Below are 55,583 nucleotides of genomic sequence, written 5' to 3'. Positions count from 1 at the left end.
TGGGCCAGCGGCCACAGGATGAAACCCGCGTACAACAGCCCGGCCGGGACCAGGAAGAGGTAGCCGAGAGTCCGGCCGGACGGCGACGGGGTGACGCGGGCCCCGCGACGCGTGACGGTAAGAGTGAGCGTCATGAGGTCACGCCCGCCTCCCACGCCTTCTGCAGCTCCTCCGCCTGCTTGGCCGGGGTCTTGTCCCCGGCGACCACGGCCTGGAAGCCGCTGGTCATCGCGTTGAGGAAGCCGGGCGCGGCCAGGCCGTGGTTGACGGCGTAACCGATGTTGGTCTTGGCGTCGCCGCCGCCGGTCTGGGCCGCCTGCATGGCGAGCTTCTGCAGCGGGCTGAGGTTCCAGCCCGCGGAGTCGAACGGCACCGGGGGGAAGATCTTGGCGCCCTCGACCCAGAGCCGTACCGCCTCCGGCTTGTAGAGCGAGTCGAGGAACTGGGCGGCCACGTCCGCGTTCTTGCTCTTGGCCGAGATGTAGTAGGCCGAGCCGATGCCGCCGGGATAGACGCGGGGTCCGCCGTTGACCGAGGGCATGGCCATGATGCCGATCTCCTGGCCCTGCATCTCCTTCTCGATCGTGCCGACCGCCCAGGTGCCGTTGAGGTTCATCAGCGCCTTGCCGGCCAGGAAGAGCGACTGGGCGTCGGGGCCGCCGAGCGAGTTGAGATCCTTGATGAACCCGCCGGCCTTGACCAGGTCGACGAAGAAGAGCTTGATCGCCTCGACCAGCTGCGGGGTGTTCCAGCTGCCCTTGTTGTCGAAGATCAGGTCGCCCATCGGCTGGGCGCCCGCGAGGTTGTTGGCCATCATCGAGAAGGCCCACCAGCTCGGGTAGACGTCCGACTGGCCGTACGCGATGGGCGTGTAGCCCTTCTTGGCGGCGGCCGAGGCGAAGGTCAGTAATTCGTCGAAGGTCTCGGGGACGGTCAGGCCCGCCTTGTCGATGAGGGTCTTGTTGTAGAACAGGACGGTGTTCTCCGACTCGTCGGGCAGGCCGTAGAGCTTGCCGTCGAGCGACGCCTCCCTGATCGCGAACGGCGTCAGCCGGTCCAGCCAGCCGTACTTCGCGGCCACGTCGTCGAGCGGCTTGATCAGGCCGGCCTCGGCCAGCACTCCGGCGTTGCCCGCGCCGACCTGGTAGTAGATGACGTCCGGGCCGGTGCCCGAGGCCAGCGCGGTCTTGCCGACCGTGGTGAGCTGGTCGCCGGTCTGCGAGGTACGGGTGATCGTCGCACCCTTGAACAGGTCGTAGACCTTCTTGACGGTCTCGTTCTGCGGGGAGGTGGTGAACTGGTCCCACACCTTCAGGCTCGCGCCGGCCGTACCTCCGCTCGCCGGTGCGGGATCCGTCCGGCCCCAGCCGCAGGAGCTGAGCGTCACCGCCGCGGCGGCCAGGCCACCGGTGCGGAGGAAATCGCGGCGCGTGGGGGTGTTCAAGGCGTTGTCCTCTCATGTGCGGCCCAGGGGGCCGTGAAACGGTGGTGTCCGGAGGCCACCGAGCACACGACCGTCCCGTCACGCCGTTCGAGGACGGTGACGTGGGCGGTGGACTCGATCGCCTCGGGATCGCCGGTGGGGAGGTGCACCGTGGCGTCCGTCCCCGGGGGGATCAGCACGTCCACCGTGAGCACGCCGTCCGTCACCGACCATGCGGACTCGACTCGCCCCCGAGCGGTCTCCTGCACGGCGCGGGCCCGGGTGAGCTTGCCACCCGGCCGCGGGCGGATCACCAGACCGGCGTACGCGGATGAGTCCGCCGTCTGGCCGATCCCGGCGACTCCTCCGTAGAGCCAGTCGCCGATGGCGCCCAGGCTGTAGTGGTTGAAGGAGTTCATGGTGGCCGCCTGGAAGCCCCGGTCGGGGGTCCAGCCGTCCCATCGTTCCCAGATGGTCGTGGCGCCGTGCCTGACGGAGAACAGCCAGCTGGGAAAGGTCTCCTGGTGGAGAAGTTCGTAGGCCAGGTCGGCGCGGCCGATCCTGGTGAGCACCGGGCACAGCAGCGCGACCCCGAGGAAGCCCGTGGTGAGATGGCCGTCGTGCGCGGCGATGTCACGCACCAGGTGCTCGGCGGCCACTTCGGCGGGCATGAGGCCGAACTCGATGGCGAGTAGGTAGCAGGTCTGGGTGTCGCCGTGGATGCGGCCGTCCGGCGCGACGAACTCCTGGTTGAAGGCTCTTCTGATCGCCGCGGCCAGCTGCTCGTACCGTTCGGCTTCCGGCCTGCCGAGGATCCGCGCCGCCTCGGCGACGAGCGTGGCCGACTGCGCGAAGTAGGCCGTGGCCAGCACGTCGCGCGGGGTGTCCACGCCGATCTGGAGCCAGTCGCCGTAGTTCCTTCCGGTACGGCGGCGCCAGATCAGGTCGGGGTTGTGCCGTTCGATCTGGTCCACCCAGGCGGCCATCGCGGGCAGGCAGCGCTCCAGCACGCGGCGGTCGCCGTACAGGCGGTAGAGCGACCAGGGGACGATCACGCCCGCGTCGCCCCAGCCCGGCGCGCCTTCCCTGGTCAGGCAGACCAGCGGCGCCACGTCGGGGAAGGAGCCCTCCGCGTCCTGCCCGGTCAGCACGTCCTCCATCCAGTCGGCGAAGAAGGCCGAGACGTCGGCGCCGCGGGCCGCCGTGGGGAGGAAGACCTGGGCGTCCGCCAGCCAGCCGAGCCGCTCGTCGCGCTGGGGGCAGTCGGTGGGCACCGAGACGAAGTTGCCGCGCTGGCCCCAGCGGATGTTCTCGTGCAGCCGGTTGACCAACGGGTCGTCACAGGAGAACTCCCCGGTCCACGGCAGCTCGCTCTGCAGCACTCGCCCGGTGACCTCGATCCGCCCGTCGAATCCGGTGATCTCGACGTAGCGGAAGCCATGGACGGTGAAGGCGGGCTCGTACACCTCCACCGGGTCGCCGCCGCAGACATAGACGTCGGTGGCCTCGGCGCGGCGCAGGTTCGCCAGGTGCAGGGAACCGTCCTCCTCCAGGATCTCGGCGTGGCGGAGCTGGATCCGCCGCCCGCGCTCGGCGCCGTGAACGGTGAGCCGGACCCGGCCGACCATGTTCTGGCCCAGGTCGGCGATGGTCTCGCCACCGGGTCCGCGCAGGACGCGCACGGTCGGGAGGTCTTCGACCACGCGTACGGGGGCGCTGCGTGACCAGACCAGCTCCGAGGTGTCCGTGCCGGTGACGGCCACGGGCGTCCAGGCGGCGTCGTCGTAGCCGGGGCCGTCCCAGCCGTCCAGCCTGGCGCGGGCGTCGTAGTACTCGCCCATCAGCAGGTCGGAGTGGCGCAGCGGGCCCGGCGACTCGCGCCAGTTCTCATCCGTGGCGATCACATGGCGGGATCCGTCGGCGAACTCCAGCACGAGCTGGGCGATGAGCGCGGGCGCGTCGCCGTACAGCTTGCCCGCCTTGCGGGGGTCCATACCGACGAAGCCGCTCCACCAGCCGTCGGCGAGCAACGCTCCCAGGACGTTCGGCCCTTTGTGCAGCCGCGCCGTGACGTCGTAGGACTGGTACCTGATCCGGTGGCGGTAGTCGGTCCAGCCCGGCTCGAGCTCGGCGTCGGAGACGCGCACGCCGTTCAGCGAGAACCGGTGCAGACCGCGGGCGCTGGCGTGCAGCCGCGCCCGCACGGGGAGTTCGGCCAGGTCGAAGGCCCGGCGGAGGTGGGCGCAGGCGGTCAGCTTGCGGGTGGTGAAGGAGCGGTCGTCCTCGACCGGCGGCTCGAAGACCGGCTGCGCGCCATCGTCCCTGGCGATCCAGGCCGCGCGCCAGCCGCCCATGAGCCCCGTCTCGAACCACGAGTCCGTACGGCCCGCCGCGGCTCCCCACGCGTCACGCACCTCCACCGACCAGTCGTAACGGGTCGAGGGCCGGAGGGGCGCTCCCTCGTAGACGACCTGGTGCTCGCCGGCGCCTCCGGTGTCCCAGACGACCTGGTCTCCGGCACGCACGATCAGCCGGTAGGCGGTCTGTCGATCGCCGTGGTCGTCGGAGCGGAGCTTCCAGGACAGACGGGGCGCGGTCTCGTCCATGCCGAGTGGCTGTTCGAGGAACTCGCAGGTGAGGCCGTACGGAGACAGGCTGGGCATGGGCTTGACCACTTCCCTTCGCAGGCCCACAACCGATCTGAATCGTTTTAAGAGGGCCGGTGTGGCGCACGTTACATCGATGTTGCGCGATTGGTCAACCGGTTGACCAATGCCGCTTTTGGGACGTACCGTCCCATGTCATGGACTACGCGCTGCTCGGCCCGACGGGCATCAGGGTGTCGCGGCTCTGCGTCGGCACGGCGACGTTCGGGGTGGCCCCCAGCGCCGCCGACGCCGCCGGGCTCGTGCGTGGCGCGCTGGACCATGGGATCAACTTCTTCGACACCGCCAACGCCTACGGCAACCGCCCGCAGTTCGACCGCCCCGGCCTACCGCCCTGGACCGAGCGCGAGTCGGCCGAGGAGATACTCGGCCGGGCGCTGGCCGGCCGGCGGGACGAGGTCGTCCTGGCGACCAAGGCCCGCGAGAGCGTCGGACCCGGCGTCAACGACCGGGGCCTGTCACGGCGACACCTGATCCAGCAGCTCGAACGGAGCCTGCGCCGCCTCCGCACCGACCACGTGGACCTCTACTACGCCCACCACCCCGACCCCGACACGCCGCTCGAACAGACCCTCACCACGCTCGACGACCTGGTCAGGCAGGGCAAGGCGCGCCATGCGGCGCTGTCCACCTATCCCGCGTGGGAGACCGTCCAGGCCCTGTGGATCTGCTCGGCGCGCAACCTGCACGGCCCGGTCTGCGCCCAGGTGCGCTACAACCTGTTCGACCGCACACCGGAGGCGGAGCTGGTCCCTGCCTGCCTGCGCCTCGGGCTGTCCTTGGTCGCGTTCAGCCCACTGAACGGCGGCCTGCTGGCCGGGACCGGCGGGCGGGAGTACAGCGGGGAGCGGCGCTGGGGTGGCGGCGGCTTCTCACCCGAACACCTGGCGACGGCCGGGCGCCTGGATTCACTGGGTGCCGAGTGGGGCCACCCGCCCGCCCACCTGGCCCTCGCCTGGCTGCTGTCCCGCCCGGCGGTGGCCAGCGCGGTCATCGGCCCGGAGGACCTCACTGAGCTCAGGACCAGCGTGGCCGCCGCCGACCTACGCCTGGAACCGGCCCAACTGGACGCGCTGACCGCCGTCCCGTCGTACCCACGCACCGCCCAGAGCCTGCTCAGGCTGCGGAAGAGCGAGCGATGACCGTCTCCTTCCTGCTCGCCGGTCCGCATCTGGACCGAGTACGACTCGGCGGGCTGCTCCTGCTGCGCCGGGTGGGCGTGCTGGTCAGGGACGGCCGGTGGATGACCGTGCCGGGGCGGCTGCTGCGGACCGACCCCGGCACGACCGCGAACTCGTCATCGCTCTCCCTCTCGCTGGATGTGCGGCACGGCGCGGACTTCAGCTGGCGTGGGACGGCGACCGTCACGGCGGACTCACTCACGTTCGCGTTCGACGGTCGGGCGGAGCGCGACTTCGAGCGAACCAGAATCGGACTCTGCCTCATCCACCCGCCGCATCTGGCGGGCACCCCGGTCGAGGTCAACGGGCAGGCCGCCGGGGAGTTCCCGCAGCGGATCAGCCCGCATCAGATCTTCACCGGCATCAGGACCATGCGCTACCGGGACGGTGGGGCGCTGGTCACGATCGAGCTGGACGGCGAGACCTTCGAGACCGAGGACCACCGGAACTGGAGCGACGCCGGCTACAAGACCTATGGGACGCCGCTCGGGCTGGGCCGGCCGGTGACGGTACGCCGCGGCGACCACGTCCACCAGCGCCTCCACCTCACGGTCACCGACTACCCGCCATCCCAGTCACGCCCACCCCGGCGCCGGATCCGCGGTGGCCCGACGACACGGGTACGCCTCCGAGTCCCGCAACCCCCTTCCGAAGACCCACTTGCGTTCGCGGAACCGCACACCCAGCGAGAAAAGCCAGCCGGAGAGACGCTTCCGTCGGTGGGGCTGTACCTGAGGCGGCCCCCGGTGGACGGGCGGAAGCTTGCCGGACCCTCGTTCCTGCACGGGACCGTGGATCTGGACGAGCCAGGGTGGCGCGAGGTGGCCGACCGGTTCTCCACCGCCGCCGAGGCAGCCGGGGCGACGCTCACGCTGAGCGCCGTCTGCTCGTCGTCCGACCAGGTGGCCGCACTGCGTGACGTCCCGGGCCTGGACACGCTCCTGGTGTTCGACCGTACACACGGCACTCCCCGAGAACTCGCCGAGGCCGCCCGGCGGTCCTTCCGGCGTATGCCACCGCCATTCCACGGTGCGCAGGTGCCCTTCGCCGGGCCGCCGGTGCGGATCGGCGGCGGCAGTCGGGCCCACTTCGCCGAGCTGAACCGGGCCGTGTCTCTACCGTCCGACCTGCTCGACCTGGTCTGCTTTCCCATCGCGGCCCAGACCCACCACGACGACGAGGCCAGCGCGCGGGAAACGCTGGCGGTCCACCCGCTGCTCGTCGGGCAAGCCGCCGAACACTGCCTGCCCGTGCTCGTGGGGCCGGTCGGCCTGCTGCCCACCTTCGGCTTCGCCGCCCCGCGCGGCGCACACGATCCCGCGCCGTCCGCCCTCTTCCGCACGACCTGGCTAACTGCCGCCCTGATCACTCTCGCCAACGCCGGAGCAGCCGCGATCTCCGTCGACGCCTGCGATGCCGCCGAGAGCTACACGGACGACCAGGACACCGGCGCCGACGCCGTACCGTCCGGGCTGCGGCATGTTCTCGCCGCCCTGCGCCCCTTCGTAGGAGGGCAGCTCGTCGACCCCGGGCTACCGGCGGGTCTGGTCGGCCTGGCCGTACACCACGGCGGACGACGGCTCGTCCTGGCAGCGGCGCTGGACGCCGACGGCCGTGGCGACGGCCACCACGACTGCGACGGCGGCCACTGTGGCGGCGGCGAGCCGGTCTTCGTCGGCACTCGGGGCTACACCGTCACCACGGTCACCGGTGGCGACGCGGGCGGCGTGGTCGTACAGGAGCATCCGCCCGGTACCGAGACGGCGGCCCTCACCGCACCGGCCGTCGCGATCCTCATCGCACCCCGCAAGCCTCATACCCGCAGGACCCCGCCCTCAGAAGGAGACCATTGATGCCCTTCAGGATCGGCCTGACCCGAGACTTCCTGACCGACGACGGGCGGATCGGCTGGGGTGACATCGGCCTGTCCGCGCTCGACGCGGCCGACGGGGTCGAGTGGGACTTCATCGAGGCCGTGGACGGTGACATCCCGCCCGAGGCGGTGCGCGGCTATGACGCCCTGATCGTCCTGACCCCCAGGGTCACCGCTGACACGCTCAAGGGCGCCGACCGGCTGGTTCTGATCGCCCGGTTCGGTGTCGGCTACGACAACGTGGACGTCGAGGCATGTACCCGGCACGGCGTGCTGGTCACCATCACGCCCGACGGCGTGCGCGGGCCGGTGGCGGTATCGGCGTTGACGATGCTGCTCGCCGCCGCGCACCGGCTCGGCGAGAAGGACCGGCTGGTACGCACCGGACGGTGGCACGACAAGCTGGACTACATGGGGACCGGCGTCACCGGTAGGACGCTCGGCCTGGTCGGCTGGGGCAACATCGGCCGCGAGCTGTCGCGGCTGTGCGCGCCGCTGGGCATGCGGCAACTCGCCGCCGACCCGTACGCCGATCCCGAGCGGGCGGCGGCGGCCGGTGTCACGCTCGTCGAGCTGGACACGCTGCTCGCCGAGGCCGACTTCGTGGTGATCACGTGTGCGCTCACCCCGGAGACCCACCACCTCATCGACGCCGGGCGGCTGGCCGGGATGAAGCCGACCGCGTACCTGGTCAACGTCGCCAGGGGTCCGATCGTCGACCAGGCCGCGCTCACCGAGGCGCTCACCCAGGGACGCATCGCGGGGGCGGCGCTGGACGTGTTCGAGGTCGAGCCGCCCGATCCGGCCGACCCGCTGCTGGCGCTGGACAACGTGCTGCTCAGCCCGCACGCCGTCGCCTGGACCGACGAGCTCGCCCTGGGCAACGGGCGCGGCGCCATCCAGGCCGCTCTCGATGTCGCCGCCGGTCGCGCACCGGCGTACCCGGTCAACCCGGCGGCACTCGACCACCCGCGTCTCTCCTCAAAGGCCCTCCAGTGACCGACCCCACACCCCGCTTCTCCAGGCTCTCCAGAAAGGTCCTCCGTTGACCGGTCCCATCAAGCAGGCGCTCCACAGCGGCGAGCTCGTGCTCGGCACCTTCGTCTTCGAGTTCGCGACCACGGGCATCGGCCGGCTCGTGGCGGGCGCCGGAGCGCAGTTCGTCATCTATGACGCGGAGCACACCGGCTGGGGGTGGGAGACCCTCGGCAAGGTCGTGGCCACCACCCGGCCGACCGGCGTCGAGCCGTACATCCGCGTCCCCACCGCCGAGCGCACCCAGATCTCCCGCGCGCTGGACGCCGGCGCGCGCGGGGTCATGATCCCGATGGTGGACTCTGCCGACCAGGCGCGGGACGTGGTGCGCTGGGCGAAGTACCCGCCCGACGGAGTACGGGGGGCGGCCTTCGGGGTCGCGCACGATGACTACGTCGTCACCGACAACGTGGCCTACATGCGCGACACCAACGCCCGGACCATGGTGATCACCCAGATCGAGACCGTCGCCGGTCTGGAGTCCGTGGAGGAGATCGCCGCGGTGGACGGGGTGGACGTGCTCTGGATCGGGCATTTCGACCTGACGAACAGCATGGGCATTCCCGGACAGTTCGACCATCCCGACTACCTGGCGGCGCTCGACCGGGTGGCCAAGGCGGCGCGGGCCGCCGGCAAGTTCGCCGGGTTCATGGCGGGGAGCAAGGAGGAGGCCGCCATGCTCGTCGAGCGCGGGTTCAGGATCCTCGCGTACGGCGGCGATCTGTGGATCTATCAGGCGGCACTGCGGACCGGGTTGCGCGAGGTCAGGAAACTTGGCTGACTTCGACCACGTCGACCACGTCGGGATCGCCGTCCACGACGCCGACCAGGCCCTGCCCTTCTATGTGGAGCGGCTGGGCATGACGGTGATCGGCGACGAACGGGCGGAGGATCCCGGGGTGCGGCTCACGTACCTCGACGCGGGCAACGTCATGCTCCAGCTCGTGCAGCCGTTCAGGGACGGGCCCGTCGCCCGCTTCCTGCGCGAGCGTGGTGAGGGGCTGCACCACGTGTGCTTCAGCGTCGCCGACATCGAGACGACGCTCGCGGGCCTGCCGGGGCAGGAGAGCGCCCAGATCTTCATGGGCGGCCGGGGCCGGCGAGCCTGCTTCCTGCTGGGGGAGCCGAACGGCGTCCGCGTGGAGCTGACCGAGCGGGATCCGGTGCGATGAGCCGGGTCATCGTCCTGGACGACGATCCCACCGGCACCCAGGCCGCGGCCGACGTGCCGGTGCTGCTCGACCCGGACGCCGAACTCCCCGCCGACCCGTCGTACTACGTCCTCACCAACACCCGCGCCATGGAGGAGGGCCGGGCCGTGAGCCTGGTACGCCGGCTGCGCGACAGGTGCGGCGACGACGCCGAGTACGTCCTGCGCGGCGACTCCACCCTGCGCGGGCACGTGTTCGCCGAGGCCGACGCGCTCGGGGCGGCCGACGGGGTGCTGGTGTTCGTCCCGGCCTATCCCGCCATCGGGCGGGTGACGGTCGGCGGAGTTCACCGCGTCATGGTGAACGGCCGCTGGATGGTGGCCGCCGACACCGAGTTCGCCGCCGACCCGGTCTTCGGCTATTCGGCCAGGACGATGACGGAGTGGGTCAGGGAGACCGGCGGGCGCGCGGCGACGACGGCCCCTCTGGAGACGGTACGGCGCGGCGGTCTGGATCCGGTGCTGCGCCGGGCCGTACCGGGTGCGGTCATCGTCCCCGACGTGGAGACGGACGCCGACCTGGCGGCCATCTCCGCCTCGATCGACGCCGCCCGATCCGCGAACGTCCCCGTCGTGCTGCGCTGCGCCGCGCCCCTGGCCGCCATGCGCGCGGGACGCCTGGCGTACGGGCTGCTCGACCGGCCGCTACACCGCCGTCCCGGCGGCACGCTGGTCGTCTGCGGGTCCCATACCGAGGCCGCCGGCGCGCAACTCGCCGCACTCGCCACCGAACTTCGCGTTCCCGTACGTACGGCGTCCACCGAGGCCGCCCTGTCGGAGCCGGAGGCAGAGGGCCGCCGGGTCGCCGGACTCGCCCGCTTCGACCTCGCCGAACGGGGTGTCGCCCTGGTCGCCAGTGAGCGGGTCAGGCATTCCCGGCACAGTACGCTCGGGCACGGCGCCAAGGTCATGGCCGCACTGTGCGCTACGGTGACCTCGCTCCGTCCGCGCCTCACCGCGGTGATCGCCAAGGGTGGCATCACCTCGGCGCAGGTCGCGCGCGACGGGCTGGGGGCGGATCGCGCGCGCGTGCTGGGACCGCTGCGGCCCGGCGTGGCCGTTTGGGAGATAGGCGTACCCGGCGGGGCTACGCTCTCCTACGCCGTCGTGCCCGGGAACGTGGGCGACGAGCGAACCCTGGTGGACGTGGCTGACGCCTTCGGGCTGATGAGGCCTTCGGGCTGATGAGGAAGGGAAGACCGTGGCGGAGTCCGAAGGCAAGGCCAGGCGCGCGGGGAGAGCGGAGACGGCGTCCATCTCCCTCGCCGCGCCCCAGCGCGAGAGCACAGTGGTCGACATCGCCAGGCAGTTGCTGTCCCAGTTGCTCTCGGGCCACCTCGCGCCGGGCACCCGGCTGCCGTCCGAGCGCCAGCTGTCCGAAACGCTCGGCGTCGGACGCTCCACGGTCAGGGAGGCGCTGAAGGCCCTGGACGTGCTCGGCATCATCGAGGTACGTCAGGGAGACGGGACCTACCTCAGGCAGAGCACGTCCAGCCTGCTGCCCAGCGCCATCGAATGGGGTCTCATGCTGGGCCAGCCCCAGGTCCTCGACCTGATCGAGGCCCGCAAGCACATCGAGGTGGTGATCGCCGAGCTGGCCGCCGAACGCGCCGACGCCGCAGCCGTCGAGGAACTGCGCGCCCACCTGGCCGACATGCGCGCTGCCCGGGACAGCACGGCCTTCGTGGAAGCGGACGTCGCCTTCCACCTCACGCTGGCGCACGCGGCGGGCAACTCGGTCCTTGACGACATTCTCGGCAGCATCCGCTCGCTCCTGCGGGTCTGGATCCGGCGGGCGATCCACGAGGCGGGAGAGACCCAGACCACCATCGCCGAACACGCGGCCGTGCTGGCCGCGATCGAACAGCGCTCGCCGTCGGCGGCCGTCACAGCCATGCGCGGCCACATGGACGCCGCCAGCGGCCGCCTGCACCGCTCCCTCCAGGACGACGAGTCTCCCCACAAGGACGACGAAGCCTGACGCCTCCGACAGCCTGACGCCTCCGACAGGACGACGAAGAGCGGATGGTCTCGGTCGCGCGAGCTGACATAGCGGACAGCCATGCGGTACCTTGATCAATGTCGGTTGAAGCGACGGCCGAGGCGCCGGTTGAGCAGGAAGGGAGCGAGGAGCGTATGACCGCCCGTTGGGTGGCCGCTGTGCGCGGCATCTCCTCCTCTGTCCTTCCGGGCTGCCCGGGAGCCGGTCACTGCCGCTGAGCTCGGCCGTTCTCCGCGGGAGCCCTCTCTTCCGATGAAGGGTTCCGTTGAACACCACACCGCTCGACATCACGCCGTTCAACATCGCAACGCGGGCGGAAACGCCCGAAGACGCCGCCGCCATCCGCGCGGTGAACCTGTCGGCCTTCCCCACTCCGCTGGAAGCCGACCTCGTCGAGGCACTGCGCCTCGACCCGGCCTGGATTCCGGGCCTGTCCTGGGTGGGGGTCGCCCCTGACGGGGAGATCGTCGCCTATGCCCTCCTCACCCGCTGCCACGTCGGGCAGGCGCCCGCGCTGGCCCTCGGGCCGGTGGCCGTGTCGCCGGCCGTACAGAAGCAGGGGGCGGGCGCGGCAGTGACCCGGGCGGCGCTCCAGGCGGCCCGCGAACTGGGCGAGAGTGCCGTGGTCGTGCTCGGGCATCCCGAGTACTACCCCCGCTTCGGGTTCACGATCGCCTCCGGTCACGGCATCGGCGTGTCCTTCGACGTGCCCGACGAGGCGTTGATGGCCATGTCGCTGGACGGGAGCCCGCTGCCGGCGGGCACGATCCGGTACGCGCCGCCGTTCGGCGTGTGATCCCGCGCTGAGCCGGCGCTAAAAAGCCCGCGCCGCCGTACCAGCTCAGTTGGTACGGCGGCGCGGGCGCCCGCGTTGGCGGGACCGGCCACGGGGAGGGCCGGACCCACAGCGCGGGCTGGTTCCGCGACGAGGGCCTCCCGATATTCGCCCTCGTGGCGGTGGCCGGCTACTTGCCCTCGTGACGGTGGTCGTCGCGGTGGTCGCCGCCGCGGACGACGGTGAACTGGGCGGTGGCGGTCCGGTTGCCGACCTTGACGGTGACCGTCTTGGCGCCGAGCTTGGCCTTGGCCGGTACGGTCAGCGTCTTGGTGACCGTCCGCTGGTCGAGCGACACGCGGTAGCTCTTGCCCTCGGGGCTCGTGATCGTGGCCGCCTTACCCGCCGACGCGCCCTTGACCACGATGGTCACCCCGTAGGAGGCGCCCTGCTTGACGCGGGTCGGGTTGACCGAGACCTCGAGAGAGGCCGGGCTCCGGTGCTCCTTCAAGTAGAGGGTGGAGGCCGTGGTCTCCCGCTCGTGGGCGGTGGAGGTCGGACGCTTGGGCCGCGCGTTGTCGTCCGTCGCGGTGGGGCGGCCGGTCTTGACCGGTGCGGTGGGCTTGGTGGTCGGGGTGGTCTTCACGCCCGGGGTGACCGTCGGAGCGGGCTGCGGCTGGCCGCTGTCGGCGAAGGCGCCGCCCGCGAACGGCAGGGCGACGAGGGCGGCACTGGCCAGGGTCACGGTGAGGGGCTTCAGGAAACGCACTGAGATCAACGTCCAATCCTGGATGACCCGGCCGCATCCCGATGAATTCGGCCCCCGAAGGTCATCCGCACGCCCTGAACTCTGCCGACGCCACATGAGAGATGTCTGATATGCCGCTTTGTTTTATCTATGTCGGGTTGACATAAATTTTGCGGTCCCGCCGGCGGCGAGAGTGCGTCGACCGTGTCGGGTCATGGTCGATGGTCACGACCGCCCAGATTGCGCGTGCTCTCGGGCCCGTCTGACAGGGGCAGGCGGCGCTCCTCGACCGGTCAGGAGCCGGTGTCCAGGCGGCGATTTTCCGTTCCAGCAGGCAGGCCGCAAGATCTCCCATTTTTCGGGAGGGAGTATGAGAGGCCACGTGCTAGCGTGGCAGCTGTTGCAGTTTTGGTACCCACGAACTTTGCGCGCCCGACGGGTTCCGCCCCGAAGGCGTGTTGTTTTCACCGGTCATTTCCGGATGGGTCATTGCGGCGACATGGGATTCGTGACCTGCGAGTCCCGGCTCTGCGCCTATCAAAGGAGATCGACATGGCGACTGGCACCGTGAAGTGGTTCAACTCTGAAAAGGGCTTCGGCTTCATCCAGCAGGACGGCGGCGGCGCCGACGTCTTCGCCCACTACTCGAACATCGCCGCCCAGGGCTTCCGCGAGCTGCAGGAAGGCCAGAAGGTGAGCTTCGACATCACGCAGGGCCAGAAGGGCCCGCAGGCCGAGAACATCGTTCCGGTCTGATCTACGACGTAACACCACGACGAGCCGGGGTCCGCACACGCGGGCCCCGGCTCGCGTGTGTTCAGAAGCGCGGGGGTCAGAAGCGGCGGTAGGTGATCGGGCCGTGTTGGACCGCCACCTCTCCCACCCGGACGTTCGCCCCCGGGTGCGGCGCGTGGATCATCTTGCCGTCGCCTATGTAGATTCCCACGTGGTCGGGCGGGGCGCCGAAGAAGACGATGTCACCGGCCTGCGGTGGCCCTGAGATCGGGTGCCCGCTCGCCTGGTAGCCGGCCGCCGTGGTGTCGCCGATCTTGATGCCCGCCTGGTTCAGCGAGTAGTAGACGAGCCCACTGCAGTCGAAGGCGCTCGGGCCGTTGGCGCCCCAGACGTACGGCTTGCCGAGGTGCTGCCGCGCCGCGTTGACGATGTCGGCGCCGGTGCCGCCACCCGGCACGTACGGCACGGCCTGGGCGACCGCACCCCCGGAGCCCCCGGAGCCCCCGGAGCCCGAAGACCCGCCGGACCCGGAAGACGCGGCCACCGGGGCGGACGCGGAGGCGGGGCTGTAGGCGTTGCCGTTGCCGTTCGCGCTCGCCAGTGTCGTCTTCTGCCAGTCGGGAAGCGGCGTCGGGTCCCAGTGGACGGTGTGGCCCGGCGCCGGCACGAACGTCTGGTCGCCGGGGGCCTTGATGGCGGCGAACGTCGCCTCCCGCCCGTTCCAGTGCTCGCCGATCGTCTTGACGGCCTGGTTCACGACCTTGTTGACCGAGGTGAGGTGCGTTTTCGCGTCCTCGACCGCGTCGGCGACGGGAGAGGCGAGCGCCTTGTCGAACTCTGCCTGCGTGGCGTCCGGATTGTTGGTCTTGTAGGCGCGGGCCTTGTCGAGGACGTCGCCGCAGATCCCGCGTACCTTCGAGGCGGCCGTCTCCAGCGCCTGGGCGACGTCGTCGAGAACCGTCGCGCTGTCCGTCAGGGCGTCGTGGAGCGCGCCGCCGGCCGTGGAGTAACGGCGCATGTACTTGTCGAAGGCGTCGGCGGAGTCGCCCTGCCAGGCCGTGTTGACGCCCTTGACCGACGTGCCGAGGCGGCCGACGTACTCGCCGGTCTTGCCGCCGGCGCCGCGCCAGCGCTTGGCCACGCCGCGGACCGAGCCGGGATCGCCACTGACGGACTTGAGGATGTTCGCAAGGCCGTCACCGCCGGGCAGGTCGCCGAGCTCCACGCTTCACTCCTTGATCAAGCGCCCGAGGCCTGGTTGGCCGTGTGGACGTTGTCGCGTACCTTCTCCAGCGCCCGCTCGACGCCCTGGAGCTTGTTCTGGACATGTCCCAGCTCGCTTGAGACCCCGGTCTCGATCTTGTCGAGGAGGGCGGCCAGCGAGGAGGAGCCGGTCAGGTCACCGAAGATCGAGGAGTCGGCGGTCTTGGCCGGATACCCGCCAGCGAGGTCGGCGAACTCCTTGGACAAACGGTTCGCCGCCGACTGGCAGTCTTCGAGCGCCTGGCGGTGAAGGTCGACCTTCGCCATCAGCGATCCTCCAGGGGTACGGGACCGACGGTGACGCGCCCATCAAACTGCGCATCCCCCACAAGGAGCTGATCGTATCGGTAAGCCCCTAACGGGTCAGCTCCGGACGCCAGGCCAGGAGCACGCCGAGGGTGGCGTACCCGATGATCAGGTGCGGCCCGCCCACCCACCGGGACGCCTGCTCGCCGAACACGATGAACAGCGGGACCGTCACGACGGCCCAGCTCTCGGCGATCAGCGGCCACCAGCGCAGCGGCCCGCGCCACCGTCCGGCCACCGCGAGCTTCACCGCGATCACCATCATGCCGAGCATCGACAGCGGCCAGAAGAGGTCGAGGACCGCCAGCAGCGGACCGTCCTGCTGGGGCTCGGGCAGGACGCCGTGCAGCAGCGACCAGACGCTGGCCAGCGCGAGCAGCACCGCCTCGACCCGGAGCATGCCCCGGGAGATCCGGGTGAGCCCGGTGGCCTGGCTCCTGGCCTGCACGGTGAGCAGGGCGAACACGCCGCCCTGGAAGAGGAGCCCGGTCAGGTCACCGACGCGCTCCTCGAACCCGGTGTTCTGCGTCCCGTACAGAAAGATGCTCGCCGCCCAGGCGAGCGTGCCGGCGGTCAGCGACAGGCCCAGGCCGCGCACCATGCCGAGCGAGAGCGGGGGCTTACCGGTGATGGGCGGTTCACCGGAGACGGGCATGTCAGTGCGGGCTTTCGCGGGTGTCGTCGTGATGTGCGGGTCCATGGTGATCTGGTCCTTTCCACAGGGTGTGAGCAACGAGGACCAGCTTCCGGGCGGGCAGACCCGGGCAGGCAGGGCCCGGTGTCCCGTTCCTGTCCCGGGACTCCTGTCCCGGGACAGGAACGGACAAATCCGGTGTAATGCTTCACGTGACGAAGACCCGGGCGCTGGTCATGCCCGTTCTGCTGGCCGCGGTCGGGGTGGCGATCACCGTGGCGACGGTGGTGCTGGACGTCCGGGCCGCCGCCGTGCGGATCCCGCTCAACGCCGAGCTGGAGCCGGGCTGGTCCGCGGCGCTGTCGGGGCTGGCCCTGCTCGGGCCCGGCGTGCTGCTGCTGCGCCGGCTGCCCCGCCATCCGGTGGCCTGGGCGCTGACCGGGTTCGGGCTGTTGTGGCTGATGGACGGGCTCGCGGCGAGCTGGGCGGTGTACGGCGTCTATGTCGCGCCGGGCACGCCGGGGACCGCCGCGGCGTACTGGTTCTACGCGTGCTTCGGGGCGTCGCTGCTTCTCGGGCTGCCGCTGCTGATCCTGCTGTTCCCGGACGGGCGGCTGCCCTCAGCCCCGTTGTGGCGCTGGCTGTCGAGGGCCAGCCTCGCGCTGACCGGGTCGCTGACGGTGCTGCTGTCGCTGGCGCCCGCTTCGGTGATGGAGCGTTTCCACCAGACCGCGCTGCCGCCGGAGATCGAGCGGTTGGAGTTCGATCTGTTCGCCGTCCCGCTCCCGTACGCGGTCTGGGAGGTCGCGCTGCGGGTGGCGTACGTGTCGGTGCTGGTGAGTGTCGTGGTGCCGTTCGCGGTGGTGGTGCGCCGCTACCGGGCGTCCGGTGCCGAGCGGCGGGCCCAGATCCGCTGGCTGATGTGGGCGGCGCTGGCCGACATGCTCGTGCTGCTGTTCCCGCTCCGGCTGCCGCCGCAGGTCCCAGCGCTGCTGCTCGGGCTGTCCATCGCGGTCACGTCGGGTGCCGTGGTCGTCGCGGTGACCAAGTACCGGCTGTACGACGTCGACCGGCTGCTGTCGGCCACCGTCACCTACGCCGTGCTCGCGGCGCTGGTCGTGCTGGTGGACGTGGCGGTGTTCACCGTGGCAGGGAGCGTGCTCGGCGAGCGGGACTCGGCGCTGGCCGCCATCGCGATCGTCGCGGTGCTCTACGCGCCGCTGCGTACCTGGCTGTGGCGGGTGGCGCGGCGGCTGGTGCGCGGGTCGCGCGACGATCCGTACGCCACGGTCTCGACGCTCGCCGAGCGGCTGGAACTGGCCACCGACCCGGACGAGCAACTGCTCGCGGTGGCCAGGACGCTGGCCGAGGTGTTCCGGCTGGCCTACGTCAGGGTGGAGATCGAAGGGCCGGGCGGGGAACGCTCCGTGGTGGAGCACGGCTCGCCGCGCGGGCCGTCGGTGTCCCTGCCGGTCGCCTACCGGGGCGAGGTGGTGGGGCTGCTGGTGCTGTGCCGTACGGACCTCACCGAACGCGACCAGCGCCTCCTCGGCGATCTCGTACGGCAGGCCGCTGCGGCGGCGCGGGCCAGCGAGCTCAGCACCGACCTGCAGCGCATCCGCGCCCGCCTGGTCCTCGCCCGGGAGGAGGAACGCCGCCGGCTCCGCCGCGACCTGCACGACGGCCTGGGCCCGAGCCTGGGGGCGGTGGCGTTACGCGTCGAGGCGGCCAGGAACCTGGCGGCCACCGCGCCCGACGAAGCCGACCGCATCCTGGCGCAGACGGCCGAGGAGGTGACCGGCGTGCTGGCCGACGTACGCAGACTGGTGCACGACCTGCGCCCGCCCGCCCTGGACGAGCTGGGGCTGAGGGGCGCCATCGAGCAGCAGGCGGACCGCTTCCGCTCGGCGGAGCTGCGGGTCATGGTCGGCGGCGACGAGCGGCTGGATATGCTGCCCGCGGCCGTGGAGGTGGCGGCCTACCGGATCGTGTCCGAGGCGCTCACCAACGTGGCCAGGCACGCGAGCGCGACACGGTGCGAGATCACGCTGACCGTGCGAGAGGGAAGGCTGGATGTGGAGATCCGCGACGACGGCGTGGGCATCGGGCCCGACGTGGTGGCCGGCGTCGGCATGCTGTCGCTCCGGGAGCGCGCCGCCGAGCTGGGCGGAGACTGCCAGGTGAGCTGCCCGCCCGGCGGCGGGACGCTGGTCGGCGCGCGGCTCCCGCTGGAGCAGGCGATGGAGACGGCCGGTGTCTGAAGAGACGATCCGGGTGCTGCTCGCCGACGACCACCCGGTCTACCGTGACGGACTGGCGGTGCTGCTGGGCTCGATACCCGGCATCGAGGTGGTGGGCACCGCCGCGAACGGCGCCGAAGCGGTCGAGCGGGCCGCCGAATCGCAGCCGGACGTGGTGGTGATGGACGTACGGATGCCAGGGCTGGACGGCATCGAGGCCACCCGGCGGGTCGTCGCCGACAGCCCGCACATCGCGGTCGTGGTGCTGACCATGTCGGAGGAGGACGCCACGCTGTTCGCCGCGATGCGCGCGGGAGCCCGCGGCTATCTGCTCAAGGGGGCGAACCAGGCCGAGATCGTCCGCGCGATCACCGCGGTGGCTCATGGCGAGGCGATCTTCGGTCCGGCCGTCGCCCGTCGCGTCGCCGACTTCTTCACCGGCACCGCGACCGGGCGCTCGGACGACCCGGCCTTTCCGCAGCTCACGCCCCGTGAACGGGAGATACTCTCGCTGGTCGCGGCGGGACGGGCGAACGCGCAGATCGCCTCGGCCCTGTTCCTGTCGCCGAAGACCGTGCGCAACAACGTGTCGAACATCTTCGCCAAGCTGCACGTCGCCGACCGGGCCGAGGCGATCGTCCGGGCGCGGGACGCGGGTCTGGGACGGTGAGCCGTTTCGCCGCTCCCCCACGTCTGATGAGCCGATTCGCTGCTCCGTACGTCGTAGGAGTATGAGAATCTTGCGGATCGCGCTCATCGTGGTCTTGAGCACCGCCCTGAGCGCCACCATGGCACCCGCCGCATCGGCCACGCCCATCGCCAAGAAGGTGCTGGTCGAGCTGCGCGAGCAGGGCGGCTTCGCGGGCTTCGACAACCGGGTGATCGTCTACACCAACGGTTGCGTACGCCTGAGCCGTCGTACGGGCCCGACCGTGGACAAGTGCCTCACCCGCGGCGAACAGCGCAAACTCCACCACGACCTGAAGCTCCTGCGCCTCGGCCACTCCCAGGCCAAGCCCCAGGGAGCCGACTTCCTCAAGTACACCCTCACCTACCGAGGCCACCGCGTCAGCCGCTACACCCTGACCGCCACCTGGACCCCGGTGGTACAGCGGATGGAGCGGTTTCTGGTGAAGTACTGGGCACCGGACTGACAGATCGCCACAGATCACCTGATTCCTCGTAAGATGCGGGCATAGGCGAGGAAGGTGTAGGCGTGACCGAGCACGAGCTGCCCGCGGGGAAAGTCGACCCGACCGTTCCCAGCGTCGCCCGGATGTACGACTACTTCCTGGGCGGGAAGGACAACTTCTCCGCCGATCGCGAGGCGGCCGAACACATCATCCGGATCAGTCTGGAGACCGGCTCCGACATCCGCGAGATCGCCCGGGCGAACCGTGGGTTCCTCATCCGGGCGGTGGAGGAGGCGGCCAAGGCGGGTGTGCGGCAGTTCCTCGACATCGGCACCGGTCTGCCTACCCAGAACAACGTGCACCAGGTCGCGCAGCGCGTCATCCCGGACGCCAAGGTCGTCTACACCGACAACGACCCGATCGTCCTGGTCCATGCCCGTGCCCTGCTCGCCGACAACCCCGACACGGTGATCGTCGAGGGCGACACGCGCGACCCGAAGGCGATCCTGGACGCCGCCGCCGCGCACCTCGACTTCAGCCAGCCGGTCGCCCTCCTCGTCGTCGCCGTGTTCCACTTCCTCGCCGACGACGAGGAAGTGGCCCGCATCGTCCAGACCCTGCGCGAGCCGCTGGCCTCGGGCAGCTACCTGATCATCTCGCACGGGTACATCGAGGAGAACGAGGGAATCCCGGCCAGGCTCGCCGAGGCCCAGGACGTCTACCGGCAGACCAGCTCGGGGGCGATGACCTGGCGAGACCGCGACACCGTACGTGGCTACTTCGACGGCCTCGAACTGCTCGAACCGGGCGTCGTACCCGTGCAGGACTGGCGCAACGACGAGCAGTACATCCCGGCCAGCCTGGCGAAGGGCGGCGTCCTGGGCGGCGTCGCGCGCGTCCCGTAACCGCACGTCAGCCCGCTTCCGGTAGCCGTACGTCAGCGCGCGTCCCGTAACCGCACGTCCGTCAGTACGGCGGGGCGATTCCCGAGCCGGGCTCCTCGACCTCGGCCAGCGCTCGGAACAGCAGCGCCACTCCCACCGCCCCGGGATCGGCGACACCCCTGGCCCGCTCACCCACGTAACTGGCCCGTCCGAGCCGAGCCCGCAGCTCGGCCGTGCTCCGGGCGCCGTCGGCGGCGGCCGCGGCGGCACGGGCGAAGGCTCCGGCACCGTCCGACTCCAGCGCCGCGACCGCGGGCACGAGCGCGTCGACCAGGGTTCGGTCGCCCACATTGGCCTCGCCCACCCGCTGGATCGCGGCCAGCCCGGCAGAGGCGCCTGCGGCCCAGCTCAGCACATCACCGTCGAGCGCCCGGCTGGTCGGCTCGTCGCCGTCGAGCGCCCGGCCGATCTCGGTGAACAGCAGCCCGAACAGCGGCCCGCTCGTGCCCCCGACGTCGTCGAGGAACACCCGCCCCGCCACGTCGAACCCGTGTCCAGCCGTGCCGGACCGGTCGAGCTCGTCGACGACGCGGCGCAGCCCGGAGCGCAGGTTGTCGCCGAAGTCGCCGTCCCCGCTGAGCTGGTCGAGCCGCGTCAGCTCGGCGTGGGCCGCCTCCACGTCGGCGGCGTAGCAGCGGAGTACGGGCGACGCGGTCATCGGTTCTCCTCAAGGCGGACGAAGGCGGGTGTCATGGCCGGGGCCCGCCACCAGCGGTCCCAGGACGGGTCGAGCCGGGTGAGGGTCAGCGAGAAGCCCGCCATGTCGAGCGCGGGCACGTACGTCCCCACCAGCGAGCCGCGCACGTCCAGCCCGCGCGCCGACAGCTCGCCCGCCACCTGGTCGAAGACGCCGTACAGCTCCAGCTGGGTGGTCCCGCCGAGCCCGTTGACCAGCACGACGAGGTCGTCGGGACCCGGTGGCAGACCGGCCAGCAGCTCGTCGAGCATCCGGGTGACCAGCTCGCCGACGGGCGGCCTGGTGATCGTCTTGGCCGCCCGCTCGCCATGGATGCCCACGCCGTACTCCAGCTCGTCGGGCCCCAGCTCGAACGAGGGGGCGCCGGTCTGCGGCGAGGTCTGGGCCCGCGCCGCGACCGCGAGGCTGCGTGAGGCGGCGGCGAACCGCGCGCCGAGTTCGGCCAGCTCGTCGAGGCCGAGCCCCTCGTCGGCGGCGGCGCCGAGGAGCTTCTCCACGATGACGGTCGCGCCGGTGCCCCGCCGTCCCGTCGCCGTCTCCGTGCTCTCGGTCGCCAGGTCGTCGTCGACCAGCACCCGGCGGACCTCGATGCCGTCGTGCCGCAGGCGTTCGGCGGCGATGCCGAAGTTGATCCGGTCGCCGGTGTAGTTCTTCACGATGTGGATGACCCCGCCGGGGCCGGCGGCGGCGCGGCTGGCCGCCAGCACCTGCCGGTTGTGCGGCGAGGCGAACACCTGCCCCGGCGCCACCGCGTCGAGCATCCCCCGGCCGAGGAACCCGCCGTGCAGCGGCTCGTGCCCCGAGCCGCCGCCGGACACCAGCCCGACGGTCCGGCGCGGATCGCGGTCGCGGGCCCGCAGGAAGACCGGGTCCTCGCTCAGCTCGACGAGGTCGGCGTGCACCCGCGCGAACCCGCGCAGGGCGGGCGTCACGGGATCGCCTTCGGCGAGGAACAGGCTCATTGGATCGCCTCCTTGGCGGCGGGCACTCCACCGAGCGCCTCACGGTCGAGCTCGCCCGAGCCCAGCCGACTGGCCGCCAGGCTGGACAGAGCCGCGATCGCGATCATATAGACCACGAGCCAAGTCCAGTGGCCGCCACCGGCCGCGAGCAGCGCGGTGCCGGCCAGCGGGGCGAGCCCGCCGCCGAGCGTGGCCCCTACCTGCTGGGTGACCGACAGGCCCGTGTAGCGCACCTGAACCGGGTAAAGGTTGGCGAACAGCGCCGCCTGCGCGCCGTACATGGAGCCGTGGCCGACGGCCAGGCCGAGCACCATGGCCAGGGTCATCAGCGGCAGGCTGCCGGTCTGCACGAGCAGGAAGAACGGCACGGCGAGCAGCAGCTGGAACACCGCGCCGCCCACGTACACCTTGCGTCGGCCGATCCGGTCGGACAGCGCCCCGAACAGCGGCAGCGTGAAGCACTCGGCCAGGCACGCGATCAATACGGCCATCAGCACCGGCCCGCGCGGCAGACCCAGCTCCGTGGTGACGTAGGCGATGGCGACCACGTAGTAGACGTTGAACAGCCCGCTCTCGGCCACCTTGGCGACGATCGACAGCAGCACCTTGCCCGTGTAATCGGCGAACAGCTCCTTGACCGGCAGCTTCCGTACCTCGCGCTCGGCCCGCATCTTGACGAACTCGGGGCTCTCGCTGACGCGCAGCCGGATGTAGAAGCCGACGGCGACCAGCGCGATGCTGGCCAGGAACGGCAGGCGCCAGGCCCACGACTCGTACGCGCCCGCCGGCAGGAACGTGTCCAGCGCCGTGACCAGGGCGACCGGCAGCAGCACACCGGCCGGGGTGCCGATGTGCACCAGGGAAGTGAAGAAGCCCTGGCGTCGCTTCGGGCTGTACTCAAGGGCCATCAGCACGCCGCCGCCGTACTCGCCGCCCATCCCCAGCCCTTGGATCAGCCGGATGAGCACCAGCAGCAGGGGCGCGACGATGCCGATCGACTCGTACGAGGGGATCAGGCCGATGGCGAAGGTGCCGGTGCCCATCATCAGCATCGTGGTGATGAGGATGTTCTTGCGGCCCAGCCGGTCACCGAAGTGGCCGAAGATCAGGCCGCCGAGCGGGCGCGCCAGATAGCCGACGAAGAACGTGGCGAACGCGGCCAGCGTGCCGACCAGGGGGATCTCGGCCGGGAAGAAGACCTTGTTGAAGACCAGCGCGGCCGTCGTGGCGTAGAGCGTGAAGTCGTAGTACTCCACGGTCGTGCCGAGGGCGCTGGCCCAGACGACACGTTTGACTGGCGTCCCGCTCTGCATTGGACATCCTTTCATGTCCGGGTGATAATCTAATGTATCAGACACTAGATTTAACATGGGCGCAATAGCCGCGCCACGAGGAGGATGTCGATGAGCGACCTGGACCTGCACGGGATGATCTCCACGGTGGTGACCCCGTTCGACGAGAACGACGAGGTCGACCTCGATCTCCTACGCCAGGAGGTCAAGTACCTGCTGGAAGCCGGAGTCACCGCGATCTGCGCGTGCGGCAGCACCGGGGAGGGCCAGACGCTCTCCCTGGAGGAGAGCCGGGACATCTGCCGGGTCGTGGTCGAGGAGGTCGCCGGACGGGTGCCGGTGATCGCCGGAGTGATCCAGAACTCGACGGCCCAGGTGATCCGCTACTCGCTGGCGCTGAAGGAGGTGGGCGTCGACGCGTTGCAGATCACACCGGTGCACTATGTCTTCGCGCCGTCGGCCGAGGAGACCGTGGCGTACTACCGGGAGATCGGGGCCGCGGTGGACCTGCCGATCGTGCTCTACAACGTGGTGCCGTGGGCCCTCGTACCCGTGGACGTGATCGAGCGGCTCGCGGCCGTTCCGCAGCTGGTGGCCATCAAGCAGAGCGGCGGCGACATGCACCTGCTGGTCGACCTGCTGGCCCGGGTACGCGACCGGTTCACCATCCTGGCGGCGCTCGACGACCTGCACTACCCGGCGTTCGTGCTCGGCGCGCACGGCGCGCTCGCGGCCATCCCGACCGTCACGCCGCGGCTCAGCGTCGAGCTGTGGAACGCCATCCAGGACGGCGACCACGCGCTCGCTCTGAGGCTGCACGAGCGTATTCTCACGGTGTGGCGGGCGATCGACGGACCCAACCTGCCGGCCACGCTCAAGGCGGCACTGGAGCTGCAGGGCCGCAACGGAGGACGTCCCCGGAAGCCCTTCGCGCCGGCGAGCTCCGCCGAACGCGAGCGGATCGCGGTGGCCCTCCGCGCGGCTAACCTGATCGACTAGACATCACACATCTGCAGGGGGAGATCGTGCCGGGTCAGTCCGTCAAGCTCTCGAAGGGTTCGTCCCTGGTCGTGGATTCCATCGCGGACCAGCTCTACGGGATCCTGCGCGACCGCATCACCAGCGGGGTGTACGCCCCCGGTTCCCGGTTCGATCCGAACTCGGTGGCCACGGAGTTCGGCGTCTCGCGCACGCCGGTCCGCGAGGCGCTGGCCCGCCTGGAGCACGACCAGCTCATCGAGACGCGGCCTCGGTCGGGGACGTTCGTGGCCCGGCCGGACGTCACCGACGTCCACGAGGTCTGCCAGCTGCGCAAGGGCATCGAGTGGCTGGCGACCGGCATCGCCGCCGCCGTCATGCCGCTCCCCCGGATCGCCGAGCTCCGCGCCGAGGTCGTCGAGGCACTGGCGTACGCGGAGAAGGGCGACTACGAGCCGTTCTTCGTCAGTGACACGCGCCTGCACACCGAGATCGTGGCGGCCACCGGCAACGAACGGCTCATCCGGGTCCGCTCCTCGACGGAGCCGTTCGTGCAGTGGCTGCGCGTGCTGGGCGCCACCGGCCCGCACCGGATCGCCGGCTCCACCCGCCGCCACCTGGAGATCCTCGACGCCATGGCGGGCCGCGACGTCGCGGCGGCGCAGGCGGCGGCCGCGATCCACCTGGACGAGGTCGAGGAGTGGACGGTGGCCGACATGGAGTCGCACGCCATCACCACCTGACGGGTGGCGGATGACGGTCGCACGCCATCACGACCTGGCGTACTTGGTAGGGCCTGCACTACCTCGATACGCCAGTGAGCGGGAGCGATCTGGAGGGGCGGCGACTCGTAACGTTCTTGGCATGACAACGCTCCGGCACCGCATCGCCACCGACACCCGCTACGTCCTGCTCGGTTTCCCCACCGCCGTGATGTCCTTCGTCCTGGTGCTGATCGGTGTCGCGGCCGGAGCGGGCAGCGCCGTCGCCTTCGTCGGCCTGCCGATCTTGGCCGCGGCCGCCGCCATGGCGCGTAACTTCGCCGACGTCGAGCGGGTGCTGCTGCCCGACGTGCTCGGCCGCCGCGTCGCGCGTCCTCGCTACCAGCAGGCTCCCTCGGACGCCGGCTGGTTCCGCCGCACGATGAACCCGCTGACCAGCGGGCAGGCGGCGCTGGACATGCTGCACGCCGTCGTCGCCTTCCCCCTCGCCATCGCCACCTTTGTCGTCACCATCGTCTGGTGGGCGGGCGCGATCGCCGGACTGACCTTCCCGCTCTACGGCTGGATCATCGCCGGCCTGCCCGACTTCCACGGCGGGCTGCCCGAACTGCTCGGCCTCGGCAGTGACACCACCACCTTCGTGGTCTTCAACACGGTGCTCGGCGTCCTGTTCGCGCTGACGCTGGTGCCGGTCGTGCGCGGCGCCGCCCTGATCAAGGCCAACCTCGCCCAGGCGCTGCTGACCCGCCCCGCGTACGACGAGCGCCCCGCGACCGTCCGGGCGCACCGGCTCGCGGCGGCCGAGTTCTGAGCCGCGTCGTACGGTCCCGGCGGGTCGAACACGGTCCGTATGGAGTCCCAGCCTCGGTTGTTTGAACCGGGGCCAGGTGCGGGCCGTACATCATGAGGACAGCTCAGGACGCTCCCACGGGCATGTCGCGGAGGTATCCGTGCCGGTGAATCGCCAGCTGTTCGTCAGCGGCTTGGCCTTGGCCATGGTCACCGCGTGCAGTGCCTCCGGGACGTCACCCCAGGCCGGTGCCTGGTCGGTGAGCGCCGGGCCCCGGGCGAGCGCCGCACCGGCGCAGCCCACACTGACGGAGGACGGGGCCGAGTTCGTCCTCAACGGCTACCGTGAGCGACTGCAGCAGGTCAGGAAGCGGAACGGATCCGGAGTGCAGGAAACGAGCGCCGGCCTGGCGTTGGAGCTCGACCGGGCCGTCTTCCGGCTCGCCAGGCTACGCGGTGACCGGCTCGGCACGCTGCCCCGCCTCACCAGCACGCGTTTCGTGATCCCGAAGAACCCCGGCAGCGCCCGCTGGTTCCTGGCCGAGATCACCGAGCAGGGCAAGGACTACCGGACCCAGCTCATCCTCCAGGAGACCTCCGGCGGCTGGCGCCTGGTCGCCGGATCGACCACCCCGCTCCAGGCACCCGCCCTGCCGATCGCGGTGGACGACGAGGGACTGGCGACCGCGGTGGCCGCCGACGACACCACGAACCTCGCCGTCGCCCCCCGCGCGATGGCCGCCGCGCACGCGCGCTCCCTGGCCACCAACGGCAAGGACACGGAGGCCAAGCGCCTCCTGGCCGCCGGCCCCTACACGACCCAGTCCGCCACCGCCCGGCTCGCCGACATGCGCCTCCTGCGCGGCCAGTGGGACGTACGCGACCGCACCCAGGTGGTCCCGACGATCTACGCGCTGCGCGCCTCCGGAGGAGGAGCCGTCGTCTGGTACGGCGTACGGGAGCAGCAGGTCTTCTCCGCCCGCCCCAAAGCCGCGGCACTCTCCTTCACCCGCCCGGAGCCCGCCGTACTGAGCGGCAAGAAGGAGTTCCGCAGCCGGGTCATCCTCGTCCAGGCCACCTGGTTCGCCGCCGTCGTCCCCGCCACGCCGTCGAAGAGAACACGCGTCGTCGCCGACTGGACCGCCCAGATCAGCGTCACGGGCGACTGACCGATTTTGGCCTTTTGCCGTATCGGTTTATCTATGATCTTTGATGCCCGGCCAGTAGCTTTTGCTCATGACGCCCACGCAGCTTCGCGCGTTCGCGGCCGTGGTGCGGCTCGGGTCGGTCAAGCAGGCGGCAGCGGAGCTCGACGTGTCGGAGGCGGCCGTCTCCCTGCACGTCGGCCAGCTGCGCAAGGAGCTCGGTGACCGGCTGTTCACCAGGACCGCCGCCGGGCTCGCGTTCACGCCCGGCGGCTTGCGGCTGGCCAGCAGGGCGGCGGAGCTGCTGAGCCTCCAGGAACGCACGATCATCGAGGTGAGCCAGGCGGGACGCGGGCGCCGGCTGTTACGCGTCGCCGCGTCGAGCCTGTTCGCCGAGCACGCGGCGCCCGGTCTGATCGGGTTGTTCGCCGGGCGGGCCGCCGATCTCGACGTGGAGCTGAGCGTGCACGACCCGCGGCGGTTCGGGTCGTTGCTGCGCGCGCGGACCGTCGACGTGGCGATCGGCCCAGGCCCTGGCGGCTACGTGGACGAGACGCTGTCCTGCAAGCCGTTCCTGAACTTCCAGCTCGTCGTCGTGTGTGGGCCCGATCACCCGCTCGCCGGGCGCGACGTCGGCGTACACCAGCTTCGCGACCAGGTGTGGCTGCTCGGCCCCTCGGCCGCGACCGAGCTCGGCGCCGTACCGACGATGCTGCGCAAGCTCAACGTGCCCGAACACCACCAGCAGATCTACCAGAGCCACGCCGCGGCGCTGGAGGAGGCGCAGCGCAACAGCGGCGTGGCGCCGGCGATCTCGTTCGCGGTGGCACCGGACCTCGCCAACGGGCGCCTGGTACGCATCGCCGGGCCCGCCCTGCGGTTCGACGGGGGCTGGGTCACGATGACGCTGGCCGAGGGCGGCGTGGCTCCGGCGGCGGCCGAGCTGGTCCGGTTCGTCACCACGCCCCGCGCCACCCAGGCCATGCTGCGCGGCCCCGGCGTGAACGTCGGCCGCTTCCGCCCGTCCATCCACATCACGCTGTGGAGCTGACCGTCTCAGCGCCCGTGAACATACTGAGCGGCGAAGTAGTCGGCGATCGGGGTGGGCTTGCGGCCGGTAAGGTGCTCGACCGCGTGTGTGGTCACGTCGAACCAGCCGTCGCGCTTGTACGTCCCCAGGCCCGTCCATCCCTGAACGTACATCTCGGGGAGCCCATGTCCGGACAGCGCCGCGGCCAGGTCGGTGTCCGAGACCTGTTCGCAGCGGATCGGGCGACCGGTGACCTGGGCGAGCGCGTCGGCCACGTCCGCGTCCGTGACCGCCTCCGGGCCTGTGACCTCGAGGAGTTGCCCCTCGCAGCCGCCCTCCGCCAGCACGGCCGCGGCGACGGCGGCGCTGTCATCGCGGGTGATGTGTCCCACCCGGCCGTCACCCGAATTACTGGGCAGCACCCCGGTGGCGACGGCGATGGCGGGCAGGCCGACGAGGTTCCACATCTCCGGCCACTGGTTGAACCGCAGCGCCGTGAACGTCAGCCCAGACTCGGCCAGCAGCCGCTCGGTCTCCCCGTGGTTCTGGATGAGCGCCTGGGGCTGGCCCGGCTCGCCTGCCCTTGCGAACGATGTGTAAATCACATGGCCTACCCCCGCCTTGACCGCCGCCTCGATGGCGTTGACGTGCCCGCGAGGCGCCCCGGTGAGCGAGCCCATGCTGATCATCAGCAGCCGCTCCGCGCCCTCCAGCGCGCCGGGCAGGCTTGCCGGATCGTCGAAGTCGGCGTACCGGGTGGCCACTCCGAGGTCGGCGATGGCATCAGGGGTACGGGACAACGCCACGACGCGGGCGGCCTCCACCCGCTGGAGAAGGTGCCCGACGGTGAGGCGTCCGAGCTGCCCGGACGCTCCGCTAACCACAATCACGATAAATCCCCCTTGGAGGTCGATGTGCGTACCCTGATCTTTGGCCAACTGGCGAAAGGTCCGAAAGAAGGCACATTCATGTCCACTGCAACCATCACCGTCCCTGTCACGGTGGCTGAGCACGAGAACTGCCCCGCGACCAGCGTGCTGCGCCGGGTGGGTGACAAGTGGAGCGTCGTGATCCTTTCGATCCTGGAGCGCGGCGCGCACGGCTTCAACGAGCTGGACAGGTCCGTGGAGGGGCTCAGCCGCCGCATGCTCACCCGTACGCTGCGCGCCCTCGAAGAGGATGGTCTGATCAGCCGCACGGTCCATCCGAGGGTCCCGCCGCGCGTCGACTACGCGCTGACCGACCTGGGCCGCTCCTTCCTGGGGCCGGTACGCGCCTTGGGCCTCTGGGCCGTCGCCCACCAGTCCGACCTCGAAGCCGCCCACAGCAGGTAGTCCCCTCCGCGGGCTCGGGGCTCATGCCCGTGACCAAACTGATCGCAGGTCCGATCGCGTCACTGAAATCTGCGGCGATGTGGCACAGCCCGATCGAGCCGAAGTCGACGCCGATCCTGCCTCGGCTGACACCGTCTTGAGAGAGCCGACCCAACTGCTCAATCAGGCGAGTCTGCTGGGCGAGCGATGCCCATACCCGCTCGAAGGATTCCAAATACGTGTTGAACCATGCCCCATCGACCCGACGGAGATGCAGTGTGGGCGTGTACGCAGCGAGGATGCCGTACACGTGGACATTGACCAGCATCTCATCGTCAAAACGATAGATGCTGTTGTAGAGCGGAGTGTCGTGAAGGCGGATATGTACGCTGAGGGGCATGCGCTCGGTGTAGTAGCTCAGTACTGCCGTTACGCGACCAGCGACTCCTCCGCCGATCTGATGTTCAGCATCGCGCGATACCAACTGCTTGCCCTGTGGATCACCGACGCGCGAGCGCCCACAAGGTCTGCCCCCGTGACCGGAGGGTGCAGGATCCGGCGCGCTGTCGCGTCTGCCGTGAATGTCGGCCCTGGTAGGCAACGTGTCAGGCGTGGGCAAGCTCCGTGAGTACGGTGCGGAGCGAGCCGAACGTGTCGGCGGGGAGCAGCAGGTCGCAGTACGGGAGGGCGGCCGCCATCCCGGCCACGCGCGGTTCGAAGCCGCGTGCGGCGGCCCGGGGGTTCATCCAGATCACCCGGTGCGCACGGCGTCGCAACCGGGCCATCGCGGCGGCCAGTTCCGCCGGTGGGTCGGCGTCCCAGCCGTCGGAGCCGACAAGCACGATGGCGCCCCGCACCTTCGCGCCGTGGTGCGAGGCCAGCAGCGCCCGTACGTTGGTCGCGATCCGCGTACCCCCGAACCTGTCGCTCACCCGCTCCGAGGCCAGCTCGATCGCGGCGGCCGTCGAGCGATGCGCGAGTACCGGCGTCAGCCGGGTCAGCGTCGTCGCGAACGCGAACACCTCCGCGTCCACCGCCACCGCGAGCACCCGCATCAGCTGCAGGTACGCCGACGCCTGGGCCTGCATCGATTGGCTGACGTCACAGAGCATGACCACGCGCCGGGGCCGGTCGACGGGTCGCTGCCTGGCCAGCCGGAGCGGCTCCCAGCCGGTACGGCGGGCGCGGGCCAGCGTGGCCCGGACCGCGATCGCACGGCCCCTCGACGACACCGCCCGCCTGCGGCTGCGCCGTACCGGCCAGGCGGCCACGGTCGTCGCCAGCCACGCGCCGAGCAGCTCGCACTCCCGCTCGCCGAGTCGCTCGAACGGCACGTCCGCCAGGCCCTCGGCGGCACTCGGCAGCCGTTCCGGAACGGCCGGGCCGTCCGAGCTCTCGGCGGGCGCGACCACCGCCGGCAGCGTCATCCAGGGCAGCCCGCCAGGGTCGTCGCCACCGTGGGAAGCGGTCGGCAGCGGGGCGAACGCCTCGTCGGTGGCGCCGTTGGTCGTGTTGAGGGGCCTGCGGCGGGCGTGCGGGTCGAGGGCGGGTCCCGTCGCGTGGAAGACGGCCGCGAACACTTCGTCGAAGGGCTCGATCTCCGACTGCCGCCGTACCAGGTTAATGCGCGCGGTCCAGTACAGCTCCGGCAGTGAGCCGGGAGGCGCGATCGCGAGGGCGCGGGTGAAGTCCTCGATGCCGGTGAAACCCACGGGCACACCGTGCCGCCTCAGCCGTACGGCCAGCGCCGCGGCGAACGCCGCCCTATCGACGCCCGCCAGCAGGGCTCCCGGCCGCCGCCCGCTATGAGACAACGGTCCAGATGACGACCACCGCCACGATGACCACGACGACCCCGACGACGAGCGGCACCAGGCGCTTGTAGATGGCCCCACCGGCGACGCCCAGCACGTCCAACGGCTCCGGTTCCGGCTCGCCAACAGGCGCCTCAGTAGCGCGAAGCTCAGTGGCAGGTGCCTCGGTGGCGGGCGCCTCGGTCGTGCCGGTGGCCGCCGTGTCGGGGGCGGACGTGTCAGGGGCGGACGCGTCAGGGACCGGCTCCGTGAGCTTGGCTTCGAGGCAGGTGACGAACTGGCCGAGCAGCTTGTTGGAGACCTCCTTGATCATGCCGCTGCCGAGCTGCGCCACCTTCCCGGAGATCTTCAGATCCGTGTCCACCGACACGACCGTGCGCGGCCCGTCTGCACGCAGCTGCGCGGTGATGGCCGCCGAGGCGTTGCCCGCCCCACGCGAGTCCCGCCCCTTGGCGTCGATGACGGCCCGGTGCTCCACGTCGTCCTTCTCCAGGAACCTGACCGTCCCGGCGTACTCGGAGACGACCGGCCCCACCTTCACCCGTACCTTGCCCGAATAGACGTCACCCTCCACGCCCGTGAGCCGGGCTCCGGGCATGCACGGGGCGATGCCCTCCAGGTCGGTGAGGACCTCCCAGGCTCGTTCGATGGGCACGCTGACCGTGAACTCGTTGTCGATCTTCATGTGCCTCTCCTGCTGAGCGCCTCGGTGATGGCGGCGCGGTCGTCCAGCGTCTTCGCGAGAGTGCTCAGTGTCCGTACGACGTCGTCCCTGACCAGCCGCGACGCGCCCAAGGAGGACAGGGCCGAGACCCAGTCGATCGTCTCGGCCATGCCCGGCGCCTTGTCGAGGTCGAGGCGGCGTACCTGGCCGACGAAGTCCGTGGCCGAGTGGATCAGCGCGTCGTTCGCGGCGGGGACCGTACGCCGGAGGATCTCCGCCACCCGCTCCGGGGCGGGGAAGTCGATCCAGTGGTACAGGCAGCGTCGGCGCAGCGCGTCGTGCAGGTCGCGGCTGCGGTTGGAGGTCAGGACGACGACCGGGCGGCGTTCGGCGGTGAAGGTGCCCAGCTCGGGGATCGTGATCGCCGCCTCCCCCAGGAACTCGAACAGCAGCGCCTCGAACTCGTCGTCCGCCCGGTCGATCTCGTCGATCAGGAGTACGGGCGGCTGCGGCCCGCGGTGCCTGATGGCCTGGAGGATCGGGCGCTCCTGGAGGAACGCCTCGGTGAACAGGTCGGCGTCGTTCAGCCGGTCGTGGCGGGACTCGGCCAGGCGGATGGCCAGCATCTGCCGCTGGTAGTTCCACTCGTAGAGGGCCTCGCCCGCGGTCAGTCCCTCGTAGCACTGGAGCCTGATCAGCGGCGTGGCCAGGGCGCGGGCCAGGGCCTTGGCGGCGGTGGTCTTGCCGACTCCGGGCTCGCCCTCCAACAGCAGGGGCCGGCCGAGGGTCAGGGCGAAGTACAGCGCCGCCGCCGTACCGTCGTCCACCAGGTAGTCGAGCTCGTCAAGGCGGCGGCGAATGTCATCCGCACCAGCGAACGCGAAAAGCCCAGGAGACGCCGCGGACGCGGAAGGCTGGGAGGCCACGTCCTTACCGCCCTCCCGTCCGCGCGAGATCCCCGGTACGGATGGCGGTCACGATCTCGGCGAGGATCGACAGCGCGATCTCCGGCGCTGTACGGGCACCGATGCCGAGACCGGCCGGCGAGTGGACCCGGCGGCGCTCGTCCTCCGTCAGCCCCATCTCCGCCAGCACCGAAGCACCCCGCCGCCGACTCGCCACCAGGCCGACATAGCCGACACCGGCCTCCAGCGCGGCCCGGATCGCCTCCGGCTCGCCGCGCCCATGACTGCACACGACGGCCGCGGTGGCACCCGCGGGACCGGGCGAGGCGTCCGCAGCTCGTACGGTGAAGTCCAGGGGCCCGGCCAGGGCGGCCAGGGCTGTGGCGATCGGCGAGGAGCCGACGACCCAGAGCACCGGAGGCGGCAGCAGCGGCCGCAGGAAGATCTCCAGTGCGCCCCCGGACAGGCAATGGTTCACCACGACCTGCGCGCCCGGCGAATCGGGAAAGTCCGGCTCGCCCTCCGGCAGCACCCGCAGCAGCACCGTCCGCCCGTCCGACAGCGCCGAGAGCGCCGCCGTACGCACGGAGCTCTCGGCGCACTGCCCGCCGACGAACCCCTCGATGGACCCGTCGGACAGGATGATGGCGTCGTCGCCCGGACTGACCGCCGTAGGCAGCTGGGCCCGGACGACGACCGCGTGGACGAACGGGACGCGCTCGGCGACCAGCTCCTCCATGCGCTTGGTGTACGGCATGTACGGCTCCGAGGATCAGATCGGCGGCGTGGGCACGCCACGCATGGCGTCCCACACCCGCGAGGGGGTGAGCGGCATGTCGGCGTGCCGGATGCCGAACGGCTTGAGCGCGTCGACGACCGCGTTGACGATCGCCGGCGGGGAGCCGACGGTGGCCGATTCGCCGACGCCCTTCGCACCGATCGGGTGGTGCGGTGAGGGAGTCACCGTGAAGCCGGTCTCCCAGTCGGGCACCTCCAGCGAGGTGGGGATGAGGTAGTCCATGAGCGAGGCGCCGAGACAGTTGCCGTCCTCGTCGAACGCGATCATCTCCATCAGCGCCATGCCGACCCCGTCGGTGAGGCCACCGTGGACCTGGCCCTCGATGATCATCGGGTTGATCCTGGTGCCGCAGTCGTCCACCGCGACGAAGCGCCGCACCTTGACCTGGGCGGTGCCGGGGTCGATGTCGACGACGCAGATGTAGGCGCCGTGCGGGTAGGTGAGGTTCTCGGGGTTGTAGCAGATCTGCGCCTCCAGGCCGCCCTCGATGCCTTCGGGCAGGTCTCCGGCGCCGTGCGCCCGCATCGCGATCTCCTGGATCGTGACGGACTTGGCCGGGTCGCCCTTGACGCGGAACGCGCCCTTGTCCCAGTCGAGGTCCGCGACCGACACCTCCAGCATGCCGGAGGCGATGATGCGGGCCTTGTCGCGTACCTTGCGGGCCACCAGGGCCGCCGCCGCGCCGGACACGGGGGTCGAGCGGCTGCCGTACGTGCCGAGGCCGAACGGCGTCTGGTCCGTGTCGCCGTGCACCACGTCGATGTCGGCGGGCGGGATGCCGATCTCCTCGGCCACGATCTGCGCGAACGTGGTCTCGTGGCCCTGCCCTTGGCTCTGCACCGACAGCCGGACGACCGCCTTGCCCGTCGGGTGAACGCGCAGCTCGCAGCCGTCGGCCATGCCGAGGCCGAGGATGTCCATGTTCTTGCGCGGGCCCGCGCCGACGGCCTCGGTGAAGAAGGAGACGCCGATGCCCATCAACTCGCCGCGGGCGCGCCGCTCGATCTGCTCCTTGCGCAGTTCCTCGTATCCGGCGATCTCCATGGCCTTGCGCATGGTGGGCTCGTAGTCGCCCGAGTCGTACACCCAGCCGGTCTTGGTCGTGTAGGGGAACTGGTCGGGCTGGATGAAGTTCTTCATCCGCAGCTCGATCGGGTCCATCCCCAGCTCGTACGCCAGGCAGTCGACGATCCGCTCGACCAGGTAGACCGCCTCGGTGATGCGGAAGGAGCAGGCGTACGCGACCCCGCCGGGCGCCTTGTTGGTGAAGACGGCGGTCATCTTGCAATAAGCGGCCCGCAGGTCATAGCTGCCGGTGAACACGCCGAAGAAGCCCGCCGGATACTTCGTCGGCGCGGCGACGCCGTTGAACGCGCCGTGGTCGGCCAGCACGTTCGTACGGATGGCCAGGATCCTGCCGTCCCGGGTGGCCGCGATCTCGCCGCGCATGATGTAGTCGCGGGCGAAGCCGGTGCTGATGAGGTTCTCGGCGCGGTCCTCCACCCACTTCACCGGCTTGCCGGTCACGATCGAGGCGACGATCGCGCAGACGTAGCCGGGATAGATCGGGACCTTGCCCCCGAAGCCGCCGCCGAGGTCGGGCGAGATGACCCGGATCTTGTGCTCGGGCAGCCCGGCGACCAGCGCGTACAACGTGCGGTGCGCATGCGGCGCCTGGGTCGTCGACCACAGGGTCAGCCTGCTCTCGACCCGGTCGAAGTCGGCCACGCAGCCGCAGGTCTCCATCGGCGCGGGGTGTACGCGCGGGTAGACGATGTCCTGGCTCACCACGACGTCGGCCGTGTCGAACACCGCGGCCGTCTCCGCCGCGTCGCCCGTCTCCCAGTCGAAGCAGTGGTTGTCCGTCTTGCCGTCGAGGTCGTCACGGATGACCGGCGCGGCGGGGTCGAGGGCCTTGCGGGCGTCCATCACCGGGTCGAGCACGTCGTACTCGACGTCGATCAGCTCCAGGGCGTCGCGGGCGGAGTAGCGGTCCTCGGCCACCACGAACGCGACCTCCTGGCCCTGGAAGCGGACCTTGTCCGTGGCCAGGACGGCCTGTACGTCGTTGGAGAGCGTGGGCATCCAGGCCAGGCCCTGGGCGGCCAGGTCGGCGCCGGTGACGACGGCCTTGACCTTCGGGTGCGCCTGCGCCGCGCTGACGTCGATGCTCGCGATCCGCGCGTGCGCGACGGGCGAGCGCAGGATCGCCAGGTGCAGCATCGCGGGCAGCTGTACGTCGTCGACGTAGCGGCCCCGGCCGCGGATGAAGCGCGGGTCCTCCTTGCGGAGCATCCGGCCGTGGCCGAGCGGCTTCTGGTCGTTGTCGGTGAATCCGGCGGGCCGGTGTTCGGTGCTGGTCACGATGTCGCCCCCGACTCCTGGGCTTCGCGGACTTCCTGAGTTTCCCGGGCGGCGGCCCAGCGCACCGAGCGGACGATGGTGGCGTAGCCGGTGCAGCGGCAGATCTGCCCGGAGATCGCCTCGCGGATCTCGCCCTCGGAGGGGTCGGGGTTGCGGTCGAGCAGCGCCCTGGCCGTCATCATCATCCCCGGCGTGCAGAACCCGCACTGCAGCCCGTGGCACTCCATGAAGCCCTGCTGGACGGGGTCGAGCGTGCCGTCCTGTTCGAGGTCCTCGACCGTACGCACCTCGTGGCCGCCGGCCATCGCCGCGAGTACGGTGCACGACTTGACCGGCTCGCCGTCGAGCCAGACCACGCAGGTGCCGCAGTTGCTGGTGTCGCAGCCCCAGTGGGTGCCGGTCAGCCCGAGGTGGTCACGCAGGAAGTGGACCAGGAGCAGGCGCCCCTCGATCTCCCTGGTGACCTCCTCGCCGTTCACGATCATCGATACGCGCACGTCACACCCCTTCTCTGAGCCGGGCGACGGAGCGGCGCAGGGCCCTCCTGGTGAGCTCTTTGGCGAGGTGGCGCTTGTACAGGGCGCTGCCGCGCATGTCCGTGGCGGGGTCGCAGTGCTGCGCGGCCAGCTCCCCGGCCAGCTCGTACAGCTCCTCGGACGGCTCCCTGCCGCGCAGAGCCTCGGAGACGGCGGGCATGCCGGTCGTGTTCGGGCCGACCGCGGCGAGCCCGACGCGAGCGTCGGAGATCACCTCGCCGTCCAGCCACACGGCCGCGCCCGCCGACACGATCGCCCAGTCACCCGCGCGCCGCTCGACCTTCTCGTACGCGCTGGACCCGTTGGGCCGGATCGGGACCCGGATCTCCACCAGCATCTCGGCGTCCTCGACCGCGGTCTCATAGGGCCCCCGGTAGAACTCCTCCATGGTCACGACCCGTTCGCCCGCGCCGCCCCGGATCACACAGCTGGCGCCCAGCGTGGTGCACACCGCCGACAGGTCTTCCGACGGGTCGGCCTGGCAGAGCGAGCCGCCCAGTGTGCCCCGGTTGCGGACGACCGGGTCGGCGATGACCCGCTCGGCGTCACCGAAGATCGGGAAGGTCGCGGCCAGCTCGGCCGACTCCAGCAGCTCGCGGTGCCTGGTCATGGCGCCGATGCGGACCTGGCCGGGCTCGGTCCTGATGTAACCGAGCTCGGCGTGCAGGTCGTTGATGTCGATCAGATATTCGGGAGTGGCGAGCCGTAACTTCATCATCGGGAGCAGGCTGTGCCCGCCCGCGATGAGCCGCGCCGAGCCACCGAGCCGCTCCAGCAGCCCGATGGCGTGATCGACGCTGGTGGCCCGCTCGTACTCCAACGGCGCTGGAACCTGCATCCGGACACCCCCTCGCTCGTCGTGGGCCCTCAGCCGACTCCTGCTCAGCGGCGTTGTCAACGCTCACCTAAGGAAAGGCTTAACTGCCCGCGTGGGTGAGGGTCTCCCAGGCGACGAAGAGCTGGTTGGTGCCTGCGGGACGCTGCTGCTCGGTGAGCTGCTGGGTGTTCGTCATCGGGATGCCCTGGCGGTTGTGGAGCTGGTTGAAGCCGACCTCGGTGATCGGGCCGAGGCCCAGGTTCAGGCTGCCGCCGCACAACCAGGAGGGCACGGCCGCGCCGAGCTGGTACTTCGACTGGAAGCCGAGCGCCTGCCTGAGCCGCTCGCCGACCTCCGGGTAGAGGTCCTGGCCCTGGATCTTGGTCGTTTCGGCGACGTGGGAGATGGCCGAGATCCCGTAGCCGGTGTGGGTGAAGTCGCGGCAGGTCTCCTGAGTGAGGCCGGTGACGAAGGTCGTCTGCCCCTGCCAGTATTTGACGAGCTCGTCGCGGGTGTCGAGGCCGCTGCCGGGCGCGCCCTTGGGCAGCTCGCCGTCCGTGCTGAGGTAGATGTAGGCCGGCACCCGGCCGCGGTACTTGGTGATCGCCTTGTCGTAGCTCGTCCGGTCCTCCAGGAAGACGGAGATGCCGACGGCCGCCTCCATCATGCTCAGCTCCCAGTTGCCGTTGCTGTTGGAGCCGTTGATGACCTTCGGCAGATAGACGGTGCGCAGCATGGTGACGAAGCGGTCGACGTTCGGCCAGCTGGTGTAGGTGTAGCGGATGATCTCGGCCGCCCGTGGCCAGACCGAGCCGGCCCAGCCGGTCTGCAGGGGCGCGTTGCTGTTGGTGTGGTCCTTGATCACCGCGGACCAGGCATCCATGATCTCGATGGCCTTCTTGGCGTACTTGGCGTCCCTGGTGACGTACCAGGCGAGAGACATCGTGTACGCGGCGAGCGCGTCCTGGCGCTCGTCGGTGCAGCCGTTGTTGGGGTTGGAGTAGGGGCCGCACTCGACGACGGCGCGGGGCTTGGCCGCACGGGTGAGTGAGGCCAGCGAGTGGCCCATCATCTGGTCGTAGGCCGACTTCCACGGCTGCGCGCCCGCGTTGACCTTGGTACGCATGAAGTCCAGCTGGTCCCGGCCGAGCAGCACTCCGGGGTGGGTGAAGGTCGCGGGGGCGGCGGCCGCGGGCAGCGGCAGGGCCAGAGAGGCGACCAGGGCGGCGGTGGCGATGATACGGGGGGTCATGACAGCTCATCCAACGAGCGTTACGGGGCCCGGTCAACCCGCTTAGGAAAGTTTCCTAACTTTTCCGGGGAGTAGAGTGCCCCGCATGATCGACGTTCCCCTCTGGCCGGAGACTCCCCCCGGCCCGGCCACCGGCGAGTCCCCGAGCTTGACGCTGTACGCGGCGGACGGCCCGGCCACGGGCGCGGTGGTGGTGTGCCCCGGTGGCGGTTACTCCCGGCTGGCCGGGCACGAGGGTGCGGACGTGGCCCGCTGGCTGGTCACCCTCGGCATCGACGCCTACGTGCTGGCGTACCGGGTGGTCGGCGACGAGCCGGGGCGCGAGCCACTGCATCCGGCTCCGCTGTACGACCTGCGCCAGGCGGTGCGCGTCGTCCGCGAGCGCGGCGCCGGGCGGGTCGCCGTCATGGGGTTCTCGGCGGGCGGCCACCTTGCCGCCACCCTGGCCACCGACAAGGACGGGGACCGCCCGGATGCCCTGATACTCGGCTATCCGGTCATCGACCTCGCCGGGTGGGCCGCGCACTCGGGGTCGCGCCGACAGTTGCTCGGCCCCGACAGCACCGAGGAGCAGGCGACAGCCCTGTCCGCGCACCTCAACGTGACCGCCGAGACGCCACCGGCGTTCCTCTGGCACACGGCGGCGGACCAAGGGGTGCCGGCCGCCAACAGCCTGCTGTTCGCCGACGCGCTCGGCCGCGCGGGCACGCCGTACGAGCTGCATGTTTTTCCCGAAGGCAAGCACGGGCTCGGGCTCGCCCAGGGCGACCTGGCCGTGTCCGCCTGGCCGGGCCTCTGCGCCACCTGGCTCGCCGCCCAGGGCTTCGGCCCGCGCCCCTAAGAACGGCCCGCACTTCTGAGACGAGCGGCGCGGCCAGGTCGTCCCTGGCCACGCAGCAGTCGGTCATAGCGGTTCGGGTGGCCAACTCCCTGGGGTCAGTGCCGGGGTGAGTCGTACCGGCCGTGCGAAAGGGAACGGCCGCGTCCCTCCCGGACGGTCTGCCGCAGCGCGGCGCGGAAGCGCCCCGGCCCCCAGGCACGGCCGTGGACCATCCGGGCGAGCGTGTCGCGGTCGGCGGGACCGTGCTCGTCCAGCGCATGGGTCACGGCGGCGACCTCCCGGTCGAGCTGCTCGTCGGCGCTGGCGGTGACGCGGCCGCTCGCCGCGCCGGTGCCGACCATCCCGGGTGAGGGGAATGTGCTCCCCGGCCCCGGCAGGAACCGCCGCGCTCCCGTGGTGTCCTGCTCGTGGCGGTGGTGGATGCGCTCACGGCGCTCGTCCGCGTAGGGTCCGGCCTCCTCGGCCGTCAGCGGGCGGGCGATGTCCTCCAGCGACTGCTGTTCCGCCCGGACGCCGAACATCAGCTCGGCGACACCGCCGAGCGCCATGGCCGCCGCGCCGATGAAGAACCCGGCGGCCACCAGCGTCAGGTTGCCGCTGTGGATGAACTGCCCGAACAGCGCCGGCCCCGTGATGCCACCGATCGCCGTCCCGACCGCGAAGAACAGGGCGATGGCCAGCGCCCGCGTCTCCATCGGGAAGATCTCGCTGACGGTGAGGTAGGCCGAGCCGGCCCCAGCGGAGGCGACGAAGAAGGTCAGCGCGATGAGCACCATGAACGAGGTCGTGGTCAGTGCCCGATTCAGCATCAGAACAGCGATTACCGCGGTCAGGGCGGCCGACACCAGGTACGTGCCGGCGATCATGGGAATCCGCCCAACGGTGTCGAACCAGCGTCCCAGCAGGAGCGGCCCCAGGAAGTTGCCGAGCGCGAACACGGCCATGAAGTACGGGATGGACCCGGACGCCACCCCGAAGAAGCCGTGCAGCAGCGTCCCCAGGTCGAACGTCACCGCGTTGTACAGGAACGCCTGCCCGATGAAGAGAGCGAGACCCAGGAGCACCCGGCGCGGATAGCGTTCCATGGCCACCCTGGCGATCTCCCGGAACGGGATGGCGGCGCGCTGCCTGACCGTGATCTCGCCCCTGGGCTGGGGCAGGTCGCCGCCGATCTCGGCCTCGATCTGGTCCACGATACGTTCGGCCTCCTCCTCGCGACCGTGGATGAACAGCCAGCGGGGACTCTCCGGAAGGCTTCGGCGGGTGAACATGATGGCGAACCCGAGCACGCCGCCGATGACGAACGCCAGCCGCCAGCCGATGTCCATCGGAAAGAGGGCGGTGCTGAGGAAGGCCAGCGCGGCGACGCTGCCGATGGCTGCCCCGACCCAGTAGCTGCCGTTGATGGCCAGGTCCACCCGGCCCCGGTTGCGCGCCGGGATGAGCTCGTCGATGGCCGAGTTGATCGCCGCGTACTCGCCTCCGATGCCCATCCCGGTCAGGAAGCGCATGAGGAACAGGTACCAGGGCTCGAACGCGAAGGTGGTGGCCACGGTGGCGACCATGTAGAGGCCCAGCGTGAACATGAACATCTTCTTGCGGCCGAGCCGGTCCGTGAGCTGCCCGAACAGCAGCGCTCCTACGCACGCGCCGGCGACGTAGATGGCCGCCGCGGTGCCGATGTCGGCGCTGTTGACGGCGATGCCGCTGCCGCGCTCCGTCATGCGGGAGGCGACCGCGCCGACGATCGTCACCTCCAGCCCGTCGAGGATCCACACCGTTCCCAGACCCAGCACCACTCTCCAGTGGAACCGGGACCAGGGCAGCCGATCCAGCCGGGCCGGGATGTTGGTCCGGATCATGCCAAGGTCTTCTGCGGTCATGGTCAAAGCTCCTTCACGGAACGTCCTTCAGCGGTGCTCCGGAGGGATGCCGGCAGTACAGTCGTTTTAATGCTGCTTTGTCGGGTTTTCGGGCATCGTTTCCGCTTCGAGAACGAGGGGGAGACGATGCGCTGGCATTGTCAGCGCGGCTGCGGGGCAGCGGGCGCAAAGTGCTACGCGAGCGTCCGGGACAGCCGCCGCTACGCCCGCGCCTTCGACAAGGAGGACCGCGACGATCTTGGCAGGCGAGCTCCCCTGGTAGGGCTCCTGCCGCTGCGGCTCGTCCGCGCCCTCCGTGAAAGGAGTCGGAGGAGCTGAATGCCGCTATGGGAGCAAGGAGGCGAGGTTCTTCGGCATGCCCGCCTTCACGTCCTCCCACTCCCCTTCGGTGATGTGACTCTTGAGCACTTCAAGGACGCCCCGCAACAGCAGCGGAAGTTGGGTCCTGTCCACTGTCCGGTTGAACGGCGCGTAGCCGGTTTCCACCATGTCCCCACCTCCTTTCCCGGGGTCCCAACTCCTTTCCTGGGCATCACCTCGAGACTCGTCCCGGCTGCTCCCCGGCCACATCCCCGAAACGTGCAGTGGCGTGAAAGATCTTTAAGAGCATGGGCTTCACCGTTCCTCGTCTGGGAGGCGGTCTTACATGCGGGGACGCGAACAGGAATGGCATGACGTGGACGGCCTGCTCGACGCCGTTCAGGCGGGCAAGGGCGCGACCCTGCTGGTGGACGGGGAGCCGGGGATTGGCAAGACCCGGCTGCTCGACGAGGCGGCCGCCACCGCCGGCGAGCGCGGCATCGCCGTGCTCCGGGGCGAGCTGGAGGAGCTGGGCGAGCTGGTGCCGTGCGGCAGCCTGTTCGAGGCCCTGGACCTACGGCTCGACCCAGACTCGCGGACGCTGGAGGCGTTGCGAACGCGCTTCGAGGAATGGCCCACGGCTCCGGTCCTGGCCGTGCTCGACGACCTGCAGTGGGCCGATCCGGCGACGCTGGTCGCCCTGCGCACCCTCCACGGCCTGCTCGAATTCCGGCCGATCGGCTGGCTGCTGAGCCGATCGACCGGTGTGGGACAGGACCAGTCCGCCTCCCTGTTCGACCTGCTGGAGCGCCACGGGGCCGGCCGGGTGCGGCTCTCGCCGCTGTCCCCGGCCGCGGCCGTCGCCCTGGCCACCGACACGCTCGGGGCCGCGCCGGGACCGGCGACGCTGGCTCTGGTGGACGTCGTGGGCGGCAACCCGCTGCTGATCACCGAGCTGCTCGCCGGCCTTCGCGACGAAGGCCAGGTCCTCGACGGCGACGCCGCCCTGCGCATCCCCGACCGGTTCACCAGGGTGGTGCGGCACTGGATCGGCGGCCTGAGCGCGGTCGCCAGGAACCTGGTGGAGACGGCCGCCGTGCTCGGCCGGTCGTTCGCCCCCGAGCAGGCCGCGTCGCTGCTCGGCACGACAACGGCCGCGCTGCTGCCCGCGGTGGAGGAGTCCATGGCGGCGGGCATCCTGTCCGCCACCGCGCATGACCTCGCCTTCCGCCACGAGCTGGTCAGGCTTGTCATCGCCGAGCGGGTCCCGCCGCCCGTCCGGCAGGCGCTGCTGGGCCGGCTCGACCTCGTCGCGACCATCGACACCGCGATGGCGGAGGGGCGGCTGCGGGCGGCCGAGCAGCTGGTCCGCGGCGGCCTCGCCGAGCACTCCTCCGCGCACGCTTCGACGCACAGTGTGGCCGAGCTGCGCTGCGTGCTCGCGGACGTCATGTACCTGACCGGCAGCCTCGAGGAGGCCATGCGGGAGGCCGAGACGGTGCTGGCGCTGCCCGACCTTCCCGGCCACGTGCGCGACCGGGCGCTGCTCGTGCGCCTCTACGCCATGACGCGCCTGCCCAGCGACGAGGCGTCCGTCCGCACGTACGCGCACGAGGTCATCGAGGCGGGTGCCCGTCACAGCGCGGCGGCCACCGCGGCGGCCCTGATCGCGCTGGCGCAGGCGGAGCGGGACGAGGGCCGCCTGTCCAAGGCGCTGGCGCTGGCCGCCGACGCCAGGCGGCTGTCCGGCGACGCCAGGCTGCTGTCCGGCGCGAACGGGTCGGCCGTGCATCCGTACGAATCCCGGCTGATCTCCGCCGCGATACTCACCGACGTCCACCGGCTGGACGAGGCGCGGCTGCTCGTCCAGGACGCGCGCGAGGACATGTTCGACTCCGGCCACCAGGCATGGGAGGCCGACCTGTCCGCCCTCGCGGCCCGGTCCGAGCTGCTCGAAGGGCGGCTGGACAGCGCCGCCGACGAAGCCCAGCGGGCGCTGAGCCTCGCCGCGGACAGGGCCACGCCCCTGTCCGCCGCAGCGGCCACCAACGTCCTGGCCACCGTCGCGCTGCGGCGCGGCAACGTACGGGCGGCCGTCCGGCACGTCGCCGACCTGCCCGGCGACTCACTCGAACACGCCCTCATCGTGGCCCAGGTCACCGAGGCGTGCGACGGACCGCTGAAGGCGATGACCTTACTGGCCGACCTGCTCGAACGGCAACGTTCGATGCTCGCCGGCAACCCCACCGCGAGCGCCTGGCTGGTCCGCGTAGCCCTCGCCGTGGACGCCCGCGCGGTGGCCAACGCCGCCGTCGCCACCGCGGAGGAACTGGCGGCCGCCAACCCGGGTTTCCTGGCCCTGACCGCGTCCGCCGCGCACGCGCGCGGCCTGCTCGACGGCGATCGCGAGGCCCTGTCCCGGGCCGCCGAGCGCGCCGACGACGTGTGGGGGCGCGCCTCCGCCACGGAGGACCTCGGCGTGCTGCAGGCCGCCGGCGGGCTGCACGACGACGCGGCGGTAAGCCTCGACCGCGCGCTCGCGATCTACTACGAGATCGGATCCGTCAGGGATTCGGCCCGCGTACGCAAGCGGCTGCGCGCCATGGGTGTGCGCCACCGGCACTGGAGCTACGCCGACCGGCCGGCCTCCGGCTGGGACAGCCTCACCGAGACGGAATGGCACGTCTCGCTCCTGGTGGCCGACGGGTGGTCCAACCGGCAGGTGGCGGAGCAGATGTTCATCAGCGCGCACACGGTCGCCTTCCACCTGCGGCACATCTACTCCAAGCTGCAGATCAAGTCCCGCGTCGAGCTGACCCGCCTCGTGATCGTCCGGGGGCGGGACGACACCGTCGACTAAGGGATTTGCCCCAGAACTACACGCATGGGGGATGTGACCCCGGAGCGCCAGGGAAAGCCTGGTAAAGCGTGTGAGCCACCTGGAAATCGGGCTGCTCGTCGGCCTCTTCGTCTTCGCGCTCACCGCCATCGCCATGATTCTCTGTGGCCTGCTCTGGGGAGCGGTCGCGGAAGAACTGCTCGCGAGTCGCCGACCAGGGCTACGACCCCGTGTACGGGGCCCGGCCGCTGCGCCGGTTCATCGCTCGCGAGGTCGAGACCAGGATCGGCCGCGCGCTGCTCAGCGGCGACGTCCCCGACGGCTCGACCGTCACGGTGGACGTCGACCACGGCGAGCTGAGCGTCACCTTCGCCGGACCAGGGAGCTGACATGATCTCGACCACCGTCGCCTGCTCGAACTGCGGCAAACGGAACAGGGTCCCGGCCGCGGCCGACGGCGTGCCCCAGTGCGGGAACTGCCACCGGCCGCTGCCGTGGATCGCCGAGGCGGGCGACGACACGTTCGCCGAGGTCGCCGAGCGTGCCGGCCCGCCGGTCATCGTCGACTTCTGGGCGGACTGGTGCGGGCCGTGCCGGATGGTCACGCCCGCACTCGAACAGATCTCCCAGGACCTGGCCGGCCGCGTCAAACTCGTCAAAGTCGACGTGGACCGGTCGCCCCGCCTGTCCGAGCGCTTCACGATCAAGCACATTCCGATGCTCATGATGATGGTCCGCGGCGAGGTCGTCGCCCAGCGGGCGGGCGCCTCGCCCGCCCACGAGCTGCGCCGATGGGTCGAGGACGCGGTCAGGACGCGCACATGACGCCGGTCCCGGAGACGCCGGATCTATACGGCGCCTTCCCCCGGCTGAGCGAGGCGCAGCTCGCCGAGCTCTCGCCCCACGGCGAGCGCCGGGCCGTCTCGCTCGGCGACGTCCTGTTCAGGGAGGGGGAGCCCACCACGGAGTTCATCGTCGTGCTGAGCGGCAAGGTGGCCATGGTCGAGGGGTACGGCTCCGGCCCGGACGAGAAGACGATCGCCGTCCAAGGCCCGGGCCGCTTCCTCGGCGAGCTCAGCCTGCTCACCGGCCAGGCGGCATTCCTGACCGCCGTCGTCCAGGAGCCAGGCGAGGTGCTGGCCGTCCCGGCCGAGGAGGTGCGCGCGCTCGTGGCGCACGACCAGGCGCTCGGCGACCTCATCCTGCGGGCCTACCTGACCCGGCGGTCCCTGCTGATCGGGCTGGGCACCGGCTTCCGCATCATCGGCTCCCGCTATTCGGCGGACTGCAAGCGGCTGCGCGAGTTCGCCGCCCGCAACAGGGTGCCGCACCGGTGGATCGACCTGGAGGAAGACGAGGAGGCGAACGCGCTGCTGCGCGAGCTACGCATCCCGGCCGCAGACACCCCAGTGGTGATCTGGCGCGGCGACAAGGTCCTGCGCAGCCCGACCGTCGCCGAGCTGGCGAAGGCGATCGGCCTGCCCGCCCCGGTGCCCGGCGACGGCGTCTGCGACCTGGTCATCGTGGGCGCCGGCCCGGCCGGTCTGGCCGCCGCCGTGTACGGGGCCTCGGAAGGGCTGACGACCGTCGTACTCGACGCCGTGGCCACGGGCGGGCAGGCCAGCACCTCCTCCCGCATCGAGAACTACCTCGGCTTCCCCTCCGGCATCTCGGGCGCCGAGCTCGCCGAGCGCGCCGTCATCCAGGCGCGGAAGTTCGGCGCGGCGCTGACCGTCCCGGCCGAGGCGACCGGCCTGCAGCCGGACGACGGCTTCTACAGCGTCCTCGTCGAGGACGGCAACACCATCAAGGGCCACGCCCTGATCATCGCCACCGGCGCCCGCTACCGGAAGCTCGACGTCCCTGAGCTGGAGAAGTACGAGGGATCCGGCGTCTACTACGCGGCGACGCCCTTCGAGCTGCGCATGTGCAGCGACTCGCCGGTGGTCATCGTCGGCGGCGGCAACTCCGCCGGTCAGGCGGCACTCTACCTGGCCAGGAACGCCTCGTCGGTGCGGGTGCTCGTACGCGGCGACGACGTGCGCGCCAGCATGTCCCACTACCTCGCCGACGAGCTCGACCGCACGCCCGGCATCGAGATCATGCTCAACACCGAGGTACGCCAGCTCATCGGCGACGGCACGCTGACCGGCGTCCGCGTCCACAACCGGCGCACGGGGAAGTCCCTGGAGATCGCCACCAGGGCGATGTTCGTCTTCATCGGCGCCGACCCACACACCAAGTGGCTGGAGGGCGCCGTGCCGCTCGACGACCGCGGCTTCGTCATCACGGGACAGCGCACCACCTGGAACGCACTGCTTCCCCTGGAGACCGACCACATGGGCGTCTTCGCCGTGGGCGACGTCCGCAGCGGATCGGTCAAGCGGGTCGCCTCCGCGGTAGGGGAGGGCGCCATGGCCGTACGCCTGGTGTACGAACGGTTCACCACCACAGAAAATCGACAGAGGAGACGGTGATCCACATGCCGGTCATGGCACACTCCAGGTTCGAGCGCTTCTTCCGCGCCGCCGCAGGACTCAACGTGGACAAGAACGACCTCAAGCGCTTCAACGACTTCGTCAATAGCAAGCTGTACGACATGCTCGTCGTCGCCGAAGCCGCGGCCAAGGAGAACAGGCGCGACATCATCCAGCCATGGGACCTGCCCATCACCAAGGGCCTGCAGGAGAACATGCACGGCTTCCGCGACCTCGACGAGGAGCTGGAGCTGACGCCGATTTTGGAGCAGCTCACCGCGCTGCCGCCGCTCGACCTGTCGCTCAGCGTGGACGCCGAGGCCCGGCTGCCGGCCGTGGCGGGCGGGCTGTCCATGGCGCTCGCCCAGGCGTTCAAGATCGTCGAACCCGATCTCAAGAACCCCTCCAGCGAGCACTGGGAGCGCATGACCCGGCTGTTCGGCCTGCTCCTGTGAGCGTGACGCGGCGGGGCGAGCGACCACCGGGGACCCTACCGATCTTCAGCAGCCGGCGATGGTCGAGGGCGGCGTGGCCGTGCGCGACGGCGAGGCCCGTGCTACTCGACCAGGAACTGCTGTACACCTGATGGCGATCGGTTCAGCCCGACGGCGGGCGGGGGGATCGCGGGGCAGCGGCTTCCCGCGGCGGTGGGCACGGTCAGCGAGATCAGGTAGCGGTCCATCGCGCCTGTGACGCAGTCGCTACGGCCATAGACGCCGTGCCCCCAGCCCTCGTAGGTGAGCAGCGCCGCCTCGCGCCCTATCTGGCCCGCCACACCGGCCGCCCACAGGTAGCTGGTGGCGGGATCGTAGAGCGCGTTGGCCACCAGGATGGGCGGTGTGCCGTCAACGTTCAAGCGGTGTTGAGGGTTGGGGATCGGCGTGGGCCAGTCCAGGCATGCGGCGATCGCGTACAGCGCGGCGGGGTTGTAACGCATGTCCGGCGCGAGGGCGCGCTGGCGATCCAGGCGCGCGGCGTACTCGCGGTAGTCACGGACGGGAAAGGAGAAGTCCTGGCAGAAGACCGCCCTCGGGAACGGCGACAGCTCCTCGGCCTGGCTTGCCTCGCCCGACGGCGTCTTCGCCGCAGCCGCGGTGTCCGTGGCCAGCAGTGACTCGGCCAGTTCCGTCCAGTACGGCCCGTAGAAGGCGCCGAAGGCCTGGTCGATCAAATCCCAGCTGGTGAGTGGAATATCCGGCTGTCCTGGCTGGTGCAGTTCGCCGCGGTCGGCGCGGGCCAGGAGTTTCGCCCAGAAGGCGCGCACGTCCTTGCCGTGCAGCGGGCACGTCGCGTTCTTGGCGCACCAGTCGGCGAACTCGTCGAAGGCGCTCTCCGCGTTGATGGCGGCGGTGTCGAGGTAGGCGCCGGTGCCCAGGCTGTGGTCGAAGTTGCTGTCGAGGACCAGTGCCCGCACTCTGCCGGGATATCGCTCGGCGTACTGCTGGCCGATCAGCGTTCCGTACGAGACCCCGTAGAACGTCATCCGCTCCTCATTAAGCGCGGCGCGGATGGCCTCGAGATCACGCACCACGCTCACCGTGCTGACATGGTCGAACAGCGGCCCGGTCCTGGCCTCGCAGTCCTCGCGGAGCCGCTTGTTGTAGGCGACGCGGGCCTCGAAGTCGGCCTGGCTCCTCATGAGAGTGGGCGGCATCGCGCGCAGCAGGGCGCTGGAGCACACGACGGGATGGCTGCGGCCCACCCCGCGCGGGTCGAAGCCGACGATGTCAAAGCTTTTCGTGAGCTCGGCGCTCAGGAAACGATCCGAGAAGAGGGCGAAATCCACGCCCGAGACGCCCGGGCCACCGGGGTTGACCACCAGCGAGCCGATCCGCTTCGTGGCGTCGGTGGCCTTGCGCCTGGCCAATGCCAGGTCAATGGTGCCGCTCCCGGGCGTGGCCCAATCGATGGGCACGGTCAGGGTGCCGCACTCGGCGGTGGCGTCCTGATCGCACGGCTTCCAATCGATCCCCGATGTCCGCGCGGCGGCCGGCGCGGTGGGCATCAGGAGGACCGCGAGCAAGGTCAGTGCGAGAGCCGGCAGGAGTGATCTTCGCATAGCGTCCCGTCGTCGAAGGGTTTCTGACCGACGACTGTGATCGATTCTGCATAACCAGGGCGTAACCACCTGGCTTCTGTCGGCGAATCCGTACTCTGACCTGCGCGTTAGAGGCTAGAGCGCCGCACAGGACACGACCGTCGCAAGCTGGCGATCAACCGTAGAGGTCGCCAAGTGTGGTCAGGCGCACGTCGCTCCCTGGCTCGGCGCCGAGTCCCCGGGTGAACCCGGCGCCCGAATAACACGTGAGCACCGTGTCGCGGGTGTCGTACCCCTTGGCCGTGAGCAGATCGCGCGCGCGCCGGAGCCGGGCCACATGCTCGGCTCCCATGGCCATGTCCCACTTGACCTCGCCCAGTGAGAGAATCCGTCGCGGGCGTCCGTGATCCGCGGGCGCCAGAACAGCGACATCGACCTGGATCTGCGTGCGATTGGCGGGATCGGGTACGACTCCACTCCCCACCTCACCGGCCGCGGTATCGGCATGCAGGGCGTACTCGCGGCAGAGCATCTCGACATGGGGGCCGACGACCTGCGACAGGAAGCGTGCCCTGCTGCCCCGCCACACCGTCGCCGCGTCCCCGCGCTCCAACCGCGCCCACTCCCTGACCATGATCGCCTGATAGAACGTGATGAGCGGTTCGGCCACCCGGTAGTAGCTGCGGTTCGGCCGGAAGAGATCGCGCTCTTTGACCAGGAGATGGCTGTCTTCCAGGACGCGGAGCGGATGCGCGATCTCGTTGGACTTCCGCCCCACGTAGCCGGCGATTCCCCCTGACGTCGTGTTGCCGTCGGCGACGGCGGCAAGGACGGAGTGGTAGAGCGACGGGTCGCGGATCTCCGTCTCTTCCGCCAACAGGTAGCGGGCCTCCCTGAACAACGGGACCTCGGCGTTCAACACGGATCTGATCACCCAGTCGTCGAAATCCGCCGGCCCAGCCGGGACATCACCACGGACGAACTCCTTCCGGTAGGCCGGTGTCCCACCCACCACCGCGTGTACCTGGGCCGCCAGACGCGGGTCGCTGATCCCCCAAAAGCGGGCGGCCTGGCGGTAGTCGAAGGGCCTGATGACCATTTCCAGTCCCGCGCGTCCGCGTAGCGGAGCCGTACCGGACAACAAACCGCCCATCACCGACATCGCTGAACCGCAGAGCAGCACCCTGGCCGTGCTGGCGGCTCCGGAGCCGCCAGGACCCAACTCCCGCTGGATGATCGAGGGAAGCTCTGGGGATGCCTTGACAAGATACGGAAACTCATCAAAAACGACAGGCACCGCCCGATCGCGCACGACCCCGAAGAGGTAGGGGATGGCGTCGATCCAATCGCGGAAGGCCGGAACAGGCGCGCCGGTGAATCTGATCAGTTCGTCCGCGAAGAGGCGCAACGCCACCGCCTCCGTCACCTCGAGCGCGGGGAAGTAGATGCCGCCCATGCTGCTCGCCAAGGCCTGCAGGAGATAACTCTTCCCTTGGCGGCGGCGGCCGCTCACCACACCGAGCCGAGCTCCCGGGCCCGCTTCCGAAGCGAACGAGACCAGGCCCGCCCACTCTCGCTCACGGCCGAACACATGCTGAGGCTTCCGCATGAGTCGAAGTATAGTTGACCGAACTATAGTTGACTCAACCGTACTTCACAAAAGCTACAGCGACAGGCGCGACTGGGGGTGACTGAGCGAGAGCATGATGGGCGCGCTTTCATGCTCGGGAAGATAGGTTGGTCGGTATGACCGCTCAGCCTGTGGAGCCCGTTGCGCGTCGTGATCCAGGTGAGGATCCGGCCGCGATCTTCGAGGCGCTTCCGCCGTCGCACCGTGCCCGGTTCCGGGCGGAGTACGACGAGGCTTTGGAGGCCGCGCACGACTTGGCCCGCTTCAAGCAGGTGCAGACGCTGTTGCGTCAGTGGCGCCTGCGTGCGATCGCCTACGCCCGTCCGGGCTACGAGGAAGCCGTCCAGGACGCTCTCCAGAACCGTACAGAGATGTTCACGCGCTACACCCCGCCGGAGTGGGAAGGCCGGGTGTGAGCTACAAGTTCGACGGTTTCCACGGACGCGCCCTCTACGAGCTGAACGGTCTTCCCGAGGAGGTCCGTGACGGACCGCTGCTGGAGCGTCTTCTTGAACTCCTCCGCGATCCGTGGGACGCGGTCGCGGAGCGTCCCGGTCAGTCCGCGGTGAGGCACGCCTTCTTCGGAGATAACGGCCAAGGCATGATGACGTTCATCCTCGATGAGGAGACCCGGGCCTTGCGCATCATCGACCTCCTCTGGGCCGGCTGACCTCGCTGGAGCCGAAGTTGATCTGTTCGCTTTGGATGCTCGTGGACGTCCTTGATCCTGCTCGTCATCAAGGGCTCATCAGCGCCATGTCGGTTCCTTGAGAGTCTCTCTATATCGGTTATAGCTATTAGCTTCTTTCGCCGACGCGCTCGGTCGCGCGGGCAGGCCGTACGAGCTGCATGTCTTTCCCGAGGGCAAGCACAGGCTCGGGCTCGCCCAGGGCAACCTGGCCGCGTCCACCTGGCCAAGCCTCTGCGCCACCTGGCTCGCCGACCAGGGCTTCGGACCGCGCCCCTAACGTCGTACGGGACACGACCGTTCCGAGCTGGCTTAGCTCAATCGACGTGGGAATGCCTCTGCTCCAGGTAGTCGTTGAGCTGCCGCCACTGAGTCGGATGAATGTCCAGCATGCGCAACTCGCCCGGCTCGACCCACCGCACATCGCTCGCCTCATCATTGGCCTCGGGCCGGCCGCCGACCGGACGGGCGATCAGCATGACCTCGTACTCCTGGCGGACCTCCCCATCCGTGTAGGCCACGATGTGGCCGGGGTCGGAGTAGATCCCGAGGATGCCGACCGGCTCGACGCGAACGCCGGTCTCCTCCTCGGTCTCCCGCACGGCGCACTGTGAGGGCGTCTCGCCGATCTCCATCTTGCCCATCGGCAACGCCCACTGACCGGTGTCCCGCCGGCACTGCATGAGGATGCGGCCCGCGTCGTCCACGGTGACCGTCCCGCAGGCCGGCACCAGGCTGTTCGCCTTCGGGGCGTTCGGGTCGTTCCAGTACTCGACTCGTCCCATGGGATGCGCCTCTCAGATCTCCGTGCCGAACCACGGAACGACTCCGGCCCAGACTCGGTCGAACGATGACATGTAGTGGTTGGCCATCGTCCCCGCGTCGAGGTGGCGGAAGGCGAAGTGCTCGGCTTCGATGAGCGTCAGGGGACTTAATCTCCGTTGAGGACCTGCGTCATCCACTCCAGCGACCCCGTGCTGAGCACCTCGTCCGCGAGGCGCTTCGCGGACGCCGTCCGCAGCGCGGCGAGCGAGCTGTCGATCCACGGTTGGACGTTCTGGTGGCCCTGCTCGCGGTACTCGACGGCCTGGATCAAGCATTCGAGCTTGTCGGCGTCACGCGCGCAGACGGCCTCGAGGCTGCTCTTCTCCTCGTACTCGCCGACCGCGCCACCCACCATCTCCGCGACCGGCTCCGGAATGCCGCGTACCTGGTCGGCGGTGACCTCCTCGTTCGGCGCCGCTGTCAGATAACGCTTGCCGATGTAGGGGATATCGGTAACACGGGTCTCCTGCGTGTCGTGGAACAGGCTCAGGAACGCCGCACGCTCGGGATTGCCACCTTCCAGGGCCGTGATCACACTCGCGATGACCGCAGCTCGGAAGGAGTGATCGGCGATGCTCTCGGGATCCCGTACTCCCGCGACCAGCCAGCCCGTGCGCTTGTAACGCTTAAGCAGCCCGATCTCGTACAGCAGGCCCGCCAGCCTCGACAGTTCCTCCGCCATGGAAATCCCCTCTCACCCTCGGTGGATCATGCGCAGAGCGTAGATGACCGCCTCCAGTTCGCGTTGGGACTGCGGTGACGCGATGGCCTCGTCCAGCGTACGGATGGCCGCGTCTCTGAGGGTATCCGCACGCTGCGCGTCCAACGTCGAGGGGCGCAGCATGACCAGTGCCCACAGCGTGTGGACCACCACGTCGAGGTAGGGGTTGGCGGAGTCCAGCTTGCCGATCAGATGCCGGAGAAGCTCAGTCCCCCGCCAGACGTCCGGCTTCAGCTCGATCATGAACGTGTCCGCCAACTGGGGCTCGCCGACCTCGCCGAGCCAGTAAGCCCAGTAGTTGAGGTTCGCCACCTCGCAGACCTCGTCGGCCAGGTGAACCCGGATGAAGTGCTGCAACCCCTCGCGGTCGCCGAGCCTGGCCAGTGAGTGGGCACCGGACCGCACGACGGCCCACGAGGGAGTCCACTCACCCACCCGGCTCATCCGATGCTCTTCAGCTCGTTGCATGACTGTGAGCCAGTCCGCGGTTTCCGCGGTGTCGTCGAAGCTGGCGACGTAGTGGGCCTGGCGGCGCAGCAGCATGCCGTCCACCCGGTCCGTGTCGGCGCGCTCGGCGGCTACCTTCAGGTGATCGAAGAAGTGCGCGCGTTCGTCGGGAAGAAGAGAGGGCGCGGTCGCCACCGGCCCCCGGCGGCCGATCCCCCGAGCGGCTCCCGCCATGGCAGACGGTGCGGTCCCGGTGAAGAGCCAGGCCACGAGATCAGTAAACGGGCGAGTGATCACCCATGACGCCAACGGATGATTCTCGATCCCGGCCTTTTCCGGCTCCGTGCCGAGCACATAGCCGACGAACCGATCCGCCTCAAGGGCCATGTCCAGTTGGAAGAGCAACGCGGCTGGACGCCGAACCGTAGAAGCCAGTGTCGCAACGACAGGTACGTCCCTGTGGAGATCGCCATCAGTGGGCGGCGCCCGGATTCCCACCCCTGAATCGTCGTGACATCCAGGCCAAGGCGTTCGGCGAACCGTTCCTGGGTCAACCCGGTCGACTCACGGATGACCTTGAGCACATACCCGGAGATCCGGCCCTCAGCGTTACCCCGACCGATGGTCAGGGTTCCCGTGCCATGGGGAGTCATGAGAGGAGCCACCGCCGTCCGTACTCGTACTTCCGGTCAGTTCTGCGGCATTCGCGCTGTTCGTAGCGTTGCCACCAGCACGAACAAGCCGATCCAGCGTAACCCGCAAGGGCCTGGCGCGACCGACTCATTCAGGTGGATCAATGGAATCACCACCCAGAACGAAGACCATCAGGGGTTCTGACAACGGCCCCACTACTCGCCCGCCCTGGGTCGCCTCTGCGGAGCGCCTGAAGCTCTCGCTCGCTGACCTCCAGATCGCCGCCGACGTTCACGAGGGACAGGGGATCGCACTCGTGTCGGTCTGGCTGGATCTCGTCGTCTGGACGAACGGACGTTGGTACCGATGGTGGACGGGACGGATGTCACAGAAGACGGGCAGATGGCTGTACGCCGTCCACAACGCGGAGAACCCGATCGCCACCGCTCATCACATCGCCCTCCGGTATCGCGAGCTTCGCGCCCCGCTGCCAGCCGCACCGGCTGAGGTGCGCTGTGCTCCTGTCTGACGAGTGCCTGAACCCGCACGTGCCCATGGCCCAGCATGGTCACACGCGACTGGACTGGCGACCTCCGCACCGGGCTTTCGAACGGGTACGTCATGTGGCCTGGACCTGTGCTTGCCGGGCCACGGTGTACGAGCTGTGTGAGGGCGGCGGGCAGGCATTCATCCGGCGGACCGTCCAGCTCGACGGCACTCCCAAGGTCCGCGAGACCTCTCCGTGCTCGATCCATGAGGCTGGGGCGATCTGGACAGCGTTGCTGTCCGGGCAGGCCCGATAGACCGGGCGTGGCGGCGTGGGATCTGGAGGGACGGCGCCGCCACGCCTGTCAGGGGTCACGGGGGTTACCCCGCGGATTCCTGGCCCATTCCTCCCCCGCCCCGATAGCCTCCGGTTTATGTGGCCCGGCCAAGGTTTCAACTCCGTCTTCGCGTGTCCGTCCGCCCCTGACGTGCACGTCAGCCCTCACCCAACGGGTACAGACGGAGTTGACGCCGGCCGACCGAACACGAGCAATGAGGCAGTGGCCAAGGCATGACGGCACAGCTCTTCCCAGCCCTCAACCGCAGCACCGGTACCAAACCGGACGTCCCACTCGCCATCCGGCGGTGGCACCGTAACCCGATCTCCACGCTTCGGGCTTACGCAGAAACCTGCACCGGCCCGAAGTCGCCACTCGTGGGCTTGCGGGCCTCGGCGTAGTGCGCGGGATCGGCCTTGATTCTGGCAGTGGCCCGCCAGCCCGCGATGACCTCCTGGGTGGTGGCATCGACATCCAGCTCGGCCGCGTCGGAGAGCGCTTCGACCAGTTCCAGAGTGAAGGCACGCAGTTCGTCCGAGGACAGGTGACGAACCCACGGGAAGACCTCCGGCATGGCTATGACCAGCGCACGCGCGGTGGGATCATGCTTGATCAAGGCGAGGAACAGCCGCGACGCGGTAGTCAGTGTCCGTTCGCGCTCCTCCTCACGGTCCGCCGCAGTCAAGTAGAAGTCTGGAGCATCCCGATGCGTGATACGCACGCGTCCCAGACGTGCCGCACGCTCGGCGACCGCTCGGGGATTTCTCGACAAGTCAGAAAATGTCACTGCGTCGTGATGGCTGGCGCTCACGCCATAAGCGTATGTCAGAACACGTTCTGATGCTTGCGATCCGACTGGTCCATACGCCAGAACGCCGGTCAAGCGGCCGTCCACGTACCGAACCGACCGCCTTCCGCTGTCCGACGGAGCGATCAGCTCGACATTTGACCGGTCTACCCAGCCGGCTTCGTGCGCGTGCCAGCCACGCTCCTCTTGGAGCTCAGGCGCCGATCTGACGTGGGCGTAGCTCGCCCCCAGGGACTGTCTGACCTGGATTGTTGAGGTCTCCCCAGAGGAGCGGCGGCTACCTCCGTCGCGGGTCTCGATGCGAAGGCGAGTGATCCGCTGCTTAAGGTCCGGAGCTGTTGGGACGAACAACTCGTTCGTGATGCTGACGCTCGGAGAGGCG

General features: G+C 70.1%; 56 protein-coding genes (1 of these 56 cut by a window edge). 28 read left to right on the top strand and 28 right to left on the bottom strand.

Going from position 1 to position 55,583, the window contains the following annotated elements; translation table 11 throughout:
- The 3 genes in view from ACGFJ2_RS21895 to ACGFJ2_RS21885 are tightly spaced (each overlapping or abutting the next) and all read right to left on the bottom strand, a layout consistent with a single transcriptional unit that may run on beyond the window.
- On the bottom strand, nt 1-134 hold the start of the coding sequence (locus ACGFJ2_RS21895; protein ID WP_393470864.1) for a carbohydrate ABC transporter permease. The gene continues 778 nt to the left of window position 1, outside the view; only the first 134 of its 912 coding nucleotides appear in the window; the start codon lies at nt 132-134; its stop codon lies off the left edge, out of view.
- A complete protein-coding gene (locus ACGFJ2_RS21890; protein ID WP_358200554.1) occupies nt 131-1,444 on the bottom strand; it encodes a substrate-binding domain-containing protein in 1,314 nt (437 codons plus the stop codon). The genes ACGFJ2_RS21895 and ACGFJ2_RS21890 overlap by 4 nt, the downstream gene beginning before the upstream one ends.
- Nucleotides 1,441-4,086 carry a family 78 glycoside hydrolase catalytic domain gene (locus ACGFJ2_RS21885; RefSeq protein WP_393470860.1) on the bottom strand — a complete coding sequence of 882 codons (2,646 nt, stop codon included), beginning with the start codon at nt 4,084-4,086 and terminating at the stop codon, nt 1,441-1,443. The genes ACGFJ2_RS21890 and ACGFJ2_RS21885 overlap by 4 nt, the downstream gene beginning before the upstream one ends.
- 140 nt (nt 4,087-4,226) lie before the next feature.
- Here ACGFJ2_RS21885 and ACGFJ2_RS21880 point away from each other — a divergent pair, with 140 nt between their 5' ends.
- The 8 genes from ACGFJ2_RS21880 (at nt 4,227) to ACGFJ2_RS21845 (ending at nt 12,186) form a co-directional block, all read left to right on the top strand.
- Nucleotides 4,227-5,231, top strand: a complete 1,005-nt coding sequence (locus tag ACGFJ2_RS21880) for an aldo/keto reductase (protein ID WP_393470857.1) — start codon at nt 4,227-4,229, stop codon at nt 5,229-5,231.
- Nucleotides 5,228-7,123 (top strand): hypothetical protein, encoded by a 1,896-nt coding sequence (locus tag ACGFJ2_RS21875; protein ID WP_393470854.1) that lies wholly within the window; start codon nt 5,228-5,230, stop codon nt 7,121-7,123. Before ACGFJ2_RS21880 ends, ACGFJ2_RS21875 begins: the two co-directional genes overlap by 4 nt.
- Nucleotides 7,123-8,142 carry a hydroxyacid dehydrogenase gene (locus ACGFJ2_RS21870; RefSeq protein ID WP_393470851.1) on the top strand — a complete coding sequence of 340 codons (1,020 nt, stop codon included), beginning with the start codon at nt 7,123-7,125 and terminating at the stop codon, nt 8,140-8,142. Before ACGFJ2_RS21875 ends, ACGFJ2_RS21870 begins: the two co-directional genes overlap by 1 nt.
- Nucleotides 8,143-8,188: 46 nt before the next feature.
- Nucleotides 8,189-8,959: an HpcH/HpaI aldolase/citrate lyase family protein gene (locus ACGFJ2_RS21865; protein ID WP_393470848.1), complete on the top strand. Its 771-nt coding sequence runs from the start codon at nt 8,189-8,191 to the stop codon at nt 8,957-8,959.
- Entirely contained in the window at nt 8,952-9,350 is a 399-nt protein-coding gene (locus tag ACGFJ2_RS21860; protein WP_357939157.1) for a VOC family protein, read from the top strand. The genes ACGFJ2_RS21865 and ACGFJ2_RS21860 overlap by 8 nt, the downstream gene beginning before the upstream one ends.
- Nucleotides 9,347-10,573, top strand: a complete 1,227-nt coding sequence (locus tag ACGFJ2_RS21855) for a four-carbon acid sugar kinase family protein (RefSeq protein WP_393470844.1) — start codon at nt 9,347-9,349, stop codon at nt 10,571-10,573. The genes ACGFJ2_RS21860 and ACGFJ2_RS21855 overlap by 4 nt, the downstream gene beginning before the upstream one ends.
- Nucleotides 10,574-10,589: 16 nt before the next feature.
- Nucleotides 10,590-11,369, top strand: coding sequence for a FadR/GntR family transcriptional regulator (locus ACGFJ2_RS21850; protein ID WP_393470841.1), 780 nt, complete (start codon nt 10,590-10,592; stop codon nt 11,367-11,369).
- A 286-nt stretch (nt 11,370-11,655) separates the two neighbouring features.
- Entirely contained in the window at nt 11,656-12,186 is a 531-nt protein-coding gene (locus ACGFJ2_RS21845) for an N-acetyltransferase (RefSeq protein ID WP_357939151.1), read from the top strand.
- Nucleotides 12,187-12,355: 169 nt separating this feature from the next.
- On the opposite strand, the gene ACGFJ2_RS21840 is transcribed toward ACGFJ2_RS21845, so the two are convergent.
- A complete protein-coding gene (locus tag ACGFJ2_RS21840) occupies nt 12,356-12,934 on the bottom strand; it encodes a hypothetical protein (protein ID WP_393470837.1) in 579 nt (192 codons plus the stop codon).
- Nucleotides 12,935-13,465: 531 nt separating this feature from the next.
- Between ACGFJ2_RS21840 and ACGFJ2_RS21835 the strand changes: the two genes are divergently transcribed.
- A complete protein-coding gene (locus ACGFJ2_RS21835; RefSeq protein WP_214640926.1) occupies nt 13,466-13,669 on the top strand; it encodes a cold-shock protein in 204 nt (67 codons plus the stop codon).
- A gap of 76 nt (nt 13,670-13,745) precedes the next feature.
- Here ACGFJ2_RS21835 and ACGFJ2_RS21830 read toward each other — a convergent pair whose 3' ends face one another.
- From ACGFJ2_RS21830 to ACGFJ2_RS21820, 3 genes are all read right to left on the bottom strand, one after another.
- The gene (locus ACGFJ2_RS21830; RefSeq protein WP_358200462.1) at nt 13,746-14,873 is read right to left on the bottom strand and encodes an NlpC/P60 family protein; all 1,128 of its coding nucleotides are present in this window, start codon (nt 14,871-14,873) and stop codon (nt 13,746-13,748) included.
- Nucleotides 14,874-14,887: 14 nt separating this feature from the next.
- Nucleotides 14,888-15,178, bottom strand: coding sequence for a hypothetical protein (locus ACGFJ2_RS21825; RefSeq protein ID WP_358200453.1), 291 nt, complete (start codon nt 15,176-15,178; stop codon nt 14,888-14,890).
- 88 nt (nt 15,179-15,266) lie between these two features.
- Entirely contained in the window at nt 15,267-15,917 is a 651-nt protein-coding gene (locus tag ACGFJ2_RS21820) for a hypothetical protein (RefSeq protein ID WP_358200446.1), read from the bottom strand.
- Nucleotides 15,918-16,063: 146 nt separating this feature from the next.
- On the opposite strand from ACGFJ2_RS21820, the gene ACGFJ2_RS21815 reads away from it, so the two are divergent.
- The 4 genes from ACGFJ2_RS21815 (at nt 16,064) to ACGFJ2_RS21800 (ending at nt 20,129) form a co-directional block, all read left to right on the top strand.
- Complete coding sequence (locus tag ACGFJ2_RS21815) at nt 16,064-18,112, top strand: sensor histidine kinase (RefSeq protein WP_393470832.1); 2,049 nt, start codon at nt 16,064-16,066, stop codon at nt 18,110-18,112.
- Nucleotides 18,105-18,761 carry a response regulator transcription factor gene (locus ACGFJ2_RS21810; RefSeq protein WP_358200427.1) on the top strand — a complete coding sequence of 219 codons (657 nt, stop codon included), beginning with the start codon at nt 18,105-18,107 and terminating at the stop codon, nt 18,759-18,761. The genes ACGFJ2_RS21815 and ACGFJ2_RS21810 overlap by 8 nt, the downstream gene beginning before the upstream one ends.
- Nucleotides 18,762-18,822: 61 nt before the next feature.
- The gene (locus tag ACGFJ2_RS21805) at nt 18,823-19,245 is read left to right on the top strand and encodes a hypothetical protein (protein WP_358200419.1); all 423 of its coding nucleotides are present in this window, start codon (nt 18,823-18,825) and stop codon (nt 19,243-19,245) included.
- Nucleotides 19,246-19,307: 62 nt separating this feature from the next.
- A complete protein-coding gene (locus ACGFJ2_RS21800; protein WP_357939137.1) occupies nt 19,308-20,129 on the top strand; it encodes an SAM-dependent methyltransferase in 822 nt (273 codons plus the stop codon).
- A 61-nt stretch (nt 20,130-20,190) separates the two neighbouring features.
- On the opposite strand, the gene dhaL is transcribed toward ACGFJ2_RS21800, so the two are convergent.
- From dhaL to ACGFJ2_RS21785, 3 genes are read right to left on the bottom strand one after another with little or no spacing between them, the layout of a single operon-like run.
- On the bottom strand, nt 20,191-20,826 hold the full coding sequence (gene dhaL, locus ACGFJ2_RS21795) for a dihydroxyacetone kinase subunit DhaL (protein ID WP_393470827.1): 636 nt from the start codon (nt 20,824-20,826) through the stop codon (nt 20,191-20,193).
- Complete coding sequence (locus ACGFJ2_RS21790) at nt 20,823-21,827, bottom strand: dihydroxyacetone kinase subunit DhaK (protein ID WP_357939133.1); 1,005 nt, start codon at nt 21,825-21,827, stop codon at nt 20,823-20,825. The genes dhaL and ACGFJ2_RS21790 overlap by 4 nt, the downstream gene beginning before the upstream one ends.
- Entirely contained in the window at nt 21,824-23,140 is a 1,317-nt protein-coding gene (locus ACGFJ2_RS21785; protein ID WP_357939131.1) for an MFS transporter, read from the bottom strand. The genes ACGFJ2_RS21790 and ACGFJ2_RS21785 overlap by 4 nt, the downstream gene beginning before the upstream one ends.
- A 90-nt stretch (nt 23,141-23,230) precedes the next feature.
- Here ACGFJ2_RS21785 and ACGFJ2_RS21780 point away from each other — a divergent pair, with 90 nt between their 5' ends.
- The 5 genes from ACGFJ2_RS21780 (at nt 23,231) to ACGFJ2_RS21760 (ending at nt 27,804) form a co-directional block, all read left to right on the top strand.
- Nucleotides 23,231-24,118 (top strand): dihydrodipicolinate synthase family protein, encoded by an 888-nt coding sequence (locus tag ACGFJ2_RS21780; RefSeq protein WP_393470823.1) that lies wholly within the window; start codon nt 23,231-23,233, stop codon nt 24,116-24,118.
- Between the two features lie 26 nt (nt 24,119-24,144).
- A complete protein-coding gene (locus ACGFJ2_RS21775) occupies nt 24,145-24,840 on the top strand; it encodes a GntR family transcriptional regulator (protein WP_357939127.1) in 696 nt (231 codons plus the stop codon).
- A 121-nt stretch (nt 24,841-24,961) separates the two neighbouring features.
- A complete protein-coding gene (locus ACGFJ2_RS21770) occupies nt 24,962-25,630 on the top strand; it encodes a sensor domain-containing protein (RefSeq protein ID WP_357939125.1) in 669 nt (222 codons plus the stop codon).
- A gap of 139 nt (nt 25,631-25,769) precedes the next feature.
- Nucleotides 25,770-26,777 carry a hypothetical protein gene (locus tag ACGFJ2_RS21765; protein WP_357939123.1) on the top strand — a complete coding sequence of 336 codons (1,008 nt, stop codon included), beginning with the start codon at nt 25,770-25,772 and terminating at the stop codon, nt 26,775-26,777.
- A gap of 67 nt (nt 26,778-26,844) precedes the next feature.
- Nucleotides 26,845-27,804, top strand: a complete 960-nt coding sequence (locus ACGFJ2_RS21760; protein ID WP_358200363.1) for a LysR family transcriptional regulator — start codon at nt 26,845-26,847, stop codon at nt 27,802-27,804.
- 5 nt (nt 27,805-27,809) lie between these two features.
- Here the strand turns inward: ACGFJ2_RS21760 and ACGFJ2_RS21755 are convergent, their stop codons facing one another.
- Nucleotides 27,810-28,673, bottom strand: a complete 864-nt coding sequence (locus ACGFJ2_RS21755; protein WP_357939118.1) for an NAD(P)H-binding protein — start codon at nt 28,671-28,673, stop codon at nt 27,810-27,812.
- A gap of 78 nt (nt 28,674-28,751) precedes the next feature.
- Here ACGFJ2_RS21755 and ACGFJ2_RS21750 point away from each other — a divergent pair, with 78 nt between their 5' ends.
- On the top strand, nt 28,752-29,117 hold the full coding sequence (locus ACGFJ2_RS21750) for a helix-turn-helix domain-containing protein (protein WP_357939116.1): 366 nt from the start codon (nt 28,752-28,754) through the stop codon (nt 29,115-29,117).
- Between the two features lie 584 nt (nt 29,118-29,701).
- On the opposite strand, the gene ACGFJ2_RS21745 is transcribed toward ACGFJ2_RS21750, so the two are convergent.
- The 8 genes from ACGFJ2_RS21745 to ACGFJ2_RS21710 all read right to left on the bottom strand — a co-directional run bounded on the left by ACGFJ2_RS21745 (nt 29,702) and on the right by ACGFJ2_RS21710 (nt 38,247).
- Nucleotides 29,702-30,910 carry a VWA domain-containing protein gene (locus ACGFJ2_RS21745; protein ID WP_393470817.1) on the bottom strand — a complete coding sequence of 403 codons (1,209 nt, stop codon included), beginning with the start codon at nt 30,908-30,910 and terminating at the stop codon, nt 29,702-29,704.
- A complete protein-coding gene (locus ACGFJ2_RS21740; RefSeq protein ID WP_393470814.1) occupies nt 30,900-31,595 on the bottom strand; it encodes an SRPBCC family protein in 696 nt (231 codons plus the stop codon). The genes ACGFJ2_RS21745 and ACGFJ2_RS21740 overlap by 11 nt, the downstream gene beginning before the upstream one ends.
- Nucleotides 31,592-32,500, bottom strand: a complete 909-nt coding sequence (locus tag ACGFJ2_RS21735) for a MoxR family ATPase (protein ID WP_357939112.1) — start codon at nt 32,498-32,500, stop codon at nt 31,592-31,594. The genes ACGFJ2_RS21740 and ACGFJ2_RS21735 overlap by 4 nt, the downstream gene beginning before the upstream one ends.
- Before the next feature lie 4 nt (nt 32,501-32,504).
- Complete coding sequence (locus tag ACGFJ2_RS21730; protein ID WP_357939110.1) at nt 32,505-33,236, bottom strand: XdhC family protein; 732 nt, start codon at nt 33,234-33,236, stop codon at nt 32,505-32,507.
- A 15-nt stretch (nt 33,237-33,251) separates the two neighbouring features.
- Nucleotides 33,252-35,642 (bottom strand): aerobic carbon-monoxide dehydrogenase large subunit, encoded by a 2,391-nt coding sequence (locus ACGFJ2_RS21725; RefSeq protein ID WP_393470811.1) that lies wholly within the window; start codon nt 35,640-35,642, stop codon nt 33,252-33,254.
- A complete protein-coding gene (locus tag ACGFJ2_RS21720) occupies nt 35,639-36,139 on the bottom strand; it encodes a (2Fe-2S)-binding protein (protein ID WP_393470808.1) in 501 nt (166 codons plus the stop codon). The genes ACGFJ2_RS21725 and ACGFJ2_RS21720 overlap by 4 nt, the downstream gene beginning before the upstream one ends.
- A 1-nt stretch (nt 36,140) precedes the next feature.
- Nucleotides 36,141-37,016 carry a xanthine dehydrogenase family protein subunit M gene (locus ACGFJ2_RS21715; RefSeq protein ID WP_357939104.1) on the bottom strand — a complete coding sequence of 292 codons (876 nt, stop codon included), beginning with the start codon at nt 37,014-37,016 and terminating at the stop codon, nt 36,141-36,143.
- 79 nt (nt 37,017-37,095) lie between these two features.
- Entirely contained in the window at nt 37,096-38,247 is a 1,152-nt protein-coding gene (locus ACGFJ2_RS21710; protein ID WP_393470805.1) for an alginate lyase family protein, read from the bottom strand.
- 85 nt (nt 38,248-38,332) lie between these two features.
- On the opposite strand from ACGFJ2_RS21710, the gene ACGFJ2_RS21705 reads away from it, so the two are divergent.
- Nucleotides 38,333-39,088: an alpha/beta hydrolase gene (locus ACGFJ2_RS21705; RefSeq protein WP_393470802.1), complete on the top strand. Its 756-nt coding sequence runs from the start codon at nt 38,333-38,335 to the stop codon at nt 39,086-39,088.
- A 95-nt stretch (nt 39,089-39,183) separates the two neighbouring features.
- Here ACGFJ2_RS21705 and ACGFJ2_RS21700 read toward each other — a convergent pair whose 3' ends face one another.
- Nucleotides 39,184-40,971, bottom strand: a complete 1,788-nt coding sequence (locus ACGFJ2_RS21700) for an MFS transporter (RefSeq protein ID WP_393470799.1) — start codon at nt 40,969-40,971, stop codon at nt 39,184-39,186.
- 324 nt (nt 40,972-41,295) lie between these two features.
- A complete protein-coding gene (locus tag ACGFJ2_RS21695; protein ID WP_357939096.1) occupies nt 41,296-41,460 on the bottom strand; it encodes a hypothetical protein in 165 nt (54 codons plus the stop codon).
- Nucleotides 41,461-41,617: 157 nt separating this feature from the next.
- Between ACGFJ2_RS21695 and ACGFJ2_RS21690 the strand changes: the two genes are divergently transcribed.
- The 5 genes from ACGFJ2_RS21690 to ACGFJ2_RS21670 all read left to right on the top strand — a co-directional run bounded on the left by ACGFJ2_RS21690 (nt 41,618) and on the right by ACGFJ2_RS21670 (nt 47,042).
- On the top strand, nt 41,618-44,131 hold the full coding sequence (locus ACGFJ2_RS21690; protein WP_393470796.1) for an AAA family ATPase: 2,514 nt from the start codon (nt 41,618-41,620) through the stop codon (nt 44,129-44,131).
- Nucleotides 44,132-44,274: 143 nt separating this feature from the next.
- Nucleotides 44,275-44,499, top strand: coding sequence for a hypothetical protein (locus ACGFJ2_RS21685; protein ID WP_393470793.1), 225 nt, complete (start codon nt 44,275-44,277; stop codon nt 44,497-44,499).
- 1 nt (nt 44,500) lies between these two features.
- Nucleotides 44,501-44,935 (top strand): thioredoxin, encoded by a 435-nt coding sequence (trxA, locus tag ACGFJ2_RS21680; RefSeq protein WP_357939087.1) that lies wholly within the window; start codon nt 44,501-44,503, stop codon nt 44,933-44,935.
- Nucleotides 44,932-46,587 carry an FAD-dependent oxidoreductase gene (locus ACGFJ2_RS21675; RefSeq protein WP_393470790.1) on the top strand — a complete coding sequence of 552 codons (1,656 nt, stop codon included), beginning with the start codon at nt 44,932-44,934 and terminating at the stop codon, nt 46,585-46,587. Before trxA ends, ACGFJ2_RS21675 begins: the two co-directional genes overlap by 4 nt.
- Nucleotides 46,588-46,592: 5 nt before the next feature.
- Nucleotides 46,593-47,042, top strand: coding sequence for a DUF1931 family protein (locus ACGFJ2_RS21670; protein WP_357939083.1), 450 nt, complete (start codon nt 46,593-46,595; stop codon nt 47,040-47,042).
- Between the two features lie 101 nt (nt 47,043-47,143).
- Here ACGFJ2_RS21670 and ACGFJ2_RS21665 read toward each other — a convergent pair whose 3' ends face one another.
- Both ACGFJ2_RS21665 and ACGFJ2_RS21660 read right to left on the bottom strand, forming a co-directional pair.
- Nucleotides 47,144-48,646, bottom strand: a complete 1,503-nt coding sequence (locus ACGFJ2_RS21665) for an alpha/beta hydrolase (protein ID WP_393470787.1) — start codon at nt 48,644-48,646, stop codon at nt 47,144-47,146.
- 154 nt (nt 48,647-48,800) lie between these two features.
- On the bottom strand, nt 48,801-50,234 hold the full coding sequence (locus ACGFJ2_RS21660) for an ATP-binding protein (RefSeq protein WP_393470784.1): 1,434 nt from the start codon (nt 50,232-50,234) through the stop codon (nt 48,801-48,803).
- A gap of 137 nt (nt 50,235-50,371) precedes the next feature.
- Between ACGFJ2_RS21660 and ACGFJ2_RS21655 the strand changes: the two genes are divergently transcribed.
- Nucleotides 50,372-50,671, top strand: a complete 300-nt coding sequence (locus tag ACGFJ2_RS21655) for a DUF6247 family protein (protein WP_358450425.1) — start codon at nt 50,372-50,374, stop codon at nt 50,669-50,671.
- Entirely contained in the window at nt 50,668-50,925 is a 258-nt protein-coding gene (locus tag ACGFJ2_RS21650) for a hypothetical protein (protein WP_357652685.1), read from the top strand. The genes ACGFJ2_RS21655 and ACGFJ2_RS21650 overlap by 4 nt, the downstream gene beginning before the upstream one ends.
- 335 nt (nt 50,926-51,260) lie before the next feature.
- On the opposite strand, the gene ACGFJ2_RS21645 is transcribed toward ACGFJ2_RS21650, so the two are convergent.
- From ACGFJ2_RS21645 to ACGFJ2_RS21630, 4 genes are all read right to left on the bottom strand, one after another.
- Nucleotides 51,261-51,728 carry an NUDIX domain-containing protein gene (locus ACGFJ2_RS21645; protein WP_357939075.1) on the bottom strand — a complete coding sequence of 156 codons (468 nt, stop codon included), beginning with the start codon at nt 51,726-51,728 and terminating at the stop codon, nt 51,261-51,263.
- A 146-nt stretch (nt 51,729-51,874) separates the two neighbouring features.
- Nucleotides 51,875-52,450 carry an HD family hydrolase gene (locus ACGFJ2_RS21640; RefSeq protein WP_393470780.1) on the bottom strand — a complete coding sequence of 192 codons (576 nt, stop codon included), beginning with the start codon at nt 52,448-52,450 and terminating at the stop codon, nt 51,875-51,877.
- A 12-nt stretch (nt 52,451-52,462) separates the two neighbouring features.
- Nucleotides 52,463-53,323, bottom strand: a complete 861-nt coding sequence (locus ACGFJ2_RS21635) for a transcriptional regulator (RefSeq protein ID WP_393471443.1) — start codon at nt 53,321-53,323, stop codon at nt 52,463-52,465.
- Entirely contained in the window at nt 53,230-53,589 is a 360-nt protein-coding gene (locus tag ACGFJ2_RS21630; protein ID WP_393470777.1) for a helix-turn-helix domain-containing protein, read from the bottom strand. The genes ACGFJ2_RS21635 and ACGFJ2_RS21630 overlap by 94 nt, the downstream gene beginning before the upstream one ends.
- 495 nt (nt 53,590-54,084) lie before the next feature.
- Here ACGFJ2_RS21630 and ACGFJ2_RS21625 point away from each other — a divergent pair, with 495 nt between their 5' ends.
- A complete protein-coding gene (locus ACGFJ2_RS21625; RefSeq protein ID WP_363999316.1) occupies nt 54,085-54,372 on the top strand; it encodes a hypothetical protein in 288 nt (95 codons plus the stop codon).
- Between the two features lie 361 nt (nt 54,373-54,733).
- On the opposite strand, the gene ACGFJ2_RS21620 is transcribed toward ACGFJ2_RS21625, so the two are convergent.
- Nucleotides 54,734-55,204, bottom strand: coding sequence for a hypothetical protein (locus ACGFJ2_RS21620; RefSeq protein WP_393470774.1), 471 nt, complete (start codon nt 55,202-55,204; stop codon nt 54,734-54,736).
- Nucleotides 55,205-55,583 lie beyond the last annotated feature (379 nt).

Origin of the sequence: Nonomuraea sp. NPDC049028 (genome assembly GCF_043197735.1) — a bacterium.
In the GTDB taxonomy this organism is placed as follows: Bacteria; Actinomycetota; Actinomycetes; order Streptosporangiales; family Streptosporangiaceae; genus Nonomuraea.
This window is presented reverse-complemented; position numbering and strand designations above follow the sequence as displayed.

Bases quoted from the DNA above. Each gene is read 5' to 3' on its own strand.
- ACGFJ2_RS21635 (WP_393471443.1), bottom strand. From the start codon at position 53,323: ATGGCCCTTGAGGCGGATCGGTTCGTCGGCTATGTGCTCGGCACGGAG.
- ACGFJ2_RS21700 (WP_393470799.1), bottom strand. From the start codon at position 40,971: ATGACCGCAGAAGACCTTGGCATGATCCGGACCAACATCCCGGCCCGG.
- ACGFJ2_RS21740 (WP_393470814.1), bottom strand. From the start codon at position 31,595: ATGAAGATCGACAACGAGTTCACGGTCAGCGTGCCCATCGAACGAGCC.
- ACGFJ2_RS21645 (WP_357939075.1), bottom strand. From the start codon at position 51,728: ATGGGACGAGTCGAGTACTGGAACGACCCGAACGCCCCGAAGGCGAAC.
- ACGFJ2_RS21835 (WP_214640926.1), top strand. From the start codon at position 13,466: ATGGCGACTGGCACCGTGAAGTGGTTCAACTCTGAAAAGGGCTTCGGC.
- ACGFJ2_RS21660 (WP_393470784.1), bottom strand. From the start codon at position 50,234: ATGCGGAAGCCTCAGCATGTGTTCGGCCGTGAGCGAGAGTGGGCGGGC.
- ACGFJ2_RS21630 (WP_393470777.1), bottom strand. From the start codon at position 53,589: ATGACTCCCCATGGCACGGGAACCCTGACCATCGGTCGGGGTAACGCT.
- ACGFJ2_RS21695 (WP_357939096.1), bottom strand. From the start codon at position 41,460: ATGGTGGAAACCGGCTACGCGCCGTTCAACCGGACAGTGGACAGGACC.
- ACGFJ2_RS21825 (WP_358200453.1), bottom strand. From the start codon at position 15,178: ATGGCGAAGGTCGACCTTCACCGCCAGGCGCTCGAAGACTGCCAGTCG.
- ACGFJ2_RS21670 (WP_357939083.1), top strand. From the start codon at position 46,593: ATGCCGGTCATGGCACACTCCAGGTTCGAGCGCTTCTTCCGCGCCGCC.
- ACGFJ2_RS21655 (WP_358450425.1), top strand. From the start codon at position 50,372: ATGACCGCTCAGCCTGTGGAGCCCGTTGCGCGTCGTGATCCAGGTGAG.
- ACGFJ2_RS21665 (WP_393470787.1), bottom strand. From the start codon at position 48,646: ATGCGAAGATCACTCCTGCCGGCTCTCGCACTGACCTTGCTCGCGGTC.
- ACGFJ2_RS21730 (WP_357939110.1), bottom strand. From the start codon at position 33,236: ATGCCGTACACCAAGCGCATGGAGGAGCTGGTCGCCGAGCGCGTCCCG.
- ACGFJ2_RS21710 (WP_393470805.1), bottom strand. From the start codon at position 38,247: ATGACCCCCCGTATCATCGCCACCGCCGCCCTGGTCGCCTCTCTGGCC.
- ACGFJ2_RS21820 (WP_358200446.1), bottom strand. From the start codon at position 15,917: ATGGACCCGCACATCACGACGACACCCGCGAAAGCCCGCACTGACATG.
- ACGFJ2_RS21715 (WP_357939104.1), bottom strand. From the start codon at position 37,016: ATGCAGGTTCCAGCGCCGTTGGAGTACGAGCGGGCCACCAGCGTCGAT.
- ACGFJ2_RS21855 (WP_393470844.1), top strand. From the start codon at position 9,347: ATGAGCCGGGTCATCGTCCTGGACGACGATCCCACCGGCACCCAGGCC.
- ACGFJ2_RS21750 (WP_357939116.1), top strand. From the start codon at position 28,752: ATGTCCACTGCAACCATCACCGTCCCTGTCACGGTGGCTGAGCACGAG.
- ACGFJ2_RS21785 (WP_357939131.1), bottom strand. From the start codon at position 23,140: ATGCAGAGCGGGACGCCAGTCAAACGTGTCGTCTGGGCCAGCGCCCTC.
- ACGFJ2_RS21805 (WP_358200419.1), top strand. From the start codon at position 18,823: ATGAGAATCTTGCGGATCGCGCTCATCGTGGTCTTGAGCACCGCCCTG.
- ACGFJ2_RS21885 (WP_393470860.1), bottom strand. From the start codon at position 4,086: ATGCCCAGCCTGTCTCCGTACGGCCTCACCTGCGAGTTCCTCGAACAG.
- ACGFJ2_RS21690 (WP_393470796.1), top strand. From the start codon at position 41,618: ATGCGGGGACGCGAACAGGAATGGCATGACGTGGACGGCCTGCTCGAC.
- ACGFJ2_RS21875 (WP_393470854.1), top strand. From the start codon at position 5,228: ATGACCGTCTCCTTCCTGCTCGCCGGTCCGCATCTGGACCGAGTACGA.
- ACGFJ2_RS21770 (WP_357939125.1), top strand. From the start codon at position 24,962: ATGACAACGCTCCGGCACCGCATCGCCACCGACACCCGCTACGTCCTG.
- ACGFJ2_RS21880 (WP_393470857.1), top strand. From the start codon at position 4,227: ATGGACTACGCGCTGCTCGGCCCGACGGGCATCAGGGTGTCGCGGCTC.
- dhaL (WP_393470827.1), bottom strand. From the start codon at position 20,826: ATGACCGCGTCGCCCGTACTCCGCTGCTACGCCGCCGACGTGGAGGCG.
- ACGFJ2_RS21870 (WP_393470851.1), top strand. From the start codon at position 7,123: ATGCCCTTCAGGATCGGCCTGACCCGAGACTTCCTGACCGACGACGGG.
- ACGFJ2_RS21780 (WP_393470823.1), top strand. From the start codon at position 23,231: ATGAGCGACCTGGACCTGCACGGGATGATCTCCACGGTGGTGACCCCG.
- ACGFJ2_RS21760 (WP_358200363.1), top strand. From the start codon at position 26,845: ATGACGCCCACGCAGCTTCGCGCGTTCGCGGCCGTGGTGCGGCTCGGG.
- trxA (WP_357939087.1), top strand. From the start codon at position 44,501: ATGATCTCGACCACCGTCGCCTGCTCGAACTGCGGCAAACGGAACAGG.
- ACGFJ2_RS21790 (WP_357939133.1), bottom strand. From the start codon at position 21,827: ATGAGCCTGTTCCTCGCCGAAGGCGATCCCGTGACGCCCGCCCTGCGC.
- ACGFJ2_RS21640 (WP_393470780.1), bottom strand. From the start codon at position 52,450: ATGGCGGAGGAACTGTCGAGGCTGGCGGGCCTGCTGTACGAGATCGGG.
- ACGFJ2_RS21705 (WP_393470802.1), top strand. From the start codon at position 38,333: ATGATCGACGTTCCCCTCTGGCCGGAGACTCCCCCCGGCCCGGCCACC.
- ACGFJ2_RS21675 (WP_393470790.1), top strand. From the start codon at position 44,932: ATGACGCCGGTCCCGGAGACGCCGGATCTATACGGCGCCTTCCCCCGG.